Origin of the sequence: Streptomyces sp. SP18CS02 (assembly GCF_036322365.1) — a bacterium.
Taxonomy (GTDB): domain Bacteria; phylum Actinomycetota; class Actinomycetes; order Streptomycetales; family Streptomycetaceae; genus Streptomyces.
The window spans coordinates 455943-506932 of record NZ_JAQYXC010000289.1 but is presented as its reverse complement, the minus strand read 5'-3'; the positions used below and the strand labels follow the sequence as shown (position 1 = coordinate 506932).

Annotated in this window: 41 protein-coding genes (1 of these 41 only partly in view); 13 read left to right on the top strand and 28 right to left on the bottom strand. The window is 72.8% G+C overall.

All coding sequences use genetic code 11. The features are described from left to right. From PUR26_RS22585 to PUR26_RS22575, 3 genes are all read left to right on the top strand, one after another. On the top strand, nt 1-237 hold a 237-nt coding region (locus PUR26_RS22585; protein ID WP_329874270.1), incomplete at its 5' end, for an alpha amylase C-terminal domain-containing protein. 274 nt (nt 238-511) lie between these two features. Then, nucleotides 512-5848, top strand: coding sequence for a pullulanase-type alpha-1,6-glucosidase (gene pulA, locus PUR26_RS22580; protein WP_329874269.1), 5337 nt, complete (start codon nt 512-514; stop codon nt 5846-5848). A 216-nt stretch (nt 5849-6064) separates the two neighbouring features. Continuing rightward, entirely contained in the window at nt 6065-6409 is a 345-nt protein-coding gene (locus PUR26_RS22575) for a 5-carboxymethyl-2-hydroxymuconate Delta-isomerase (protein WP_329874268.1), read from the top strand. Here PUR26_RS22575 and PUR26_RS22570 read toward each other — a convergent pair. Next, nucleotides 6394-7104: a TetR/AcrR family transcriptional regulator gene (locus PUR26_RS22570; RefSeq protein WP_329874267.1), complete on the bottom strand. Its 711-nt coding sequence runs from the start codon at nt 7102-7104 to the stop codon at nt 6394-6396. The genes PUR26_RS22575 and PUR26_RS22570 overlap by 16 nt on opposite strands. 62 nt (nt 7105-7166) lie before the next feature. On the opposite strand from PUR26_RS22570, the gene PUR26_RS22565 reads away from it, so the two are divergent. Next, nucleotides 7167-7556, top strand: a complete 390-nt coding sequence (locus tag PUR26_RS22565) for a hypothetical protein (protein ID WP_329874266.1) — start codon at nt 7167-7169, stop codon at nt 7554-7556. Nucleotides 7557-7580: 24 nt separating this feature from the next. Here PUR26_RS22565 and PUR26_RS22560 read toward each other — a convergent pair whose 3' ends face one another. The 4 genes from PUR26_RS22560 to PUR26_RS22545 form a co-directional block, all read right to left on the bottom strand. Next, nucleotides 7581-8660, bottom strand: a complete 1080-nt coding sequence (locus tag PUR26_RS22560) for a PDR/VanB family oxidoreductase (RefSeq protein ID WP_329874265.1) — start codon at nt 8658-8660, stop codon at nt 7581-7583. A gap of 3 nt (nt 8661-8663) precedes the next feature. Continuing rightward, nucleotides 8664-9548: a metal-dependent hydrolase gene (locus tag PUR26_RS22555; protein ID WP_329874264.1), complete on the bottom strand. Its 885-nt coding sequence runs from the start codon at nt 9546-9548 to the stop codon at nt 8664-8666. A 112-nt stretch (nt 9549-9660) separates the two neighbouring features. Further along, nucleotides 9661-11595, bottom strand: coding sequence for a hypothetical protein (locus PUR26_RS22550; protein WP_329874263.1), 1935 nt, complete (start codon nt 11593-11595; stop codon nt 9661-9663). A gap of 30 nt (nt 11596-11625) precedes the next feature. After that, the gene (locus PUR26_RS22545) at nt 11626-14727 is read right to left on the bottom strand and encodes an alpha-N-acetylglucosaminidase (RefSeq protein WP_329874262.1); all 3102 of its coding nucleotides are present in this window, start codon (nt 14725-14727) and stop codon (nt 11626-11628) included. 100 nt (nt 14728-14827) lie between these two features. Between PUR26_RS22545 and PUR26_RS22540 the strand changes: the two genes are divergently transcribed. After that, nucleotides 14828-15280, top strand: coding sequence for a hypothetical protein (locus PUR26_RS22540; RefSeq protein ID WP_329874261.1), 453 nt, complete (start codon nt 14828-14830; stop codon nt 15278-15280). A 150-nt stretch (nt 15281-15430) separates the two neighbouring features. On the opposite strand, the gene PUR26_RS22535 is transcribed toward PUR26_RS22540, so the two are convergent. From PUR26_RS22535 to PUR26_RS22520, 4 genes are all read right to left on the bottom strand, one after another. Continuing rightward, complete coding sequence (locus tag PUR26_RS22535; RefSeq protein WP_329874260.1) at nt 15431-16951, bottom strand: DUF1996 domain-containing protein; 1521 nt, start codon at nt 16949-16951, stop codon at nt 15431-15433. A 126-nt stretch (nt 16952-17077) separates the two neighbouring features. Beyond that, nucleotides 17078-17731 (bottom strand): response regulator transcription factor, encoded by a 654-nt coding sequence (locus tag PUR26_RS22530; RefSeq protein ID WP_329874259.1) that lies wholly within the window; start codon nt 17729-17731, stop codon nt 17078-17080. Next, a complete protein-coding gene (locus PUR26_RS22525; protein WP_329874258.1) occupies nt 17716-18978 on the bottom strand; it encodes a sensor histidine kinase in 1263 nt (420 codons plus the stop codon). The genes PUR26_RS22530 and PUR26_RS22525 overlap by 16 nt, the downstream gene beginning before the upstream one ends. Before the next feature lie 181 nt (nt 18979-19159). Further along, nucleotides 19160-20149: an NAD-dependent epimerase/dehydratase family protein gene (locus PUR26_RS22520; RefSeq protein ID WP_329874257.1), complete on the bottom strand. Its 990-nt coding sequence runs from the start codon at nt 20147-20149 to the stop codon at nt 19160-19162. A 105-nt stretch (nt 20150-20254) separates the two neighbouring features. On the opposite strand from PUR26_RS22520, the gene PUR26_RS22515 reads away from it, so the two are divergent. Continuing rightward, nucleotides 20255-20995, top strand: coding sequence for a hypothetical protein (locus PUR26_RS22515; protein WP_329874256.1), 741 nt, complete (start codon nt 20255-20257; stop codon nt 20993-20995). 47 nt (nt 20996-21042) lie between these two features. Then, the gene (locus tag PUR26_RS22510) at nt 21043-22494 is read left to right on the top strand and encodes a PepSY-associated TM helix domain-containing protein (RefSeq protein WP_329874255.1); all 1452 of its coding nucleotides are present in this window, start codon (nt 21043-21045) and stop codon (nt 22492-22494) included. 91 nt (nt 22495-22585) lie between these two features. Here PUR26_RS22510 and PUR26_RS22505 read toward each other — a convergent pair whose 3' ends face one another. From PUR26_RS22505 to glnII, 3 genes are all read right to left on the bottom strand, one after another. Beyond that, nucleotides 22586-23155, bottom strand: a complete 570-nt coding sequence (locus PUR26_RS22505) for a winged helix-turn-helix domain-containing protein (protein ID WP_329874254.1) — start codon at nt 23153-23155, stop codon at nt 22586-22588. A gap of 356 nt (nt 23156-23511) precedes the next feature. Further along, entirely contained in the window at nt 23512-24708 is a 1197-nt protein-coding gene (locus PUR26_RS22500; protein WP_329874253.1) for an acyltransferase family protein, read from the bottom strand. Nucleotides 24709-24822: 114 nt separating this feature from the next. Continuing rightward, the gene (gene glnII, locus PUR26_RS22495) at nt 24823-25854 is read right to left on the bottom strand and encodes a glutamine synthetase (protein ID WP_329874252.1); all 1032 of its coding nucleotides are present in this window, start codon (nt 25852-25854) and stop codon (nt 24823-24825) included. 366 nt (nt 25855-26220) lie between these two features. Between glnII and PUR26_RS22490 the strand changes: the two genes are divergently transcribed. Continuing rightward, the gene (locus PUR26_RS22490) at nt 26221-27117 is read left to right on the top strand and encodes a Gfo/Idh/MocA family protein (RefSeq protein WP_329874251.1); all 897 of its coding nucleotides are present in this window, start codon (nt 26221-26223) and stop codon (nt 27115-27117) included. A 21-nt stretch (nt 27118-27138) separates the two neighbouring features. Here the strand turns inward: PUR26_RS22490 and PUR26_RS22485 are convergent, their stop codons facing one another. Beyond that, the gene (locus PUR26_RS22485) at nt 27139-27813 is read right to left on the bottom strand and encodes a hypothetical protein (RefSeq protein WP_329874250.1); all 675 of its coding nucleotides are present in this window, start codon (nt 27811-27813) and stop codon (nt 27139-27141) included. Between the two features lie 219 nt (nt 27814-28032). After that, nucleotides 28033-28395, bottom strand: coding sequence for an arsenate reductase family protein (locus PUR26_RS22480; RefSeq protein ID WP_329874249.1), 363 nt, complete (start codon nt 28393-28395; stop codon nt 28033-28035). Between the two features lie 123 nt (nt 28396-28518). Here PUR26_RS22480 and PUR26_RS22475 point away from each other — a divergent pair, with 123 nt between their 5' ends. Continuing rightward, the gene (locus PUR26_RS22475; protein WP_329874248.1) at nt 28519-28794 is read left to right on the top strand and encodes a hypothetical protein; all 276 of its coding nucleotides are present in this window, start codon (nt 28519-28521) and stop codon (nt 28792-28794) included. Nucleotides 28795-28904: 110 nt separating this feature from the next. Here PUR26_RS22475 and PUR26_RS22470 read toward each other — a convergent pair whose 3' ends face one another. Together PUR26_RS22470 and glnA are read right to left on the bottom strand one after the other, a co-directional pair. Continuing rightward, nucleotides 28905-30584, bottom strand: coding sequence for an alpha/beta fold hydrolase (locus PUR26_RS22470; RefSeq protein WP_329874247.1), 1680 nt, complete (start codon nt 30582-30584; stop codon nt 28905-28907). A gap of 372 nt (nt 30585-30956) precedes the next feature. Beyond that, nucleotides 30957-32366 carry a type I glutamate--ammonia ligase gene (gene glnA / locus PUR26_RS22465; RefSeq protein WP_329874246.1) on the bottom strand — a complete coding sequence of 470 codons (1410 nt, stop codon included), beginning with the start codon at nt 32364-32366 and terminating at the stop codon, nt 30957-30959. 221 nt (nt 32367-32587) lie between these two features. Between glnA and PUR26_RS22460 the strand changes: the two genes are divergently transcribed. Further along, nucleotides 32588-33055 (top strand): RDD family protein, encoded by a 468-nt coding sequence (locus tag PUR26_RS22460; RefSeq protein WP_329874245.1) that lies wholly within the window; start codon nt 32588-32590, stop codon nt 33053-33055. Nucleotides 33056-33262: 207 nt separating this feature from the next. On the opposite strand, the gene PUR26_RS22455 is transcribed toward PUR26_RS22460, so the two are convergent. From PUR26_RS22455 to lipB, 4 genes are all read right to left on the bottom strand, one after another. Further along, a complete protein-coding gene (locus PUR26_RS22455) occupies nt 33263-33970 on the bottom strand; it encodes a DUF4191 domain-containing protein (RefSeq protein WP_329874244.1) in 708 nt (235 codons plus the stop codon). Between the two features lie 10 nt (nt 33971-33980). Next, nucleotides 33981-34196, bottom strand: coding sequence for an SCO2195 family GlnR-regulated protein (locus tag PUR26_RS22450; RefSeq protein ID WP_329874243.1), 216 nt, complete (start codon nt 34194-34196; stop codon nt 33981-33983). Between the two features lie 302 nt (nt 34197-34498). After that, entirely contained in the window at nt 34499-35452 is a 954-nt protein-coding gene (gene lipA, locus PUR26_RS22445) for a lipoyl synthase (RefSeq protein WP_329874242.1), read from the bottom strand. 110 nt (nt 35453-35562) lie between these two features. Then, on the bottom strand, nt 35563-36360 hold the full coding sequence (lipB, locus tag PUR26_RS22440) for a lipoyl(octanoyl) transferase LipB (protein WP_329874241.1): 798 nt from the start codon (nt 36358-36360) through the stop codon (nt 35563-35565). A 240-nt stretch (nt 36361-36600) separates the two neighbouring features. Between lipB and PUR26_RS22435 the strand changes: the two genes are divergently transcribed. Further along, nucleotides 36601-38043, top strand: coding sequence for a regulator (locus tag PUR26_RS22435; protein ID WP_329874240.1), 1443 nt, complete (start codon nt 36601-36603; stop codon nt 38041-38043). Between the two features lie 120 nt (nt 38044-38163). Here the strand turns inward: PUR26_RS22435 and PUR26_RS22430 are convergent, their stop codons facing one another. After that, entirely contained in the window at nt 38164-39486 is a 1323-nt protein-coding gene (locus PUR26_RS22430; RefSeq protein WP_329874239.1) for an NAD(P)/FAD-dependent oxidoreductase, read from the bottom strand. 332 nt (nt 39487-39818) lie between these two features. Beyond that, nucleotides 39819-40727 (bottom strand): TIGR01777 family oxidoreductase, encoded by a 909-nt coding sequence (locus PUR26_RS22425; protein WP_329874238.1) that lies wholly within the window; start codon nt 40725-40727, stop codon nt 39819-39821. A gap of 34 nt (nt 40728-40761) precedes the next feature. Here PUR26_RS22425 and PUR26_RS22420 point away from each other — a divergent pair, with 34 nt between their 5' ends. Beyond that, nucleotides 40762-41343 (top strand): GNAT family N-acetyltransferase, encoded by a 582-nt coding sequence (locus PUR26_RS22420; RefSeq protein ID WP_329874237.1) that lies wholly within the window; start codon nt 40762-40764, stop codon nt 41341-41343. A 24-nt stretch (nt 41344-41367) separates the two neighbouring features. Here PUR26_RS22420 and PUR26_RS22415 read toward each other — a convergent pair whose 3' ends face one another. Then, the gene (locus PUR26_RS22415; RefSeq protein ID WP_329874312.1) at nt 41368-41889 is read right to left on the bottom strand and encodes a DUF4240 domain-containing protein; all 522 of its coding nucleotides are present in this window, start codon (nt 41887-41889) and stop codon (nt 41368-41370) included. A 98-nt stretch (nt 41890-41987) separates the two neighbouring features. On the opposite strand from PUR26_RS22415, the gene PUR26_RS22410 reads away from it, so the two are divergent. Beyond that, nucleotides 41988-42917, top strand: coding sequence for an SDR family oxidoreductase (locus tag PUR26_RS22410; RefSeq protein WP_329874236.1), 930 nt, complete (start codon nt 41988-41990; stop codon nt 42915-42917). A gap of 9 nt (nt 42918-42926) precedes the next feature. On the opposite strand, the gene PUR26_RS22405 is transcribed toward PUR26_RS22410, so the two are convergent. From PUR26_RS22405 to lpdA, 5 genes are all read right to left on the bottom strand, one after another. After that, nucleotides 42927-43916, bottom strand: a complete 990-nt coding sequence (locus tag PUR26_RS22405; protein WP_329874235.1) for a helix-turn-helix transcriptional regulator — start codon at nt 43914-43916, stop codon at nt 42927-42929. Nucleotides 43917-43986: 70 nt separating this feature from the next. Then, entirely contained in the window at nt 43987-46686 is a 2700-nt protein-coding gene (gene aceE, locus PUR26_RS22400) for a pyruvate dehydrogenase (acetyl-transferring), homodimeric type (RefSeq protein WP_329874234.1), read from the bottom strand. Between the two features lie 339 nt (nt 46687-47025). Further along, complete coding sequence (locus tag PUR26_RS22395; protein WP_329874233.1) at nt 47026-47649, bottom strand: GntR family transcriptional regulator; 624 nt, start codon at nt 47647-47649, stop codon at nt 47026-47028. A gap of 108 nt (nt 47650-47757) precedes the next feature. Beyond that, on the bottom strand, nt 47758-49626 hold the full coding sequence (sucB, locus tag PUR26_RS22390) for a 2-oxoglutarate dehydrogenase, E2 component, dihydrolipoamide succinyltransferase (protein WP_329874232.1): 1869 nt from the start codon (nt 49624-49626) through the stop codon (nt 47758-47760). Nucleotides 49627-49715: 89 nt separating this feature from the next. Continuing rightward, on the bottom strand, nt 49716-50990 hold the 3' portion of the coding sequence (lpdA, locus tag PUR26_RS22385) for a dihydrolipoyl dehydrogenase (RefSeq protein WP_329874231.1). Its footprint extends 114 nt past the window's final position; only the last 1275 of its 1389 coding nucleotides appear in the window; its start codon lies beyond the right edge, outside the window — the gene reads right to left on this strand; the stop codon is at nt 49716-49718.

The following is a 50990-nucleotide window of genomic DNA, read 5'->3' as shown; positions in this document are numbered from 1 at the left end:
TGGTGGGACAACGGGAACAACGCCGTCGCCTTCGGCCGCGGCGACAAGGCCTACGTCGCCCTCAACCACGAGACGTCCGCCCTCACCCGGACCTTCCAGACCGCCCTGCCCGCCGGCACCTACTGCGACGTGCAGAACAACAGGCCCGTCACGGTCAACGGCACCGGCCAGTTCACCGCCACACTGCCCGCCGACACCGCCATCGCACTCCACACCGGCGCCAGGAACTGTTCCTAGACGAATCAGCCCGGCACCCGTCGCGTACGCGACGGCCGCCCCGTGTCCCGCTCCGGGGCGCGGGGCGGCGGACCTTCCACACGGCCGGCCCCGCGCCGCCACCCGTGCGGCGCCACTCGCGTCACCTGTTCCATGCGCGCCACCCGTGCGGCCGCCACTCGCGGCCCGCCCGCTACGCCCCGTCCGTGCGCCCCCGCGTGCCCCAGCGGCACGCCTCGCCGCCGCCTCACCGGCGGCCGGCCCTCTCCCTCACCCTCCTCAAGGAGCATCCGCCTTGATACGCCCACACGTGCGCACAGCCGCCGCCCTCGCGGCCGCGACGGTCACCGCGCTCGTCCCCGCCGTTCCGGCGGCCGCCGCGCCCCGGCCGCCCGCGCCGCCGTCCGACTCCCGGCTGGCCTCCGAACCCGCCCGCCACGACCTCACCCGCGAGCAGTTCTACTTCGTCCTGCCCGACAGGTTCGCCAACGGCGACACGAAGAACGACCGCGGCGGGCTCACCGGCTCCCGCCTGGCCACCGGCTACGACCCCACCGACCGGGGCTTCTACCAGGGCGGCGACCTCAAGGGCCTGAACGACCGGCTCGACTACATCAAGGGCCTCGGCACCACCGCCATCTGGCTGGCGCCGATCTTCAAGAACCAGTCGGTCCAGGGCAGCGGCGACAGCGCCAGCGCCGGCTACCACGGCTACTGGATCACCGACTTCACCCAGGTCGACCCGCACTTCGGCACCAACGAAGACCTCGAGAAGCTCATCGACAACGCCCACGGCAAGGGCATGAAGGTCTTCTTCGACGTCATCACCAACCACACGGCCGACGTCGTCGGCCACCAGGGCACGTCGTACGACTACCTCTCGAAGGGCGCCTTCCCGTACCTCACCAAGGACGGCGCCCCCTTCGACGACACCGCCCACGCCGACGGGACCACGCGCTTCCCGAAGACGGACGCCGACTCCTTCCCCCGTACGCCGGTCGTCGCACCCGACAAGAAGAACCTCAAGGTGCCGTCCTGGCTCAACGACCCCACGATGTACCACAACCGGGGCGACTCGACCTTCGCCGGTGAATCCTCCACGCACGGCGACTTCGTCGGCCTGGACGACCTGTGGACCGAGCGCCCCGAGGTCGTCGAGGGCATGAAGAAGATCTACCAGCGCTGGGTGCGCGACTTCGACATCGACGGCTTCCGCGTCGACACGGTCAAGCACGTCAACACCGGGTTCTGGACCCAGTGGGCGACCGCCCTCGACGAGTACGCCGCCGAGCGCGGACGCGACGACTTCTTCATGTTCGGCGAGGTCTACTCCGCCGACCCGGCCATCACCTCGCAGTACGTGACCCGCGGCCGGCTCGACTCCACCCTGGACTTCCCGCTCCAGGCCGCCATCCGCGGCTACGCCTCCCAGGACGGCTCCGCCGCCGGGCTCTCCGGGGTGTTCGCCCAGGACTACCGCTACACCACGGACAAGGCCAACGCCTACGAGTCGGTGTCCTTCCTGGGCAACCACGACATGGGCCGCTTCGGCACGTTCCTCAAGCAGGACAACGCCAAGGCCGGCGACGCCGAGCTGGTGGCCCGGTACCGGCTCGCCAACGAGCTGATGTTCCTCAGCCGCGGCAACCCGGTCGTCTACTCCGGTGACGAGCAGGGCTTCACCGGCGCGGGCGGCGACAAGGACTCCCGCCAGACGATGTTCGCCTCCCGCGTCGCCGACTACCTCGACGACGACCTGCTCGGCACGGAGCGCACGCACGCCCGGGACGCGTACGACACCGGGCACCCGCTCTACCGCTCGATCGCCGCCCTGTCCAAGCTGGCCAAGGCCCACCCCGCGCTGCGGGACGGGATCCAGACCGAGCGGTACGCCGACGACGGGCGGGGGGTGTACGCCTTCTCCCGTACGGACGCCAGGACGAGGACCGAGTACGTCGTGGCCGTCAACAACGCTGCCGCGCCGAGGACCGTGAGCATCCCCACCGACTCGGCGGGCACCGGCTTCCGCGTGCTCCACGGCGGCTCGGGCACCGTCGAGGGCGGCTCCCGGCTGACCGTGACCGTCCCCGCGCTCTCGTCCCTCGTCCTCAAGGCCGACGAGCCCCTCCCCGCCCCCGCCGCCCGGCCGGGGATCGTGCTCGACGCGCCCGCCGCGGGAGCCACCGGGACCGTGGAGATCTCCGCCGACGTCGACGGCGGGTCGCTCAACAGGGTCGTCTTCGCCGCCCAGACCGGCAACGGGCCCTGGCAGGTCCTCGGCTCGGCCGACCACGCCCCGTACAAGGTCACCCAGCACCTCCCCGCCACCGTGAAGGCGGGGACGGCCCTCCGCTACAAGGCCGTCGTCGTCGACAGCGCGGGCCGCACCGCCGGAGACATCGCCACCACCAGCGCCGGCCGGCCCGTCGTGCCCGGCGTGCCGAGCGCCGTCGACCGGGACCACGCCGTCGTCCACTACCGGCGCGCCGACAAGGACTACGACGGCTGGCAGCTCAGGAGCGGCGCCACCACGGCCGCGTTCACCGGCCGCGACGCGTACGGCGCCTTCGCCTGGGTGAAGGTGGAGGACGGCACCACCGCCGTCCCGTACACCGTCGAGAAGGACGGCACCACCGACGGGCCCCGGCGCACCATCGACCTGACCGCGACCGGTGAGGTCTGGATCGAGCAGGGCTCCGACGGCCAGCGGACCAAGGCACCCGACGGCGCCTACCCGCCCCAGGACGCCACCAAGGCGGTCATCCACTTCCGCCGGCCCGGGGGAGACCACGACGGCTGGGGCCTGCACACCTGGACCGGCGCCGCGACGCCCACCGAATGGTCCAAGCCGCTCCAGCCGGTACGCCGGGACGCCTTCGGCCTCACGTTCGAGGTGCCGCTCGCCGAAGGAGCCACCTCGCTGAGCTACATCGTCCACAAGGGCGACGAGAAGGACGTCCCCGGCGACCGCTCGCTCGACTTCGCCACGTACGGCAAGGAGGTCTGGCTGGTCGCCGGGGACAGCGGATACCTTCTGCCCTCGACGGCCGGTGCCGTCGACCTCGACCTCGGCAAGGCCGAGGCCCAGTGGATCGACGCCGACACGGTCGTCTGGAAGGTGAAGGCCACCGCCGCCACCAGCCAGCAGCTCGTGTACGCCGAGGACGGGGGCATCACCGTCGACGGCGGGGCACTGTCCTCCGAGGGCCGGTGGCTGCGGCTCGCGCCCTCCGCCCTCAGCGACGCGCAGAAGGCGAAGTACCCCCATCTGAAGGACCACCCCGCCTTCACCGTCGACCCGCGCGACCGGGACCGGGTCCGCGCCGCCCTGCGCGGCCAGCTCATCGCCACGCAGCGGGGGGCCGACGGAGCCCTGCTCGCCGCCACCGGCGTCCAGATCCCGGGCGTCCTGGACGCGCTGTACGGGACGAAGGCGGCCGGCGCCTCCCTCGGCCCGGTGTTCCGCGGCGGCCGGCCCACCCTGTCCGTCTGGGCGCCCACCGCCCAGGACGTCGCCCTGGAACTCGACGGCAGGCGGGTGGCCATGAGGCGCGACGAGCGGACCGGCGTCTGGTCGGTCACGGGCGGCGCGAGCTGGACCGGCAAGCCGTACCGCTACCTGGTGAAGGTGTGGGCGCCCAGCGTCCAGAGGGTGGTGACGAACAAGGTCACCGACCCGTACTCCACCGCCCTGACCGCCGACTCGGCCCGCAGCCTGGTCGTCGACCTCACCGACCCCCGGCTCGCCCCCAAGGGCTGGGCCGGCCTGAAGAAGCCGGCCGCCACCCCGCTGAAGGACGCACAGATCCAGGAGCTGCACGTCCGCGACTTCTCGATCGCGGACCGCACCTCGAAGCACCCCGGCGGCTACCTCGCCTTCACCGACACCGCGTCCGACGGCATGAAGCACCTGAGGACGCTGGCGGACAGCGGCACCTCCTACGTCCACCTGCTGCCCGTCTTCGACATCGGCACCGTTCCCGAGAAGAAGTCCGGCCAGACCACACCCGGCTGCGACCTGAAGGCGTACGCCCCCGACTCCGACGAGCAGCAGGCGTGCGTGTCCGGGGCTGCCGCCAAGGACGCGTTCAACTGGGGCTACGACCCGCTGCACTACACCGTCCCCGAGGGCTCCTACGCCTCCGACCCGGACGGCACCCGGCGCACGGTGGAGTTCCGGCAGATGGTCCAGTCCCTCAACGGCGCCGGGCTGCGCACCGTCATGGACGTGGTCTACAACCACACCGTGGCGAGCGGCCAGGCCGACAGGTCGGTCCTCGACAGGATCGTCCCCGGCTACTACCAGCGGCTGATGGCGGACGGCACCGTGGCCACCTCCACCTGCTGTGCCAACACCGCGCCCGAGAACACGATGATGGGCAAGCTCGTCGTCGACTCGGTCGTCACCTGGGCCAAGGAGTACAAGGTCGACGGCTTCCGCTTCGACCTCATGGGTCACCACCCCAAGGCCAACATCCTCGCGGTCCGCGAGGCCCTCGACTCCCTGACCCTCGCGAAGGACGGCGTCGACGGGAAGAAGATCATCCTGTACGGGGAGGGCTGGAACTTCGGCGAGATCGCCGACGACGCCCGCTTCGTCCAGGCCACCCAGAAGAACATGGCCGGCACCGGCATCGCGACCTTCTCCGACCGGGCGCGCGACGCCGTACGCGGCGGCGGCCCCTTCGACGAGGACCCGGGAGTCCAGGGCTTCGCCTCCGGCCTGTTCACCGACCCCAACTCCTCCAGGGCCAACGGCACCCCGGCCGAGCAGAAGGCCCGCCTCCTGCACTACCAGGACCTGATCAAGGTGGGCCTGACGGGCAACCTGGCCGGCTACTCCTTCACCGACACGTCGGGCCGGACCGTCAAGGGGTCGGAGGTCGACTACAACGGCGCCCCCGCCGGCTACGCGGCCGCCCCCGGCGACGCCCTGGCCTACGCGGACGCCCACGACAACGAGACCCTGTACGACGCGCTGGCCTTCAAGCTGCCGGCCGGCACCTCGCCCGCCGACCGGGCCAGGATGCAGGTCCTCGCCATGGCGACCGCCGCGCTCTCCCAGGGGCCCGCCCTGTCCCAGGCCGGCACGGACCTGCTGCGGTCCAAGTCGCTCGACCGCAACTCCTTCGACAGCGGCGACTGGTTCAACGTCCTCAACTGGGACTGCCGGGCCGGCAACGGCTTCGGCCGGGGCCTGCCGCCCGCCGCCGACAACAAGGACAAGTGGGCCTTCGGGAAGCCGCTGCTGACGGCCCCCGCTCTCACCGTCGGCTGCCCGGAGATCACCGGCACCTCCGCGGCCTACCAGGACCTGCTGAGGATCCGTACCACGGAGAAGGACTTCGGCCTGTCCACCGCCGGGCAGGTGCAGTCCGCGCTCTCCTTCCCGCTCTCGGGCGAGCAGGAGACACCAGGCGTGATCACCATGCGTCTCGGCGAGCTGGTCGTGGTCTTCAACGCCACGCCCGCCGAGCAGACCCAGACCGTCCCCGCCCTCGCCGGCCGGGGCTACGCCCTGCACCCGGTCCAGGCGAAGGGTGCCGACGCCGTCGTCAAGGCGTCGTCCTACGCGGCCGGCCCGGGCACCTTCACGGTCCCGGCCCGGACGGTGGCCGTCTTCACCCGATGACGCACCGCTGAGCCGCTGAGCTGCTGAGCCGCTGACGCCCTGGTCCGGACATCCGTCCCGGACCAGGGCGTCCGTCATACGGGCGCCGGTTGTGCGGCCGTGCCGGTCACCGCGAGGCTGAGCCCCACCGGCACCGGCACCGGCACCGGCACCGGCACCGGCAACGGCGCGAGTGCGGGGCCGGGCCCGACCGCCGTACGCAGACCAGGAGCGAGCATGCCGCAGATCACCGTCGACCACTCCGCCTCACTCGACGACGCCTTCGACGGGCCGGGCTTCGCCCGCGCCCTCCACCCGCTGGTCGCCGCCACCGTCGACACCCGGATCGAAGGCTGCAAGACGCGGCTGCGCCGGGTCGAGGGGACCGTCGTCGGGGACGGCACGGGCGACGACGCGCTGATCCACGTCGGCATAGCCCTGCTTCCCGGGCGCGGCGACGAGCTCAAGGCACGGCTCACCGAGTCGGTCGTCGCGCTGGTGGGGGACTTCGTCGAGCCCGGCGTGACGGTGCACGTCTCCGCCGAGGTGCGCGATCTGGAGGCGTCCTACCGCAAGCGCTGACCGGGCACCCGCAGCAGCGCGCCGAGCCGGTCGACCAGGTCGCCGAAGGGCCCGTCGGCCGGCTCGTCCGCGAGCACGCGCAGCAGCAGCCCCGCCATCTCCTCGTCGTACGCGGCGCTCACCGCCGACAGCGCCGCGAAGTCGTGCACCAGCTGCAACTCCAGCTCCGCACGCGGGATGCGGCGCCCGTCCAGCCAGATCAGCGCGGTCGACTCGGCCAGCGAGACCCACGACCGCACGACCAGCTCCAGCCTGGCCGACGGCTCGCCCACCCCCAGATGGGACACGATCTGCCCGTACGCCGCCTGCCGCACCTCGTCGATCATCGCGTCGGTGGTGGTCGACCCGACGGCCGGACCGCCGCGCATCAGCGCCGCGAACCCCGGCCCGTGCCCTTCGACGAAGTCGAAGAACCGCCCCATCACCCGCAGCAGCCGTGCCCCGAGCGGCCCGTCGTGCGGCTCCTGGAACCGGCTGGCCAGCTCGTCCGCCGCCCGTCGCAGCGCCGCCTCGTACAGGCTCTGCTTGCCGGGGAAGTAGTGGTAGACCAGGGGCCGGGAGATCCCGGCCGCGGCGGCGATCTCATCGATCGAGACGTCGTCGGGGGAGCGGTGGCTGAACAGCTCCAGCGCCACCCCGATCAGCTGCTGCCTGCGCTGTTCGACGCCCATCCTGCGGCGTACCCCGGTCGTCATGCGAACAGCGTAACCGTCGGCCTTCGAACAGTGCCCGATACAGCTTCCGTTACGCTCCGAACATGAGCACCCCCGACCAGGACACCTCCGGCCAGGACACCTCCGAGGAGGAGCCGCCCGCCCGGGCCACCTCCGAGGAGGAGTCGCTCGCCCAGGACCCGCCCGCCCCGGTCGCCGCCGCCGAAGGGGCGCGCGCCGGGCTCTCGCCGCGGCAGGCCCGGCGCCTGCGGGTCGCCGTCGCGTCCGTGCTGCTGGTCGGGCTGGCGGCGGTGCTGGTGCTGCGGCTGGCCAGCCGTACCTCCGTCCTGGTGGTCGGCGTGTACGGGCTGGCCATGATCCTGTGCGGCGTGGTGATCGAGCTCAGCCGCCACGGCCGTACCCGGCTGGGGACCTGGCTCCTCGGCGCCGGACTGCTCGCCGCGCTGGCCGCCGACTGGCTGCTGCTGCCGTAGGGCCGGTCCCCGGCGGGGCCCGTACTACAGGTCCAGCACGAGGCGTTCGCCGTGGCAGCGGGAGACGCAGATCAGCATCGAGTCGTGCCGTTCGGAGTCCGTCAGCAGCTCGTCCCGGTGGTCGATCTCGCCCTCCAGGACGCGCTGTTGGCAGGTCCCGCAGAAGCCCTGCTCGCAGGAGTACGACACATGGGGCAGCTCCTCCCGGACCGCGGCGAGCACCGACTGCCCGGCCACCACCGGCACCGTGCGTCCCGAGCGCCGGAGTTCGACCTCGAAGGCGCCGCCCGGGGCGGACGAGCCCGCCGCGAACCGCTCCAGGTGCAGCTCACGCCCCTCGGGCAGCGCGGCGGCCACCGCGTCCATCAGCCCGTCGGGGCCGCAGCAGTAGACGGCCGTCTCGGCCGGTACGCCCGCGAGGAAGGCCAGCTCGGGCAGCCCCGCCTCGTCCTCGGCCACCACGGTCACCCGGTCGCCGTCCGGTCCGAGCTTCTCCACCTCGTCCAGGAACGGCATCGTGGCCCGGCTGCGCCCGCAGTACAGCAGCCGCCAGTCGGCGCCCGCCGCCCGGACCGCGCGCAGCATCGGCAGGACGGGAGTGATCCCGATACCGCCGACGACGAACACGTACGCCGGGGCGTCGACCAGCGGGAAGCGGTTGCGCGGCCCCCGGATCTCGACCTCCTCGCCCTCGTGCAGCTGCTCGTGCACCTCGCGCGAGCCGCCCCGCCCGTCGGCGAGGACCCGGGTGGCGATGGTGTAGGTGTCCGTGTCGGCGGGGTCGCCGCACAGCGAGTACTGCCGCACCAGCCCGGAGGGCAGGACCAGGTCGAGGTGCGCGCCGGGCTCCCAGGCGGGCAGCCCGGTGCCTTCCAGCCGCAGCTGGACCACGCCCTCGGCGGGCTCGGTGCGCTCGGTGACCAGCACGTGCACGCGGCCGCGGGACGACACGGCCGACCGCTCGCCGCGGCCCGACACGGGTTCCTCCAGCGTGGGCAGCGGCCACAGCGGAGCCGCCCGGACGCGCCGGCGCACGGCGCGCCGGACGAGCAGGGCCGCACCGGCGGCGAGGGCGACGGTACGCGGACGGGGCAGGGGTGGCATGGTTCAGGAACCTCCGTTGGCCGCGGGGGACGAGGCGAGATAGGCGACGGCCTGCGCCGTACTGCCCTCCTGGGAGGGGTGGTAGGCGCGGCTCAGATAGCGGGGTACGGAACGCAGCAGGTCCGGGGTCGAGGGCAGCACGCCCTGCCGTCCCCTGCGGACGAACTGCCCGACCGAGGCCCGGCCGTCGAGCAGGGTCGGGTCGTTCTCCATGAAGAACCGGACGCCGCGCTGCCAGAGGAAGACCAGGGCCGAGAACGCGGTGGCCCACGTCCTGGCGCGGCGCCGGTAGCCGCCGTCGACATGCGTGAAGAGCTCGAAGGCGACCGAGCGGTGCTCGACCTCCTCGGCTCCGTGCCAGCGCAGCAGGTCCAGCATCACCGGATCGGCGCCGCGCCGGTCCAGCTCCTCGGCGTTCAGCACCCAGTCACCGAGGAACGCGGTGTAGTGCTCGATCGCGGCGATCAGCGCGACCCGCTCCATCAGCCACCAGGTCCGGGCCCGGCCCGGCGGCAGGGTCCTGTCGCCCAGGAGCTTCTCGAAGAGCCAGTCGACCTGCGCGGTGTACGGCGTCGGGTCCAGGCCCAGCTTCCTCAGGTGGGGCAGCACGTCGTCATGGGCCTGGGAGTGCGTCGCCTCCTGGCCGATGAAGCCGATGACGTCCTCGCGCAGCCGGTCGTCGTGGATGTACGGCAGCACCTGCTGGTACACGTGGACGAACCAGCGTTCGCCCGCCGGGAGCAGCAGGTGCAGCACATTGATGGTGTGGGTGGTGAAGGGGTCACCGGGCACCCAGTGGAGCGGGGTCTCCTCCCAGTCGAAGGAGACCTTGCGGGCCTTGAGCCCGATCCGCTCGGACGCGACCGGTGGGGGCTGCGTATTAGACATGTTGTCAATGTACTGACGGGTACATGATTGGCAACAGAGTCGTGCGGCCGCTTTTGTTCGCCGGCCGAGGCCCGGAGCCCCCGGGACGCGGGGCTCAGCGGCTCCGGGAGGGTCAGCGCAGCGCGTCCACCTTCGAGCCGTCCTCCAGCCGCCCGGACAGATCCACCTGGGCGCCCTTCTCCGTCTTCTTCGCCAGCAGCCGCCCTTCCGCCTCGCCCTTCACCCCGCCCGACACGGTCAGGGACGCGAACCCCGGGCTGCCCGCCGCCAGTACGTACCACTGCCCGCCCGGCGACTGCCACAGCACACCGGCCAGCACCCGGGGCTCGCGTCCTCCGCAGGCCGCCGAGTCCTCGGACTTCGCCGCGACCGCGCCCGGCGCGTCCGGCCGGGTGGCCGGGGCCTGGAACTGCGCGAGCGCCGTACTGCCCGTGCCGCGCCACGTCTCCGCGCGGGTGCACAGCCAGGCCGCCGTGGAGTCCGTGCCCGGCAGCTCCTGCTCGGCGAACCGCCAGGAGTTCACCGCGCGCACCCCCTTGGCCCGCAGCGAGGGCAGCAGACACGCCGTCCGCGCCCATTCCTCCCGCGCCTCGGCGCCCTTCACCTCGACCGGCGCCGAGGGCGGGCCCGAGGTCAGCCGGGCCGGGGCGAGCTCACCGAGGTCCGTCAGCAGCCGGTCCGTCCCGTTGTCCCGGATCTCCAGGGTGTCCCAGGACGTGCACGAGCTCGCCGCCGCGGGGCTCTGCAGGGGCGCCGTCACTCCATGGGCGTCCCGCTCCAGGGGACGCGCCCCGGCCGACCGGTCGAGCAGGTCGCGCACCGACACGCTCTCCACCCAGGGAGCGGTGAGATAACGGACGTTGGCGTGGGTGCGCCCCACCACGAGGGCGCCCGCCGAGGCGGTGTCCGCCCCGTCGGTACGCGCGAAGTCGAGCGCCGCGCCCTCCGTGCCGTCCTTGGGCTCGGCGTACCGCACCACCCGCAGCCCGTCGTGGAACAGCACCACCCGGGCCTGGTCCACCTGCCCGGCGAACAGCAGCTGCGGGGGCCCCATCGGAGGTCCGGGCGGGGTGCCTGGCGTCGCCGAGGCCTGCACCGAGGCGCCCGGCCGCGCCCACACGGCCAGCGCCCTGCGCAGCAGCGCCCGGTCGCCGGTGAGCTCCCCGCGGGCCGGCCACACCGAGAAGTCCGCCCGGGAGGAGCGTTCCCACGCCGCGGGCGCGACAAGCTTGAGATGGGCCGGATCCAGAGCCGCCTCGGCCGCCGGGTTGCGCGCGTACGCCGGCGCGGCGGCGCCGTCGGGGCCCCAGCCCTCGCCCGGCAGCCCGAGCAGCGCCCCGCACACCGTGACGGCGGCCGCCGCCGCCAGCGCCGCCTTCGCGTGCTGGCGGCGCCGCATCAGATCCGTCGGGCGGGCCTGGAGCGAGCACGGATCGAACTCGGCCGACTCCAGCAGGGCGGCCGAACCGATCTCGCCGGGCGCCTCGACACCGTCCGCCTCCGCCAGCGCCGACGCCGGATCCTGGACCCCGGCGGCTGCCAGCACCCGCCGCACCTCCGCGTCGCCCTGGCGCTCCAGCCCCCGCAGCACGTAGGCGGCCCTGCCGGCCCCGGAGAGCGCCGACAGCCGCTGGTCGAGCGCCAGTTCGTCGGCGCCGCCCGAACGCGGGAACAGGCGCAGCCCCCACACGTGCGGCAGCACCGGCGGAAGCTGCGCGCGCCTGGGCCACGCGAGCCGCCGCAACGGCAGCCCCGCCTCCAGCGCCTGCCGCAGCACCCGGCCGCGCACATACGCGTACCCCGGGTCGACGGCGTCCTCGGGCCGCCGCTGCCCGGGCATCGCGTCGGCGTCGGCACCGCGCCGCCGGGGCAGCGAGCGCTGCACGAGGGCGTGCGCCGTCAGTACCCGGCGGTTGCGCCCCAGACCGGGCGGCAGCACCAGATAGGCGATGCGGACGAGCCGGGGGTAGTGCTCGACGAGCGCGGCCTCGGCCTGCTCGACGTCGACGGGCGAGGGGGCCGGCTTCTGGGCTTCCTGGGTGCTCACATTCAGCAGAACGAGCGAATCCTGCTCTGGTCACCTGGCCGCCGTGGCCCAGCCTGACACCTCGCTGAACACAGCCGTCCCTCGTGCCCCGCTCGCACCACTGGCAGCGGTCATGAAGAGCCCCGCGTCCCGTGCCGCCGCCGCGCCCGCCACCCGCGCCGTGGCGACGGTACGCCAGTTCGCGCCGCCGTCCGTGGAACAGGAGCCGGTGAACGTGTCCCCCGTCCGGGCCAGTCGCAGCAGCGCCGGAGCCCCGACGCCGGTGAGCCGCCCGTAGGCGTCGAGGGTGCCGTCGCCGTTCGTGTCGTACGACAGGGCCACCCCGCTGGACGGGGTCACCGCCAGGTTCAGGAAGCCCGGGCCGCCCGGCACGGCCAGGCGGTCGCGGACGACGATCCCGGCCCGCGCCCAGGCGCCGGTCGCGTCCTGCGCGTCCACCCGCACGGTCAGCACCCCGCCGTCCGCCAGGGCGCCCTCCCGGTAGAGCGTGCCGAACTCGGCGACCGCCCGCCACAGGTCCCGTCCGCCGCCGTTGATCGCGTAGCGTCCGCCGAGCTGCCCGAAGACCGCCCCGTTGCCGGTGTGCGTACGCCAGGACCCGTCCAGCGGCCCGGCGACGTACAGCCGGCCCTCCTGGACGGTGACGACCGGCTCCTCGCCCTGGGGTCCGTAGCCGGCCCGCAGCTCGTAGGGGAGCGGCTCGACCGGTGTCGTGAGCGGCCCGGCGGGGGCGGTGATCCGCCAGACGGCCGTGCCCGAACCGGCCGCCGGTACGGGCGGCAGCACACGCTCCGGCAGGTCGCCGAGGGCGCCGGGGCAGTCGAGCGCGAGCCGGACGGGACCGGTGGCCCGCAGGCCGTTGACGTTCCGGAAGACGGCGGTGATCCGGGCGGTGGCGCCGGGGGAGGGGGCCGGGGGCTCGCTGGAGACGGTCACCGTGCCCTGGTAGGGCGCGCGGGCCAGGGTGTCGCGCACCCGCAGGGCCGTCCGGTACGGGTCGGCGACCGGCCGCAGCGGATACTCCCGCGTCTCGCGGGTCCAGGCCTCCTCGACCGCGTACCAGTCGAATGTCCTCGGTTCGCGGCCCTGGACGAGCGCGTCCTCCAGCTCGTCCAGGTACGTCCGCCACTGGGGGAGATGCACATCCGCGATCAGCCCGGACCAGTCGCGGTTGGCGTAGTTGGCCAGGTGTCCGCCGTCCGCCGTGGGCCGGTCGGCCCAGGTGGTGACGAGGACGCGGGCGGTGCGCTCCAGGCCCTCGCGGCGGGCCTCCGCCAGCCACGGCCCGAGGAGGAAGGCGCGGTGCGCACCGGCCATGTCGTCGCTCAGCCGCATCAGCCCCAGCCACAGCCGCGACAGCGCCCGGAAGGTCCCCAGGTCCCTGCGGCGGTACGCGCTCCGCAGTTGCCCGATGAGCTGCCAGGAGCGGTTGGCGAGCGCCTGCCGGCCCAGGTCGGTGAGGTCGTGGCGGTAGGCGTCCGAGTGGCGCAGCGGCGCACGGACGTCGAGCAGGGCCGCGAACGCCCTGTCGAAGTCGCCGGGGTCGAAGGCGGGCGTGCGGGTCGCGTAGTACGCCCCGGAACTGGCGGTCAGGTCCGGCCGGGCGGCGAACACCGAGTCGTGCGGGCGTCCGTCCGGGCTGGTGATGCGGTAGGCCGTCTCGCGCAGTACCGCGAACGCCTCCCGGGCGGCGTCGTCGTGCCCGCCGTACCGCAGTCGCGCGTACTCCTGGAACCAGCGGGTGCGGTCGACGGCCCGGGAGCGCCAGGCCAGCTCGGTGAAGAGCTCCAGCGCGGCCGGATCGCGTTCGGCGGCCTCGGGCATGTAGGCCGTTCCGGCGAGCGAGGAGCCCGGTTTGTCGCGCCAGGCGGTGAAGCGCTCGGTCCACAGGTGGGTCCTGGCGCCGATGGTGGTGCGGCCGCCGAAGTTGGGGATGGTGCCGAAGGCATAGGGCACGCCGCCCCAGTCCTTCTCCCGGTCGGTGACCGCCTCCAGGTCGGACAGCCCGTCGACGACGAGGAGCCGGGCCGGGTCCAGGGCGTCGAGCAGCTCCCGGCGCGGGTTCGCCTGCCAGCCGAGGATCACCCACGTGGCGTCGGGGCGGGCGGTGCGCAGCGCGGTCTCGACGGCGCGGGCGGCCTCGGGGACGGGGACGTCGCCCGCCGAGCCGCCCTCGTGCAGCAGGTCCATCTTGAAGTGCCGCACCTCGCCGAAGAGGTGCTCCTGGTGCCGGTAGAAGGACGCGGCCACGCGGGCGAACGCGTCGGTGCGCGGGTCCAGCCAGTCGGGCCGACGCAGCCCCGCCCAGGTGCCCTGCGGGATGGTCCGGGCGCCGGGGTTGCGGGTGGCGAAGCCGTCCGGGACGGTGCCGAAGTAGCCGGGCAGCACGGGCGAGACGCCGAGCTCGCGCATCCGTCCGACGATACGGCGGCCCAGCTCGGTGCGGCGGGCGATGAGCCCGGGGTCGAGCGGGCCGCCGTAGGAGCTCATGTTCTGGAGCAGCCACCAGGGCTGGTGCGAGGGGGCGGGCAGCCAGCCGCGGGCCTCGGCGTCGGAGTAGCCGAAGTCCTGCAGGAGGCGGTGGTAGACGGCCTCCTGCCCGGCGGTGACCAGGACCTCGTTGCAGCCGTGCAGGGCGAGCACGTCGATCATCCGTTCCCAGCGGGGCCAGTCGGCGTAGGGAGCGGTGTAGCCGTCATGGGTGTCGTTGAGGACGAACCGGTGCGGGACGGTGGCCTCGCGGGCCAGCGGCTCACGGGGGGCGGGCAGCCTGCGGGGCAGGTCGAGCCGGCTGCCGGACCAGGAGATGTGCGCCCCGCACACGTACTTCAGGTACCAGTGGACACCGGTGAGCAAGGTGGCGGGCCCGGTTGCGGCGACCTCGACGCGGCCGGTGGAGCCGGTGACACGGAACCGTTCGCGGCCGTCGGGCAGGAGGGAGAGGCGGAACTGGTCCGCGTGGCCGGGCAGCAGCCGTTCGAGTGCTGCGCGGGCGGGACCGGTGTCCCCGCCGCCGGCCCCCGGCCCGCTTCCGGGCCCGCTGCCCGGGGCGGGGGCGCGGCCGGTGAGCGCGGCACCCAGTCCGAGAGCTCCGGCGTTGCCCAGCAGCGTACGTCTCGACACGTCGCTCACGCGCTCCTCCATGATGCTGACGAACCATCAGGTACGGGTGGGACGAACGTTACTCGGGGTTCGCTGTCGCAACAGGGGTACGAACCGGCACGATGGCCGGATGCGTACGGATCGAATGCGTGTGGCGTTGGCGGCGGTCGCTCTGGCGGCCCTGGGTGTACCCGCGTTGGCGGGCTGCGGTGGGGACGGGAGCGGGTCCGACGTGCCGAGGACGGCCACGGGCACGCTCGAACAGCTGGCGCGTCAGGCGGAGTGCGAGCCGAACATATCGACGGACGCCGAGGAACTCCGCCAGGCGAACTGCGCGACGGAGGACGGCACGTACGTGCTGGCCACCTTCGCCACCGACCGGGGCCTGCGGGAGTGGATCAACGAGGCCAACGACTACGGCGGCTCCTACCTGGTGGGCCGCAAGTGGGTGGCGGTCGGTGACGAGAAGGTGGTGACGGCGCTGCGCGGCCGGCTCGGTGGCGCGGTGGAGACCACCTCGCCGCACCACGCGGGGAGCGGTGGTGGTGGGGGGAGCGAGGAGGGCCACTCGGGGCACCACTGACGGGTGTCCGCGGGGCCCCGTCGACCGGGCGGGGCCCCGCGGACACGCCTGCGAGACGGCCGCGCAGGTATGCGGAGGTGCGGATCACCGGCGGCGCCCCGCCCGGTGATCCGCACCATGGTGGTCAGGTGCTGGTTCGCACCGCGGTGGTCAGGTGCACCTGCGTCCGCCGTTGATGCAGCCCACCACCTTCTTCATCAGGCCGTTGTCGAAGACGTTGATGAAGTCGCCGTGGTCCGTGATCGGCTTGTGGAGCTGCTCCGGGAAGGAGTCCACGGCGAAGGTCGTGCCGGCCGGGACGTCATAGACGATCCGCTGCACGAGCTGCGGGATGGCCCGGAAGCCCTGCGGGCACTGACCGTTCCCGTTCGCGAAGGCGACATGGGTCCGGTGGTTGGCGCTGTCGGTGTTCTGACCGTCCCAGCAGCTCTGGAACTTGAACGACCGGACGACATCGCTGCCCTCGGGGCAGATGGGGTACTTGTCCTTCAGCTGCCGGTTCTCGAATCCCGTGCAGCTCCACGACGCGTTGGCGTTGGCGTCACCGTTGGTGAACGCCTTGGCGTCACCGGTGATGATCCGCAGGAAACGGGGCATGGCCGTCACCTTGGACACCGGGCTGCCGACGAAGTCCAGGGTCACCTGGGAAGGCGTCTGGATCTCTCCGACGTTCTGGTCCTTGCCGCCGCCGTCGGCGTTGGCGTCGTTGTCGTCCTGTCCGTTCTGCAGGCGCAGCACGGGCCAGTAGTAGGTCGACCTGTCACCCTGGTTGCGGCAGGTGGTCTGCCCGTTGGCGAGGTCGTCGTCACTGGCGAACGCGTCGTTGGCCTGGTTGCCGACGTAGTCGTGCATGTGGTGGGCGCCGTTGCTGACACCCGGCGCGACGATGACGTTGTCCGGATTGAACTTGCCGTTCTCGTTCCGTCCGCAGTTGGTGCTGAAGGTGCCCTTGGAGGCGCCCCGGCGCGGACGGACGTTCTGGACGTTGGGCTGTACGGACTGGATGTCGACGAAGTCGGAGGCCTCGGGGCCGTTGCCGGCCTGCCCCTGCCCCTGCCCCTGCCCCTGTCCCTGGTCTCCGCCCTGGTCCTGGCCCTGGTTCTGCCCCTGGTCCTGCCCGTCGTTCTGGCCGTCGCCGTTCTGGTTGTTCCCGCCCTGACCGTCTCCGTTCTGGTCGTTGCCGTTCTGGTCCTTCACCTGGTTGTCGTCCGCACGCAGGGTGCAGGGGGCCATGTCCTTGAGCCCCTGCGGCTGCTGGGCCGAACGGCCGATCGCGATGGTGATGCGGTCGATGCTCGCCAGGCGCTTGTCCTTCAGCGGGTTGAGAATGGCATTCCCGGCGAAGCCCGGGTCCCGCTGGATCTGTTCCTTCTGATCCGCGAACCGCTGGTAGGCCTCGGTGATCTGGCTGTCCATCTTCGCCAGTTCCCGGTCCACCTCGACGCGCGCCTGGTCGGGCACTTCGGAAAGGCCGTTGGCGACCTCGGGGCAGTCGATGGTCGAGATCTGCTGAGCGGCGTTCTGGCTCTTGGTCCGGGGGGAGCCGGACCAGCCTTCTCCCGCGGATGCGTAGAAGTTGGCAGCTACGAGCCCACCCCCGCCCAGGAGCAGGGCAGCCGAGGCGGCGATCGCCCGGTTAGCCAGTGTCGAGCGTTTTCGTGTGCGTCCCATGGAACTCCAATCCCGGGGGTGGGAGAAGCGCGCCGTTCCATACGGGGGTGGCGCGCGGCCCGTTCACCCGGGACGGGAAATCAGAGAAAACTACACTCGCAAACCGGGCGAATTGCCAGGATAAGGTCACCCCTGACCGCGATCGAGGTAGGCGAGCACCGCGAGCACCCGGCGGTTGTCGTCGTCCGACACTTCGAGCCCCAGTTTCGCGAAGATGTTCGAGGTGTGTTTGGCCACCGCACGCTCGGTCACCGTCAACTGCGAGGCGATCGCGGCGTTCGACCTGCCCTGCGCCATCAGTCCCATGACCTCCCGCTCACGCGGGGTCAGACCGCCCATCGGCTCGTCCCGGGCGCGCCGGCTCAGCAGCTGCGAGATCACCTGCGGGTCCATCGCCGTGCCGCCCGCCGCCACCCGGCGTACCGCGTCGACGAACTGGTCCGCGTCGAACACCCGGTCCTTGAGCAGATAGCCGACCCCGCCGGCGCCGTCCGCCAGCAGCTCGCGCGCGTACAACTGCTCCACGTGCTGCGACAGCACCAGGACCGGCAGCCCGGGGCGGGCGCGCCGCGCCGCCAGCGCGCACTGGAGCCCCTCGTCGGTGTGCGACGGCGGGAGCCGGACGTCGACCACCGCGACGTCCGGGTCCAGCTCGGCGAGCGCCTGGGCCAGTTCGGGCCCGCTCTCCACGGCGGCCAGGATCTCGAAGCCGTACGCCTCGAGCATCCGGACCAGTCCGTCGCGCAGCAGGAACAGGTCTTCCGCTAGGACAACTCGCAAGGAATCTCCATGGTCACCATGGTGGGGCCGCCCGCGGGGCTGTTGACGGCCAGGACGCCGTCGAATGTACCGAGCCGGCGTTCGATTCCACTCAGCCCGGAGCCGCCGCCGATCCTCGCCCCGCCGCAGCCGTCGTCCGTGACCGAGACGCGCAGCATGCCGTCCCGGTGGCCGACGTCGACCCAGATCCGTTCGGCACCGCCGTGCTTGACCGCGTTGGTCAGGGTCTCGCTGACCGCGAAGTACACCGCCGACTCGACGGGCGCGTCGGCCCGCCCCGGCAGCTCCACGTCCACCTCTGCCGGTATCGGCAGCCGCAGGGCCAGCGCCCTGACCGCGTCGCCGAGCCCGCGCTCGGCGAGGACCGGCGGATGGATGCCCCGCACCAGGTCGCGCAGCTCCGCGAGGGCTTCGGCCGAGTTCCGCCGGGCCATGGCGATCAGCTCCTTCGCCCGGGCCGGGTCCTTCTCGACGAGCGCCTCGATGGTGCCGAGGTTCATGCCCATGGCGACCAGCCGCGCCTGCGCCCCGTCGTGCAGGTCCCGCTCGATGCGCCGCAGTTCGGCGGCGGAGGTGTCCACGGCGTCGTGCCGCGTCTCGGTCAGCCGGTCGATCCGCTCGTTCAGCTCCGCGCCCAGCGGCCGGTCCAGGAGCGCCTTGGCGAGCAGGAAGTGGGCCCGCAGGACGGCCGGGTTGCCGCGCAGGCCGACGGCGAGGACGCACAGCCCCAAGGCCGCGGCGGCGAGAGCACTCGGCTGGCTGTCGACGGGGACGAAGGCGTACCAGTACCGGTCGTCCTGGAACACCCGCCACAGCCCGGCCGCCAGCACCAGCCCCTCCAGCGGGTAGAGGAGCAGCAGCGCCGGCATCAGCGCGGTGAGGAAGCCGGCCGATATGTCGGTGAACAGCCACAGGACGTCCCGCCAGGTCACCGGGTCCTTCAGCAGCACCAGGCACCTCTCGGCCTGCCCGAGGAATCCGCCGCGCGGATCGGGGGCCGGAGGGCGGTACGACTCCGGGATGCGCACATCCGACCACCGGGCGGCCAGCGCCCTCCGCCGGCCGGCGTGCGCGCGCACCCGGGACAGCACGAACGGGGTGGTGACCAGGCCGATACCGATCGGCACCAGCGCGATCGAGACGAGGGTGAACGAGAAGAGGACGACCGACCCCACCAGGGCCTGCAACGACAACACGAACCCCCGTCCGGCCGCCAGGAGGGAGGCGCGCGTGCGCGTCGCGTTCATCGGTGTTCGTTCCTTCCCCCGGCGGACGGTCCGCCGAGCCCGGACACAGTCTCCCGGGCCGCCCCGCCCCAGGTCACTGTGTCAGGCACCCCGTCCCGGGGGTGTACCTGGCACCACCCCGCGCGCCCCGTGTACCTGGCACCACCCCGCGCGCCTCGCTTTCCCGTCCGCCTCGCGCGCCTCAGGAGGCGAGGATCCTCGCCTCCTGTTCCGGACTCATCCCCGTGGCGCCGCGCTCCGTCCTCGGCGGCGCCCCGTCGCCGTCGAGCCCGCGCAGCCACGCCCAGGTGCCGGCGACGGTCTCGGCCACCGGCCGGCACCGCAGGCCCGCCCCGAGTGCCCTGGTCACGTCGGCCCCGTGCATCGCGTCGTACAACTCACCCGGCGGGATCCAGATCGGCAGCCCCGACCAGGGCTCGACGCCCGCGCCCAGGATCGTCGCGGGGTCGGTCCAGCGCAGCCGCGCGTCCGAACCGGTGACCCGCACACAGCTGTCCAGCAGCTCGCCCATCGTCGCGTGGCCCCGCGGAGAGACCACGTTGTACGGACCGTGGAGACCCGCCCCGGCCGCGTCCAGCAGCCACTCGGCCATGTCACGCGCGTCGATGTACTGAAGGGGCAGGTCGCGCGGGCCCGGTGCGGGCACCGGGCCGCCCCGCGCGATCCGGTCGAGCCACCACGGCAGGCGCCCCACGTTCTCCCGGGGCCCGATGATCAGGCCCGCCCGGGCCAGCAGTGTCCGGCGCTCGCCGAACGCGTCGAGCGCCGCCAGCTCCCCGCCGCGCTTCGCCTCGGCGTACGGCACATCGGTCGCGTCGGGCGACGCCTCCACCAACGGGCCGTCCTCGTCCAGCCCCGCCCGGGGCGGCCAGGCGTAGACGGACCGGCTGGAGACGTACACGAAGTGCCCCACCCGGCCGGCCAGCAGACGGGCCGCGTCCCGCACGGCCGTCGGCGCCGACGCCCAGGTGTCGACGACCGCGTCCCAGCTCCCCCCGGCCAACGCCGCCAGGCCGCCCGGCGCGGTGCGGTCGCCCCGCAGGGACGTCACGCCCGCCGGCGGCTCATGGCGGCCGCGGTGGAACACCGTCACCTCCCAGCCGCGCGCGAGCGCCGCGTCCACGACGGCGCGTCCGACGAACTCCGTACCACCCAGAACCAGAAGTCTCATGCCGTGACTCTGCCCCTGACTCCCCCCGGCCGGCGAGAGGTTCCGCTGCGGGAAGAACCCCATGGACTGCCCACGGCGGTGGCGGGATGGCACGATGTCCGGACCATGACGGATCCCCGCTCGCCGATACGCACCCTGCGCGCCGCGCTCTTCGCGGCCGTATGCGTGACATTGGCCGCGGTGGGGCATTCAGTCATGTCCGCGCACGACATCCCCCCGGGTTCCCTGGTCGCCGCCTTCGCCGTGACGGGCCTCCTCGCCTGGCTCGGCGGGGCCCGCCGCCGAGGGGCGCCGGTCATCGGCATCGGCCTCCTCGCCGTACAGGGCGCCCTGCACCTGGCCTTCGGGAGCGGCGGCGCGCACCACGGGCACACGGGCATGACACCCGGACCGGCTGCCGCCCCCGGCACGACGACCGGCATGGCACCGGACGCGTCGGCCGCTTCGCCCGCGATGCTCCCGCACCCGGCGGACCCGGCCGCCATGGCCGATATGGCGGGCATGGCCGGACTGACGGCCGACCTGCCGGCGGCGCACCAGGGACTCGGCGCCAGCTCCACCGGCATGCTCGCCGCGCACCTCCTCGCCGCCGCCGTCTGCGCCCTGTGGCTGGCCCGCGGCGAAGCCGCCTTCTTCCGCCTCGCCGCCGCCGTCTGCGCCCTCGCCTTCAGCCCGCTGCGCCGGCTGCTCCTCGTCGTCCGGCTGCCCGACGCCCCGCGCCCGCCGCGCCCGTCGGCCCCCGCCGTCCGCCGTCACCACGGCGTCGTCCTCGCCCACACCCTGTCCCGGCGCGGCCCGCCCCTGTGCCCCGTACCCCGCGTCATGGCCCCCGGAGCCGTCATCTGACCTGGGGGCCGCTTCCCCCTGCAGAGAACACGACTCCTAGGACAGTCATGGCCATCGACGACCCCGTACGGGGCACGACCGACCCCGCCGAAACGACTCCCCGCCCCGCCGCCGCGCCGGGCGCCGGACCGAGATCCACGTGGAGCGCACTGCGCCCCCTGGTGCTGCGCATCCACTTCTACGCGGGCCTGCTGATAGCCCCGCTGCTGCTCGTGGCCGCCACCAGCGGCCTGCTCTACGCGCTCTCCTACCAGGCCGAGAAGATCATCTACAGCCATGAGCTGGAGGCCCCGGTCGGCGACCGGGTCCTGCCGATCTCCGCCCAGGTCGACGCCGCCCGCGCGGCGCACCCCGACGGCACGGTGACCTCCGTCTGGCCCTCCTCCGAGGACGGCGCGACCACCCGCGTCCTGATGGCCTCGCCCGAGGTCGAGGAGGGCAAGTCCCTCGCCGTCTTCGTCGACCCCTACACCGCCGAGGTACGCGGAGACCTGCCGAGCTACGGAAGCTCGGGCGCCCTGCCGCTGCGCGCCTGGCTCTCCGAGTTCCACGCCGACCTGCGGCTGGGTGAACTCGGCCGCCACTACAGCGAGATGGCCGCGAGCTGGATGTGGGTGGTGGCCCTCGGCGGGCTGCTGCTGTGGATCGGCCGCAAGCGGTCCGCCAAGCGCGCCCTGTTCCTGCCCGAGCGCGGACCCAGGTCCCGTCGCCGTACCCTCTCCTGGCACGGCGCGGTCGGCCTGTGGGCGGCCGTCGGTCTCGTCCTGCTCTCCGCCACCGGTCTGACCTGGTCCCGCTTCGCGGGCGAGAACATCGGCGCCGTCCAGGACCAGCTCGGCGGCGCCACTCCCAGCGTCTCCGCCGCGCTCGCCGGGACCGCCGGCGGCGGCGACGAGCACGCGGGCCACGGCCCGGGCCACCACCCGGCCCCCGCCCCCGAGGGGGCCGACGTCGGCATCGACAAGGCGGTCGAGTCCGCCCGGGCCACCGGGGTGTCCGGCCGGATCGCGGTGACCCTGCCGACCGAGGGCAAGGGATACGTGGTCAAGGAGACCGACACCCAGTTCCCGGTGCACCTCGACTCGGTCGCGATCGACCCGGCCGACGGCGCGGTGATGGACGAACTCCGCTTCGCCGACCACCCCGTACTGGCGAAGCTCACCCGCTTCGGCATCGACGCCCACATGGGCGTCTTCCTCGGCCTCCCCAACCAGCTGGCGCTGGCGCTGCTCATGGTCGCGCTCATCCTGCTGATCCTGTGGGGCTACCGGATGTGGTGGCTGCGCCGGCCGACCAAGGAACGGAAGCTGGGCGTCGGCCGGCCGATGCCGCGCGGCGCGTGGCGCAAGGTGCCGCCGACGATGCTGCTGCCGCTGGTGGCCGCGACGGCGGTCGTGGGCTGGTTCGTGCCGATGCTCGGCGTCAGCCTGCTGGCCTTCCTGGTGGTGGACGTGGCGCTCTCCCTGGTGGCGCGCCGCAGGACACGACGCGCCGCCTGAGATCACGGTCCGGGCCTGCCCGTCAGGCCCCGCCGGCCGCGGCCACCGGGTTCCCGGGAAGGCCCGGCGGGCGGGGCCTGACGGGCGCCGCTCAGGGCGCGTACTTGTAGCCGACCCGCCGCACGGTCTGGATCGAGTGGCGGTGCTCGGCGCCCAGCTTGCGCCGCAGCCGGGCCACGTGCACGTCCACGGTCCGGCCGTCGCCGACATGGCCGTACCCCCAGACGGTCGTCACCAACTGGTCGCGCGTGTGCACCCGGTGGGGGTGCGCGACGAGATGGGACAGCAGCTCGAACTCGAGGTACGTCAGATCCAGCGGCCGCCCGTCGACCAGGGCGGTGCGCTGGGTGCTGTCGATGGTGACCGGGCCCCGCTCGGCGGTCGCCACCTCCTCGGGCACGTCCGCGACACCCAGGAGGCCCGGCGTCTGCGGGTCCTGCTCGGCCGGTACGAGCACCAGGTACCCGATCATCGGCGGCTGGCCGGGCAGGGTGGGCAGGGTGTGGGCGGGGGCCGGGAGCCAGGTGGCGCCGGGCGGCAGGAAGCCGGCGACGTCGACCACCTCGTCCCGGCCGACGGCCCGCAGGCGGTGCCGTCCCGACGTCGCGGGCTTCGGGAGGGGAGGGGTGGTGACGGTGGAGACGGTACGGGTGTTCGCCATGATGGGCTCAGCTCTTTCGCGCGGAAGGAACGAACGGACGGAAGGACGTACGTACGTCGTGCGCGGCGGCCGAAGACCTGTCCGCAAGCCTGATCGGGCAGTGGGGAGGCTTTAGAGGGCCGGCGCGTTCATCGCGCGGCAACACACCCGGTCGAAGTCGTGGTGCTGACGGGACGGCCAGAACGGCTCGAGGTCGCTGCGACCTGTCGCGGTGTTCCAGAGAATGGCCATGGCCCTATTCAACCAGACGCGGGCGGGCGGCAGCAGAGCCTGTCACGGTCCGAACGGCCGCCAGGCACCTCGCGGGCGGCCGGCCCGCGCGGCTGCCCGGCCGGGCGCCGGTCCCTCACGGCCGGTCAGGGCAGGCGGCGCGCCCCGGTGCTCCGGCGCTCCGCCCGGCCTTCCCACCACGCGCGCAGCCGCCGCTCCAACGGCCGCTCCACCGCGTGGTGCAGGGCGGCGGCCGCGGCGAGCGAGACCAGCAGCAGCGGCACGTACCAGCGCAGGTTCGTCCAGGCGACCGGCTGGAGGCCGTAGACGTCGCGCAGCGCGTAGACGAATGTCGCGTGGACCAGGTAGAAGGCGAACGACCACTCGCCGAGCCGGACCAGTGGACGGGTGCGCAGCAGGGAACGGCGCCCCGTCACATCGCTCCAGGCGATCGCCGCGATCATCGCGGTGCACGCAACGATGATCCACTCGGCCGTGGTGACCCGGGTGAGATCCGCCACCCCGCGCAGGACCGGGCTGTCGAAGGAGTGCTCCCGGCTCCGGAGCAGCCAGGCGATCAGCGCGGCCGACCCCAGGTAGCACCAGAGCGGCCGCAGCCGCACCCGCCATCCGGCGAGCATGGCGCGGGCGATGCCGATGCCGATCACGAACTCGCTCAGACGCACCACCGGGTGCGGCACGTCCCCGAGCCAGGAGTCCGGCCACCGCCAGGCGGCGAGCCGGTACAGGAAGGCCGCGGCGAAGGTGAGGACCGTGAGGACCAGCGCCCCGCGCGCCTTCACCCGGCCGAACAGCCGGTGCAGCGCCGGATGGAGCGCGTAGAAGAAGAACTCGCACGTCAGGGTCCACGCCGCCGGGTTCCCGGAGAAGGTGATCGCGGGATCGAGCGACCAGCCCTGGAGCAGGACGACGGACAGCAGCAGGACCCCGGCGGCGACCGGCTTCACCCACCACTCGGCCGGGTCGGGGGTGAAGCTGTAGAAGACCGGCACGGCCAGCAGCAGCGCGACGACGTGCGAGGGGTAGATGCGCGCCACGCGCCGCCAGTAGAACGTGGGCGCGGTGACACCGGGCCGGGCGGACCAGGTCAGTACGAAACCGGACAGGACGAAGAAGAGGGTGACCCCGTACGTGCCGAACGCGAGGGTCTCGTGGATCGGCAACGGCGCCAGATTGCTCATATGGTGCGCGAAGACGGCAAAAGCTGCCCACCAGCGCAGACCGGTCAGTGAGTCCAGCCGGGGAGCCCGCTCGGCCACCGTCCGCGGCTGCTCCGGCACCGTGGTGGTGCCGATGGACGCCGACGTCAGCGGCTGGGTCATACGGAGCCTCTTCGTACCTGCGGGTCAACGACCCCGCAGAGTGTAGGCGGGTATGCGACAGGGGCGCCCGCCGGGTCGGGCGGGCGCCCCTGTCGTACGTACGGTGCCGAGGGATCAGACCTGGCCGGCCTTCTCCAGCGCGGAGCAGCAGGTGTCCACCAGCAGACGGGTCACCACGTACGGGTCCACGTTGGCGTTCGGGCGGCGGTCCTCGATGTAGCCCTTGCGGTCCTGCTCGACCTGCCACGGGATGCGGACCGAGGCGCCGCGGTCGGAGACGCCGTAGCTGTACTCGTTCCACGGGGCCGTCTCGTGCAGACCGGTCAGGCGGTCGTCGATGCCCGCGCCGTAGTTCTTGACGTGGTCGAGCGGCTTGGAGCCCTCGCCGAGCGACTCGCACGCGGTGATGATCGGGTCGTACCCCTCGCGCATCGCCTTGGTGGAGAAGTTGGTGTGCGCGCCCGCGCCGTTCCAGTCGCCCTTGACCGGCTTCGGGTCGAGGGTGGCGGAGACCTTGAAGTCCTCGGCGGTGCGGTAGAGCAGCCAGCGCGCCACCCACAGCTGGTCGGAGACCTCCAGCGGGGCCAGCGGACCGACCTGGAACTCCCACTGGCCGGGCATGACCTCGGCGTTGATGCCGGAGATGCCCAGACCCGCCTTGAGGCAGTTCTCCAGGTGGGCCTCGACGATGTCGCGGCCGAAGATCTCGTCGGCGCCGACACCGCAGTAGTAGCCGCCCTGCGGGGCGGGGAAGCCGCCGGCCGGGAAGCCCAGCGGGCGCTCACCGTCGAAGAAGGTGTACTCCTGCTCGATGCCGAAGATCGGCTCCTGGTCGGCGAACCTGCCCGCGACCTCGGCCAGCGCGGCACGCGTGTTGGACTCGTGCGGCGTCATGTCCGTGTTGAGCACCTCGCACAGGACGAGGATGTCGTCGCCGCCGCGGACCGGGTCCGGGCAGGAGAAGACCGGCTTGAGCACGCGGTCCGACGCGTGACCCTTGGCCTGGTTCGTGCTGGACCCGTCGAAGCCCCAGATGGGGAGCTCGTCGACACCGGTGGCCGATCCGGTCATGATCTTCGTCTTGGAACGAAGCTTGGCGGTCGGCTCGGTGCCGTCGATCCAGATGTACTCAGCCTTGAACGTCACGGGGCCTCATCCTTTGCGGGTGCAGCGGTATGTCGCGCAGCTTCGCAACAGGGGATTTCCCATCCGTTGCCCGTTTGTGAACCCCGTGTTACTCAGGTTTCCTGTGTTTTCGGGCCCCGCTGTGCGGCGGGGGGCGCGCCCCACCGGGTGAGGAAGGCCACAGGCTCGCCGGGGCGTCGTATACGGCGCCCGTGCCCGTGCCCACCGGCTCCCGGGCGCGCCCTTACGGCGGACGGCCCCCGCCCCCGTACGGCCCCGCGGCCCCCGCCGCCGCCCTTCCGGCCGCTCTCTCCCCACCCGCCGCGGCTCGTCCGCCCGCCCTCTCCCGCGTGCCGCGACGACGCGACGGCGGGCAGACTGGCGGGCATGACGAAGCCCCGCATAGGACTCCTCGGCACCGGCCCCTGGGCCGACCGCACCCACGCCCCCGCCCTCGCCGGCCACCCCGGTGTCGACTTCAGCGGTGTGTGGGGCCGACGGCCCGAGGCGGCGGCCGCGCTCGCCGCCGCCCACGGGACCAGGGCGTACGACGACGTGGACGCCCTGTTCGAGGCGAGCGACGCCGTCGCCTTCGCGCTCCCTCCCGATGTCCAGGCGCCGCTGGCCGCGCGCGCGGCCGCCGCCGGCTGCCACCTGCTGCTGGACAAACCGGTCGCGACGCGGGTGACCCTCGCCCGTGAGACGGCCCTCGCGGCCGAGAAGGCCGGCGTCGCCTCTGTCGTCTTCTGCACGCTGCGGTTCGCCGAGCGCACCGCCCCGTGGATCGAGGAGCAGACGGCCCTCGGCGGCTGGTACCTGGCCCAGGCCCACTGGCTGGGCGCGCTGTTCTCGCCCGGATCCACCAGCGCCTACGCGGCCTCGCCCTGGCGCAGGGAGAAGGGCGGCCTGTGGGACGTGGGCCCGCACGTGCTCTCGGTCCTGCTGCCCGTCCTGGGGGAGGTGACCGGGACGACCGCCGTGGCGGGCCCCGCGGACTCCCGGCACCTCCTGCTGCGGCACGCGTCGGGCGCGGGCAGCTCGACGACGCTGAGCCTCGGCGCGCCGGCGCGGGCGGCGGACGCGGGCATCACGCTCTTCGGGGACCACGGGCGGGCGGTCATGCCGTCGTGGGCCGACGCCGTCGGTTCGTTCGGCGCGGCCGTGGACGCCCTCCTGGAGTCGGCGCGCAGCGGGGTCGCGCACCCCTGCGACGCACGGTTCGGGCTGCGGGTGACGGAGATCCTGGCGGACGCGGAGGCGCGGCTGGTGGGGGGACCGGTGTGACCGCGCCTCGGCGTCCCGCCGTCAGCCGACGCGCTCGATCCGCGCCTTGCGGATCAGGAACTTCCCGGGCTCGCGGACCTGCTCGAACGCCGCGTCGTTGAGCAGCGCGCAGCTGCCGGAGACCGAGGTGACCTCGACGGTCGTGGACTTGGCGTTGTCCAGGTTGGTCACCTTCAGCTTGGTGCCGACCGGGAACTGGTTGCTGGAGGCGGCCGGGGCACCGCCCTCGCCGGACAGCGTCACGGTGGACCCGGCGCAGACGACCTCGCCGGCGGGCGGCTGTGCCTGGGCCGGGGGCTGCGCCTGGGCCGGGGGCTGCGCCTGGGCGGGCGGCTGTCCTTGCGCGGGCGGCTTGGCGGCCGCGCCGCCCGCGCCCGCCCCGGCGCCCTGGTCCTGGCCGCCCGCTCCGGCACCGGCTCCCGCGCCCACCTCGCAGCCCGCGGCCTGCTGCTGACGCCTGATCTGCTCGATCACCGCGAGCCGGTTGGCGATCCGGGCCTCCGACTGGGCGTCCGGATTGGCCCGCTGCCCGGCGATGAACTGCTCGTTGTTGCTCACCGCGGTGGCCAGCCCGTCACAGGCCACCGACGCCTGGCTGGTGCCGGTCATCACGACCGCCGTACCGCCCGCCAGCGCCACGGCGCCGACGAGCAGGGCGAGCTTCTTCTTGCCGCTGAGGGTTTTCTTGCGAGACACGTGGGGGGGCTCCTGTCCCCGGCCGCCCCGCGGTCGGCGGGGGCCGGATCGGTTCCGTGTGCCCCTACGTACGAGTAACGAGCCCGTTCTGCTCAACCGGGCTCTCGGCAAAGGCGATTCGGGCCGCCTCCCGGACGGGGACCGCCGCACGGCACCGCTCGGGCAGCGGCCGGGGGCGGCCCGGTCAGGAACGGCCGGGGAAGACCGGGGACGGCCCGGTCAGGAACGGCCGAGCGCGTCGCGGACCGCCTCGTCCGTCCGGGCCACCACCGCCGAACCGTCGTCGGCCGTGATGATCGGACGCTGGATCAGCTTCGGGTGCTCCGCCAGCGCCGCGATCCAGCGCTCGCGTGCCTCCGCGTCGCGCGGCCAGTCCTTCAGCCCGAGCTCCTTCGCGTCGGCCTCCTGGGTACGGGTGATCTCCCACGGCTCAAGACCGAGCCGGCCCAGCACCTCGCGGATCTCGGCCACGGAGGGCACGTCCTCCAGATAGCGGCGGACGGTGTAGTCCGCCCCCTCCTCGTCGAGCAGGTGCAGCGCGCCACGGCACTTGGAACAGGCGGGGTTGATCCAGATCTCCATGCCCTCACGGTACCCGGCAAACCCGTGCTGGCCAGGGCCGATTGTCAGTGGTGGGCAGTAAAATCGAGGTAGTTCGTGAGGGCCCGGGGGAGGGCCCCACCACCGCGTACCAGGAGGTCGCAGATGGCTGTTGCCGCAATCACGACGCCGCCCCTCGAAGCCTGGAAGCCCGTGCAGAAGAAGCCACTGCCGGCGGGTCTGCCCCGCGAGTGGTACGTGTCGCACAACCGCCGCCTGAAGGCCATGCGGCTGACCATCGCCCTGCTCGACTCGGGCGTCTACCACCCGTCGGAGGCCGGCGACGAGAGGATACGGGCGACGGCACAGCACGTCGGCATCCATCCGCCGTCCGCCACCACCTGCCGGATGGTGCGCGCCCTGATCCGCAAGGGCCGCTGAGGCCCGCGCCCGTCCCGGTCCGCCCGGCAGCCCGTTCAGCCGTTCCGCCCGCCCGCCCGGTCGTTCCGTGTGCGGGCGGGCGCCACTGCCGGAGGGGCCCCGGCGGCCGCTCAGGGCGTGCCCGCACCCGGTGCCCCCAACACCGCCTCGATGTACGCCTCCAGCCGGGCGGCCAGCAGTTCGGGGGTCAGATCCGTGCGGCCCAGCTCCCGCCAGGGGCCCGCGACCTTCTCCGCGTCCGGAGCGAAGGCCAGCGCGTCCAGCAGCCGCCAGTACAGCCGCGCCCCCGGATCGGCCGACAGCACGCCGCCGTGCGCGACATAGCGCTCGCCGAACCGCAGCCCGCACTCCACCCCGTACAGCAGCGCCAGCGCGGTCGAGCAGTGCGCCACATCGAGGTCGGCGGGCCCCCAAGAGGTCTCGACCCAGTCGACGACCCCGCTGATCCGCAGCCCCCCACCGCTGCCCGCCCGTGTGCCCGCGCCCGTGCCGGTATCCGCCGCGTCCGAGCCCGACGCCTGGAACAGCACATTGCCCGGGTGGAAGTCCCGGTGCAGGAAGCACCCTTCGTACGAGGGGGCCGGCCGGCCGATCACCCGCACCGCCCGCGCCCACAGCTCCGGCCGCCCGGTGTCCCGTGGCACCCGCACCCGCTCCGGCGACGTCCACGCCTGGTACGGCCGCGGACGGGCCCCCTCCGCCACCGTCACGGCGTGGATGCCGACCAGCTGCCGGGCCAGCAGCTCGACGCGCGTGTCCACGTCCTCCGTGTCCACCCGCACGCTCCCGGGCAGCAGGGACATCAACAGCGACGGATCGTCGCAGTGCTCACCGGCGGCGTCGACGCCCAGGCACGTGGCGGCCGGAACGTCCGTACCGGCCAGCAGGTCCAGGACCGCCGCCTCGCGGGCGAGCAGGCCCGGCGCGTGCCGGCGGTAGAAGGGCTTGACGAACGACCGCAGCACCACCTCACGCTCCCCGCCCTTCTCTTCGACCCGCAGCCGCCGCATCTGGGACGTCCAGCCGCCACGCAGACGCCCCGCCTCCCGGGCCTGTCCGCCCGACGCGAGCTGCTTCGCCACCCAGCCGGGCGTCCGCGACGGCGCCAGCACCGTGTCGACGAACCGCCGCCGGTCCTCCGCCTCGTCCCGGAACCACAGGCCCAGCCGGTGGCCGGCCCGCTCCAGCGGCAACCGCCGGTAGTGCGAGCGGACGGAGAGCGCGTCCTCGACGGCCTCGGTGACGGCGGGCGGGATCACCTCGTCCGTCCCGGGCACCACGAGCACCGCCACGCCCTCGAACTCCCGCAAGGCGTCGAGCGCTCCGGACCGCCGCCAGCTGCCGGGCTCACGGATGATCCCGGTGAAGCCGTCCCCGAACCGGACGGGCCAGGCCTCCCGCGCGTACACGGCCGGAGCGCACAGCGCGAGGGCGACGACCCGCCCGCCGTAGTGCCGGGCCAGATCGGCGACCGTCTGGCCGCTCATGCTGAACCCGACCAGAGTCAACGGGTCCTGGGCAGGCACCAGCCGGTCGATCACCTCACGGGCCTGCGCGAACCGCCGCTCCAGGCTCGACTCCCGCAGCTCACCGGTGCTTGTGCCGTGCCCGGAGAAGTCCATCGCCAACACCCGGCACCCACGGGCGGCGAACTCGTCGACCAGCGGAAGAAGCCGCTCCATGCTGCCGTTCCCGGCCCCGTGCAGCACCACGACCGTGGCCGGGGCGTCCTCGCCGGGGTCCCGGAGCACATGACCGAGCCACTCACCGTCGCAGGCGATCAGATCCATGGTCGCCTTTCTACCCGACCGGAGACGCTGGGACCGCTGCGCACTCCACACCCCGATGCGCCACCGCACGGTGCCTCGGCGCGGAGGGGACCGGCGACGGCCGGCTGTCGCTCAAGCCGCGGGCCGCGCGTGACTGTTCGTCCGATGCCCTGCCTCGCGGACGAGGGGCGGCCCGAGGCGCTGATGCCGCGCGGCCAGGAGAACGAGGGTGCGAAGCCGACAAGGGCCGCCACCCCGGTCATGGGGTAGCGGCCCTCGTGGCGCGGACGCCGTCACCTAGGAGAAGCGACCGGGCGGCGCGCACATGACGCGCACGGAGGGGGAAGGCAAGCGGTGTGCAGGACTTCCGCCCGGGGCGCCCGGCCCCGATTCCTAGATGTCGAAGTAGAGCTCGAACTCGTGCGGGTGCGGACGCAGCTGGATCGGCGCGATCTCGTTCGTGCGCTTGTAGTCGATCCACGTCTCGATCAGGTCCGGGGTGAAGACACCGCCGGCCTGGAGGTACTCGTTGTCCGCCTCCAGCGCGTCGAGGACGGCCGGGAGGGAGGTCGGGACCTGCTGGACGTTCGCGTGCTCCTCGGGAGCCAGCTCGTAGAGGTCCTTGTCGATCGGCTCGGCCGGCTCGATCTTGTTCTTGATGCCGTCCAGGCCCGCGAGCAGCAGCGCGGAGAACGCCAGGTACGGGTTGGAGGACGGGTCCGGGGCGCGGAACTCGACGCGCTTGGCCTTCGGGTTCGAGCCCGTGATCGGGATACGCATGGCCGCCGAGCGGTTGCGCTGCGAGTAGACCATGTTGACCGGGGCCTCGAAGCCGGGGACCAGGCGGTGGTAGGAGTTCACCGTCGGGTTCGTGAAGGCCAGCAGCGACGGGGCGTGCTTCAGGATGCCGCCGATGTAGAAGCGGGCGGTGTCCGACAGGCCGGCGTAACCCTGCTCGTCGTAGAAGAGCGGGTCGCCGCCCGACCACAGGGACTGGTGGACGTGCATGCCCGAGCCGTTGTCGCCGAAGATCGGCTTCGGCATGAAGGTCGCGGTCTTGCCGTTGCGCCAGGCGACGTTCTTCACGATGTACTTGAAGAGCATCAGGTCGTCGGCCGCGGCGAGCAGCGTGTTGAACTTGTAGTTGATCTCGGCCTGGCCGGCGGTGCCGACCTCGTGGTGCTGGCGCTCGACCTGCAGGCCGGCGGCCTCCAGCTCCAGGGAGATCTCGGCGCGCAGGTCGGCGAAGTGGTCGACCGGCGGGGCCGGGAAGTATCCGCCCTTGTAGCGGACCTTGTAACCGCGGTTGTCCTCGACCGCACCGGTGTTCCAGGCGCCGGCCTCGGAGTCGATGTGGTAGAAGCCCTCGTTCGCGGCGGTGTTGAAGCGCACGGAGTCGAAGACGTAGAACTCGGCCTCGGGGCCGAAGTACGCGGTGTCCGCGATGCCGGTGGAGGCGAGGTAGGCCTCCGCCTTCTTGGCGATGTTGCGCGGGTCGCGGCTGTACTGCTCGCCCGTGATCGGGTCGTGGATGAAGAAGTTGATGTTCAGCGTCTTGTCGCGGCGGAACGGGTCCAGCCGGGCGGTCGACAGGTCGGCGCGCAGTGCCATGTCCGACTCGTGGATGGCCTGGAACCCGCGGATCGACGAACCGTCGAAGGCGAGCTCCTCGGACGGGTCGAACGCCGTCGCCGGGATGGTGAAGTGCTGCATCACTCCCGGAAGGTCACAGAACCGGACGTCGACCATCTTGACGTCGTTGTCCTTGATGAACTTCTTGGCCTCGTCGGCGTTCTGGAACATCCAACTCCTCCTACTCCCACCCGGGGGAGGGGCGGGCTTGCAGCTCGGTCGTGCGGCCAGTGCGGTGGCACACGCTGGACCTGACGATAGGCACGCGTGATTTCTCAAGCATGACCCATTTGTTTCACCCAAGTTAACCGGCCCGGCCGTGAGCGTGCTGTCACGGAGAGCACATGGACCCGGGCCGAAGTGATCGAAAGCGGGCACAGTACCGTGGTCGGGTGGACAACAGGGAAGCAATCGGATCGTGGCTCTCCGGGCCCCGCGCGGCCGCCGAGGAGATGGGGGCCGACTTCGGCTACCGGGGTGAACGGCTCGGTCTGCCCCAGGAGGGGCCGGGTTCCATCGCCCCGCTGGGACGGCGCTTCGGGGCCCTGTTCCTCGACTGGTTCCTGTGCCTGCTGATCGCATACGGCCTGATCGCAGGGGGTGACCAGGCAGCGGCGGGCAACTGGGCGCCCGCCGTCCTGTTCGTCCTGAGCGTGCTCACCGTCGGTACGGTCGGCAGTACGCCCGGCAAGCGGCTGCTCGGTCTGCGGGTGATCGCCCTCGACGGCGGCCGGCTGGGCCTGGGACGGGTCCTGGTCCGCAGCGCGCTGCTGTGCCTGGCCGTCCCCGCGTTGATCTGGGACCGCGACGGCCGCGGACTGCACGACCGCCTCTCGGGCGCCGTGCAGGTGCGGATCTAGGTTCTTCCCGCCGGATCCGGCAGCGGCCCCCGCGCCCCGGCCGTGGGCCTGCGGACACATACGAAGGCCGCCTGTGGGCCTGCGGACGCGCAGGAAGGCCGCCCGTGGGCACCTGCGGACACACATGAAGGAGGGGCGCCCCGGTCCGACCGGGGCGCCCCTCCTTCATCTGTCTCCCTCAAGGCGCCGTACGCGCCGGTGAAGGCGTCAGCGCATCTTTCCGCCTCGCGGCATCCGCATGCCCTTGGGCATCGGGCCCTTCGGCAGGGGCATGTTGCTCATGAGGTCGCCCATCGCCCGCAGCCGGTCGTTGGCCGCGGTCACCTGCGGGCCGGAGAGCACCCGAGGCATCTTGAGCATGGTGGTGCGGACCTTCTTCAGCGGCACCTGGCCCTCGCCGTTGCCGACGATGATGTCGTGGACCGGGACGTCCACGACGATCCGGGCCATCTTCCTCTTCTCGGCCGCCAGCAGGGTCTTGAGCCGGTTCGGGTTGCCCTCGGCCACCAGTACGATGCCGGCCTTGCCGACCGCCCGGTGGATCACGTCCTGGTTGCGGTTCATCGCCACCGCGGGGGTGGTCGACCAGCCGCGTCCCACGTTCTGCAGGACGGCGGCCGCCGCGCCCGGCTGGCCCTCCATCTGCCCGAAGGCGGCCCGCTCGGCGCGGCGTCCGAAGACGATCGCCATCGCGAGGAACGCCAGGACAAAGCCCAGGATGCCCAGATAGACGGGGTACCCGATCAGGAAGCCGATCGCGAGGAGGGCGCCGAAGACGACGATGCCCACGCCCGCGACGACGAGACCGACCTTCGGATCGGCCTTTCGGGTCATCTTGTACGTCAGAGCGATCTGCTTCAGTCGCCCGGGGTTCGCAGCAGCGTCAGCGCTGTCTGAGTTTGCCTTCCTCGCCATGCTGTGAAGTTTACGTGGCCTGGGAAGTGCGGCCAGCCACGGCCTCCAGAACATGCTGCGCCTCGACCCTGTCCTTGGCCCGGCGCCGGTCCTCCAGGACGGAGGTCCAGGCGTTCCGGCGGGCCGTGCGCTGGCCGCCGCCCAGGAGCAGCGCCTCCACGGCGCGCAGGGCGTCGGTGACGGACGGGATGGCGGTGGCGCGTACCTGCTGAGTCGCGGCCTGCATGGCGGAGCTCTCCCCTCGGGGCGGGTTCGGCGGGCGTGAGCCGGGACGGGCGGACGTGTGCGTCTCACGCGCGGAGGAATGTGCGGTGCGTAAAGCCAGGGTCACTGATCGGTGTTACCAGTGCATGACCGACCGGTCAAACCCGGATGAAGGCTTCACCGGGGGCCCGGAAACGCCGACGCGGCCCGCGAACCCTCCCCACCTGCGGGGAAGGCGCGGACCGCGTCCATTCCGGCGATACTCACCGGTAGTCTCTTGTGCGCAGATTCACACAGAGCCCGGATCCCCGAGGGGTCCGGGGTTCACGCCACAGCCTGGCCGCGCCGTTCCATGGCCTGCTGGAACAGCCGGCCGGCCCGGTACGACGAGCGGACCAGCGGCCCCGACATCACACCGGAGAAGCCGATCTCGTCGGCCTCCTCCTTGAGCTCCACGAACTCCTGCGGCTTCACCCAGCGCTCCACCGGGTGGTGGCGCACCGACGGGCGCAGGTACTGCGTGATCGTGATGAGCTCGCAACCCGCGTCGTGCAGGTGCTGGAGCGCCTCGCTGACCTCCTCGCGGGTCTCGCCCATGCCGAGGATCAGGTTCGACTTGGTCACCAGGCCGGCCTCGCGGGCCTTGGTGATGACCTCCAGCGAGCGCTCGTAACGGAACCCGGGACGGATGCGCTTGAAGATCCGCGGCACCGTCTCGACGTTGTGCGCCAGTACCTCGGGACGGGACGAGAAGACCTCGGCCAGCTGCTCCGGCACCGCGTTGAAGTCCGGGATCAGCAGCTCGACCTTGGTGTGGCCGGTCTCGCGCTCCGCGGTCATCGCGTGGATCTGCCGCACGGTCTCGGCGTACAGCCACGCGCCGCCGTCCTCCAGGTCGTCGCGCGCGACGCCGGTGATGGTGGCGTAGTTCAGGTCCATCGTGACGACGGACTCACCCACGCGCCGCGGCTCGTCCCGGTCCAGCGCCTGCGGCTTGCCCGTGTCGATCTGGCAGAAGTCGCACCGTCGGGTGCACTGGTCACCGCCGATGAGGAAGGTCGCCTCGCGGTCCTCCCAGCACTCGAAGATGTTGGGGCAGCCCGCCTCCTGGCAGACCGTGTGCAGGCCCTCGCTCTTCACGAGCTTCTGCAGCTGGTTGTACTCCGGACCCATCTTCGCCCGGGTCTTGATCCACTCGGGCTTGCGCTCGATGGGGGTCTGGCTGTTCCGGACCTCCAGGCGCAGCATCTTGCGTCCGTCGGGTGCGACTGCGGACACGTCTGGCTCCTACAGCTTCGATTCTTCGGCGAACACCAGGGTACGCCCGATAAAAGTGATGGCCTTACGTTTGGCCAACCTCTGGCCAGAGGGGCCCATTCCCCGGACGCCTAGGCGGTGGCCCTCTCGACCTCGCGGGGCCGGGGCTCCGCGTTCTCCAGCACGTCCCGCAGATGCCTCTCGACCACCGGGACGACCTCCGCGATGGTCACGTCGCGGCCCAGCTCGTTGGCGAGCGACGTCACGCCCGCGTCCCGGATCCCGCACGGCACGATCCGGTCGAACCAGGTGTTGTCGGGGTTCACGTTCAGCGAGAAGCCGTGCATCGTGACGCCCTTGGCGACCCGGATGCCGATCGCCGCGAGCTTGCGGTCCTCGCCGCGCTGGCCCGCGTTGGACGGGGCGTACTCGGGGCCGCTCAGCCGCGGGTCGAACTCCTCGTCGTGCAGCCGCGGGTCGAAGTCCAGCGACAGGCCGCCCAGCGCGGGGCGCCGCTCCAGCGGGTCGCCCAGCACCCACACGCCGCTGCGGCCCTCGACGCGGGTCGTCTCCAGGCCGAACTCCGCGGCCGTGCGGATCAGCGCGTCCTCCAGGCGGCGGACGTGTGCCACGACATCCACGGGGCGCGGCAGCTGGAGGATCGGGTAGCCCACGAGCTGACCCGGGCCGTGCCAGGTGATCTTGCCGCCGCGGTCCACGTCCACGACCGGCGTCCCGTCCAGGGGGCGCTCGTTCGGCTCGGTGCGCCGCCCCGCCGTGTAGACCGGCGGGTGCTCCAGCAGCAGGCAGGTGTCGGGGACCTCGTCCGCGAAGCGGGCGGCGTGGACCTCGCGCTGCTTGTCCCACGCCTCCTGGTACTCGACCGCTTCCTCGCCGAACCCCAGATGGACGAATCGCAGCTCGCTCACGGCAACGCCTCCTAGAACCTTCACCCTGCACTCATCACGCCCCACGCCACTGTACGGCGGCGGCGGGGACCCCCGGCGGGCAGGTGCGGCCCGTCAGCGCTGCCCGTAATCCTCACACGATCGGATGAATGTGGGGCGAAGCTGGCGGTACGGGCGTCACGGGAGGCTAAATTCGCGCCGATAATCGCGCCGATCCGAGGGGCTGCAACCCGGCCCGGAAGGCAGGAGACCGCACCGCTGATGACGGATCGACCCCCGCAGCGCAACCCCAACCGCCAGCTCGCAGCGCTGATCGCCGAGGCCGGATTCTCCAACGCAGGACTCGCCAGACGGGTGGACCAGCTGGGGCTCGAACACGGACTGGACCTTCGGTACGACAAGACCTCGGTGACCCGCTGGCTGCGCGGCCAGCAGCCGCGCGGAACCACTCCCGCGCTGATCGCCGAAGTCTTCACCCGGCGTCTGGGCCGACGGCTGTCCGCCCAGGACCTGGGGCTCGACGCCTGCGCCCCCGTGTACGCGGGCCTGGAGTTCGCGGCCTCGCCCGAGGAGGCGGTCGACATCGTCGGCGGGCTCTGGCGCAAGGACTCCGGCAGCCACGCCGAACTCCGCAAGATCGCCTTCACCCCGGCCGGCCTGGTCGTGCCCAGCCGCGACTGGCTGATCGGCCGGGCCGACGAACGGGTGGCGCGCGGCGAGCCGCCGCAGAGCGGCCCACGCGTCCCGCTCCAGGGCCGTGCCTCCGTACCCCGCCAGCGCACCACCGACCGCGGGCCAGGGCAGCGGGTGTCCAGCGGCGACATCGCGGCGCTCCGCTCGGTCGGAGAGCTGTTCCGCACCCTCGACCACGCCTACGGCGGAGGCCACGCCCGCCAGGCCCTCGTCCGCTACCTGGAGCACGAGGCCGAGCCGATGCTGCGCGGCACCTACGGCGAGAGCGTCGGCCGGAGGCTGTTCGCCGCGGCCGCCGATCTGACCCGGCTGGCCGGATGGACGTCGTACGACATCGCCGCGCACGGTCTCGCCCAGCGGTACTTCGTCCAGGCGCTGCGGCTCGCCCAGGCGGCCGGCGACCGGGCCTACGGCTCGTACGTCCTGATCACCATGAGTCGCCAGGCCGTCTACCTCGGCCACGGACGGGAGGCGGTGCAGCTCGCGCGGGTGGCCCAGCAGGGCGTCGGCTCCGCGGCGCCACCCGTCGTCCAGGCCCTGCTGCACGCCGTCGAGGCCCGGGGGCACGGCGTCCTCCAGGAGGTCCGGGCGTGCACCGCCTCGCTCGTACGGGCCGAGCGCGCCCTGGACGCGGCCCGGCCCGCCGACGACGTGCCGCACTGGGCGCGCCACTTCGACGAGGCCCAGCTGGCCGCCGACTTCGGCCACTGCCACCGGGACCTCCAGCAGTACCGGGCCGCCGCGCAGCACGCCGAGCGCTCGCTCCAGCTGCGCGCGCCCGCCTATGCGCGCAGCCGGCTCTTCTGCCGGGTCGTGCTCGCCTGCGCCCGACTCGGCCTGGGCGAGCTGGACCAGGCGTGCGCGCTGGGCGCCGAGGCGGCCCAGCAGGCGGCGGAGATGCGCTCGGCGCGAGCCGTCGAGTACGTGCGGGACTTCGAGCGGCGCCTGGAGCCCTACCGGGACGCGACGGCGGTACGGAACTACCGCGACCGGGTGGGCGCGATCGGTTAGGGCCTCCCGTCCGGATCCTGCCGGCCCGTGTGCCGGATCACGCACACCGGTCCCGGCCGATCCGGACGGAGGGCCCGGGCGGCCTCCCGGGCCCCGCGCCCGTCCGACGGGAAGGATGGCTCAGGCGGCCGCCGGAAGCGGGCGGACCGCCCCGTAGCCGGGCTGGACGCCGAAGTCCCGCAGCACCGCGTGCCCGGCCCGGCGGCCGGAGTAGAGCGCACCCTGGACGGTGCTGGTGTCGCGGTGGTCCCCGCACACGTACAGTCCCGCCAGCAGCCGCACCGGCCGCCGCAGATCGTGCGGAGGGGCCATCGCGGGCACCGCCTCGGGGTCGTGGTGGACGGCGAGCAGCTCCCAGTCGTCGGTGCCCGTGCCGTACAGCGCGGCCAGCTGCCTCCTGGCCCGCCGGTCCAGGTCGTCCGGCGGTGTGCCGAGCACCGTCGAACTGATCAGTACGCGGCCGTGCGGAGCGCGCGAGCGGTCCACCTCGCTCATCACCGCGGTGTGCGACACCGGACCCGACCGGTCGGCGTCCAGCAGCAGCGCCGGGCCCGCCGGCGGGGGCTCGGGAGCGGTGTGGTGCAGGACCGTCACCGGGTGGAACCCGGGTACGCGCAGTCCGGGCAGGAGCCCGGCGGCGGCCCGGGCGCCGGTCGCCACGATCACGGAGCGGCAGCCCACCTCCCCGTGCTCGGCGGTCACCACCCGGGTGACGGACACGTCCGTCACCCGTACACCGGTCCTCACCGTGCCGGGCGGCAGGGCGGCCGCCAGCCGCTCGGGCAGGGTGGCGGCGCCACCCGCGGGTACGCACATCCGGCCCCGCGCGTAGCCCCGCAGCGCGAGGTCGGCGCACCGGCTGGACGTGGTGAGGTCGGGGTCGCAGAGCAGCGCCGACAGCAGCGGGCGCAGGAACCGGGTGACGGTCCTGGCCGGCAGCCCGCGCACCGGGAGGGCCTCCATCGCCGGGCGCTCCGGGCGGGCCAGCAGCCGCGAGGTGGGGGTGCCCGCCAGCCGGGCCAGCGTGGCCCCGAGCCGTGCCTGGTCGAGCGGATGAGGGGCGCTCGCCAGGGCGCGCGCCCGGGTGAATGCTCCCCCCACGCCCCGGGGGCCGTGCGGGGCCCCCCTGCGCACCCCGGCCTCGCCGCCGCGGTGCAGCCGCCCGTCGCTGTGCACGAGGACTCCCGGCCGGAACAACCGCAGACCGGTGCCGTCGAGGCCGGGGGTGCGGCGGAGCTCCGGATACGAGGTGTTGAGCAACTGGCCGATGCGGTCGAGCCGGAAGCCGTCGATGTGTTCGGTGGCCATCCGGCCGCCGACGTGCGGGGCGGCTTCCAGGACGCTGACCGTCACTCCTGCGCTGATCAGCTGGTGAGCCGCGGACAGTCCCGCTATCCCGGCTCCGACGATGACGACGTCCGCGTGATGTGCGGTGCTGAGCACGTGTCCCTCCCCGAGGTGGCGGTGTCGGTGCGTGGGGCTCATGCCCTCAACTGGCCGTGGGAATACCCGAGTTCGGGCCGACCTTAGGGCGCTGGCCCGGACGGCGGGAGTCGCGCGCGCAGGGGGTCACCGATGCACGGGGTCGCACGGCCGTGAGCTCTGCCCACGCCTGCCCCTGCCCCGGTCCGCGCAACGCAGTCCCCGGTCCGCCGGGACCGGTGGCCCGGGCCCGGGCGCCCCGGTGCGCGCCGTCCGGGCGGTGGAACGCACCGGCCTCCCCGGTCCCGCCGGGGAGCGGGGCCGGGGGGCCGGTCACGGAAGGGCCGGGGGCGTCAGGCCGAAGACGCCGCCGACGCGGCGATGGCCGCGTCGATGGTGGGGAAGGCGAACCGGAAGCCCGAGTCCAGGAGGCGCCTGGGCAGGACCCGCTGGCTGCCCAGGACGTCCTCGGCGAAGTCCCCGAGGGCGATCCGCAGCGCCGGGGCCGGCACGGGAAAGGGCGTCGGGCGGCGCAGCACGCGCCCCATGGCGGCCGTCACCTCACGGTTGGTCACCGGGTGCGGGGCCGTCAGGTTCACCGGCCCGGACAGCGTTTCGGTGTCCAGGATGTGCCGCAGCGCCGCCACCTCGTCGTGCAGGGAGATGAAGCTCCAGTACTGCTCGCCCGAGCCGAGCCGGCCGCCCAGCCCCGCCCGGAAGATCGGGAAGAGCCGGCCCCACGCCCCGCCCTCGCGGGCGACGACCAGGCCGGTGCGGGCGTACGCGACGCGGATGCCCGCCTCCTCCGCGGCGGCCGCGGCGGCCTCCCACTCCACGCATACGGACGGCAGGAACCCCTTGCCCGACGGCGCCGCCTCGTCCACGGCCCGGGCGCCCGTGTCGCCGTAGTAGCCGAGCGCCGTCCCGCAGAGCAGGACCTCCGGCGGCGTGTCCAGGGAGGCCAGGGCCTGCGCGACGGCGGTCGTGCCGAGCACCCGGCTGTCCCGGATCTCCCGCTTGTACGCCTCGGTCCAGCGGCGTTCGCCGACGCCCGCGCCCGCCAGGTGGACGACGGCGTCGCAGCCGACCAGGCCGGCCGCGTCGACGTACTGCCGGGCGGGGTCCCATTCGACCTCGTCGCCGGTCCGGGCGGGTCGCCGTACCAGCCGTACGACGTCGTGGCCGTCGGCCCGCAGGGAGCGGACGAGCGCCGTGCCGATGAGACCGGTGGAGCCGGTGATGGCGATACGAGAACGTTGCATGGGCCCATCCTGCCTCCATGGCACAGTGACGTTCATGACCTCGCCCCACATACGCCTCGCCCGTCCCACCGACGATGCGGCACTCGCACGGATCGACCGTGAGACGTGGTCGCCGCTGCACGCCGTCGTACCGCGGCCCCAGCCGCCGTACGACCCGTTCTTCGACTGCAACCACCGCCCCGCCGACTTCCTGGTGGCCGAGATCGCCCCCACCGGGGCCGGTGAAGCCGGCGGGACCGCTGGGACCGGTCATGGCGCCCCGGCCGCGCTCCGTACGGCCGGATACCTGCGGCTCGTGCCGCCCACCCCGCTGGCCTGCAACGCCCACGTCCGCCAGATCCAGGGACTCGCCGTGGCCGAGTGGGCGCGCGGCCGGGGGGTCGCGAGGGCCCTGCTGCGGGCGTCCTTCGACGAGGCGCGGCGGCAGGGCGCCACGCGCATGACCCTGCGGGTGCTCGGCCACAACGAGCCCGCGCGCACGCTGTACACCTCCGAGGGCTTCGTCGTGGAGGGCGTCCTGCCCGGCGAGTTCCACCTGGACGGCCGGTACGTCGACGACATCCTCATGGGCCGCGATCTGACCGGCGGCCCCGGCTCCGGCGGACAGGAGGCGTAAGGACCCGGGCCGCTTCCAGCGCCGTCACCGCACGGCGAACCGGTCCCACAGCCGGGGGAACCGGTCGGCCAGCGCGTCGTCGTCGTCGAAGTCGAACGGCGTCCCCGTCGGCTCGGGCGGCTGCGGCGGGATGCCCAGGTCGGGCGTGACGGCGCCGGTCAGCTGCTCGTACGCCTCGTCGGCCGCGTACCCCAGCTCCTCCCCGTCCCCGTCGAGCTCCTCGTCGAACTCGTCCAGGAGCTCCGCGAGGGCGTCCACCTCGTGCATCGCGCCCTCGAACACCTCCCGCCCCTGACCGATCAGCCAGCACCGGAAGTAGTCGAACGCGTCATCGCCGGCGCCGCCCATCAGGATCGCGGCGGCGCCCCACAGGTCCCAGGAGTAGGCACGGTTGTAGCGGGCCTCGAAATGCCGTGCGAAGTCCAGCACGGAGTCCGGGTCGAGCTGGAGCAGCCGTTCGACGAGCAGCTCGGCGTGGTCCTCCGGGTCATCTCCGGCGGCCTCACGGGTGGTGTCGATGATCTCCCAGAACTCCGTCTCGTCCATCACGGGACAAGCATCGTGGTTGCCGGGGAACGGCGCACGCGGAGCGGCCGAAATGAAACCGGACAGCAGGTGTCGGGTTTCGCTGCGACCGTCGACATATGACGAACCAGAACCAGGAAAAGCCGCTCGCCGGAAGGGTCGCGCTCGTCGCGGGCGCCACCCGGGGCGCGGGCCGCGCCATCGCCGTACAGCTCGGTACGGCCGGAGCCACCGTCTACGCGACCGGCCGCACCACCCGCACCGGCGTCAGTGAGGTCGGCCGGGCCACCGAGACCATCGAGGAGACCGCGGAACTGGTCACCGCCGCCGGCGGCCAGGGCATCGCCGTACCGACCGACCACCTCCAGGTGGAACAGGTCCGCGAGCTGATCGCCCGCATCGACCAGGAACACGGACGGCTCGACATCCTCGTCAACAGCCTCTGGGGCGGCGACCACCTCATCCCCTGGGGCAGGAAGATGTGGGAGACGGACCTCGACCAGGGCATGCGCATGCTGGAGCTCGGCGTCCGCAGCCACATCATCACCAGCAGCTGCGCACTGCCGCTGCTCATCAGGAACCCCGGTGGCCTGGTCGTGGAGATGACGGACGGCACCACCGAGTACAACGAGAGGTTCCGTGAGAACTTCTACTTCGACCTCGCCAAGAACGCCCCCCTGCGCATGGCCTTCGCCCTCGGAGAGGACCTCAAGGAGGTGGGCGGTACGGCGGTGGCCATGAGCCCCGGCTATCTGCGCTCCGAGATCATGCTCGACATCTACGGGGTGCGCGAGGAGAACTGGCGCGACGCCGTGGAGAAGGAGCCGCACTTCGCCATCGCCGAATCGCCCGTGTACGTGGGCCGGGCGGTCGCCGCGCTGGCCGCCGACCCCGGGCGCGCGCGGTGGAACGGCCGGTCCCTCTCCAGCGGGCAGATGGCCAAGGCGTACGGCTTCACCGACGCCGACGGGTCGCAGCCGGACGGCTGGGCCTATTTCATCGATGTCGTCCACGGCGGCAAGGAAGCCACCGCCGACGACTACCGCTGAGTCACCGGGTCACCCGTAGAGCCTGCCCATCCGGCGGGCCGCCGCGGCGAACCGCTCGCGCAACGAGGCCGGTCGCAGCACCTCCAGCTCCGGGCCGAGCCCCAGGAGCTGGCTGTGCGCGACGTCCTCCGACTCCACCGGCAGGGTGACCGTCACGCGGTCCCGCTCGTCCGGCGGACCGGCCGCCGCCAGCGCCTCGCGTGCGGCGGCCCGGTCCGTCGCGTACGGCAGCCGCCGGACCCCCTCCGGGGTGAGCCGGACCACCACCCGGGTACGCAGGATCGACCGGGCGAACTCCGCCGACCGCTCCTCCCAGAACGCCGGCAGGTCGAAGTCCTCCGAGCGGACGAAGCGGTCGTCGCCGAGGGCCACGGCGGTGAACCGGTCGACGCGGTACACCCGGAACGTCTCCCGCCCCGGCTCACCGGCCCGGGCACACAGGTACCAGACGCCCGCCTTGAGCACGAGCCCGTAGGGGGCCAGCTCCCGCTCGACCTCCCGCCGGTCCTCCCCGTCCCCCCGCCGGTAGCGGGCCGAGAGCATCCGGTCCTCCCACACCGCCTCGGCGATCACCGGCAGCAGCCCGGGCGTCTGCGGCTCCTGGTACCAGCCGGGCGCGTCCAGGTGGAAGCGCTGCGCGGCCGACGCGGGGGCGTCGCGCAACGAGGGCAGCAGCGCGGCCGACACCTTGAGGCGGGCCGCCGAGGCGGCGTCGTCCAGCCCCATCTCGCGCAGCGCGCCCGGCACCCCGGAGAGGAACAGCGCCTCCGCCTCGCCGCGGGCGAGACCGGTCAGCCGGGTGCGGTAGCCGCCGATCAGCCGGTAGCCGCCGGCCCGGCCCCGGTCCGCGTACACCGGCACCCCCGCCTCCGACAGCGCCAGCGCGTCCCGGGTGATCGTCCGCTCCGACACCTCCAGCTCACGGGCCAGCTCCGCGGCGGTCATGGACGGACGCGACTGGAGCAGGAGCACCATCTTGATCAGCCGGGCAGCGCGCATGCCCCCCATCATGCAGGAGGCCCCCGTCCGGCCTGGGCCGGCCGGGGGCCTCACCGCTCAGGGGCGGGTCCTACAGGCCGTAGCGCTCCCGGGCCTCCTTCACCGCGGAGGCCGGTACCTCACCGCGCCGGGCCAGCTGGGCCAGCGCCGCCACCACGATCGACTCGGCGTCCACACCGAAGTGGCGGCGGGCCGCCTCACGGGTGTCGGACAGACCGAAGCCGTCGGCGCCGAGCGAGCTGTAGTCCTGCTCGACCCACTGCGCGATCTGGTCCGGGACCTGGCGCATGTAGTCGCTCACCGCGAGCACCGGGCCCGGGGCGTCGGCCAGCGCCTGGCGGATGTACGGCACCCGCTCCTCGCCGCGCAGCAGCGCCTCGTCCGCCGCCAGCGCGTCGCGCCGCAGCTCGGTCCAGGAGGTCGCGGACCACACGTCGGCGTTCACGCCCCACTCGGCGGCCAGCAGCTCCTGGGCCTTCAGCGCCCAGTGGATCGCCGTACCGGAGGCCAGCAGCTGGGTGCGCGGCGCGTCGGCCGCCGCCCCCGCGCCCTCCTTGAACCGGTACAGGCCCTTGAGGATGCCCTCGTCGACGCCCGCGGGCTTCGCGGGCTGCGGCATCGGCTCGTTGTAGACCGTCAGGTAGTAGAAGACGTTCGGGTCCTCGCCCGGCGCGGCCTCGCCGTACATCCGGCGCAGACCGTCCTTGACGATCGCCGCGACCTCGTAGGCGAACGCCGGGTCGTACGTCAGCGCCGCCGGGTTCGTCGCCGCGATCACCGGCGAGTGGCCGTCGGCGTGCTGGAGGCCCTCACCCGTCAGGGTCGTACGGCCCGCGGTGGCGCCCACCAGGAAGCCGCGGCCCAGCTGGTCGCCGAGCTGCCACATCTGGTCGGCCGTGCGCTGCCAGCCGAACATCGAGTAGAAGATGTAGAACGGGATCATCGCTTCGCCGTGCGTGGAGTACGCGGTCGACGCGGCGATGAAGTCGGCCATCGAGCCGGCCTCGGTGATGCCCTCGTTGAGGATCTGGCCGTCCTTGGCCTCGCGGTAGTACATCAGCTGGTCGCGGTCGACCGGCTCGTACGTCTGGCCCTTCGGCGAGTAGATGCCGAGCGAGGGGAACAGCGACTCCATGCCGAAGGTGCGGGCCTCGTCCGGGACGATCGGGACCCAGCGCCTGCCGGTCTCCTTGTCACGGATGAGGTCCTTCATCAGACGGACGAAGGCCATGGTGGTCGCGACGGACTGGGTGCCGGAGCCCTTGTCGAAGGCGGCGAACGACTTGTCCGCCGGCGCGGGCAGCGGGGCCAGGGCGTGGGTGCGGCGGGCCGGGGCCGGGCCGCCCAGCGCGGCGCGGCGCTCGGTGAGGTAGCGGACCTCGGCGGAGTCGGCGCCCGGGTGGCCGTAGGGGACCTGGCCGTCGGCGAACGCCGAGTCCGGGATGGGCAGACCGAGCAGGTCGCGCATGCCCTTGAACTCGTCGACCGACAGCTTCTTCATCTGGTGGTTGGCGTTCTTCGACTCGAAGCCCTTGCCGAGGGTGAAGCCCTTCACCGTCTGCGCGAGGATCACGGTCGGCGCGCCCTTGTGGGCGAGGGCCGCCTTGTACGCCGCGTACACCTTCCGCGACTCGTGGCCGCCGCGCGAGAGGTGGAAGCACTCGAGGATCTTGTCGTCGGACAGGACCGACCCCAGCTGGACGAGCGCGGGCTCGGAGCCGAAGAAGTGCTCACGGATGTACGCGGCGTCGCGCGTCGCGTACGTCTGGAACTGAGCGTCCGGCACCTCACGCAGGCGCCGCACCAGCGCGCCCGTGGTGTCGAGCTGGAACAGCTCGTCCCAGGCGGTGCCCCAGAGCGACTTCACGACGTTCCAGCCGGCGCCGCGGAACTGGGCCTCCAGCTCCTGGACGATCTTGAAGTTGGCGCGGACCGGGCCGTCGAGGCGCTGGAGGTTGCAGTTGATGACGAAGGTCAGGTTGTCGAGACCCTCGCGGGCGGCGAGCGCGAGTGCCGCCGTCGACTCGGGCTCGTCCATCTCGCCGTCACCGAGGAACGCCCAGACGTGGCTGTTGGAGACGTCCTTGATGTTGCGGTTGGTCAGGTAGCGGTTGAACCGCGCCTGGTAGATCGCCGACAGCGGGCCGAGGCCCATCGACACCGTCGGGAACTCCCACAGCCACGGCAGACGGCGCGGGTGCGGGTAGGACGGCAGGCCGTCGCCGCCCGACTCCTGGCGGAACTTGTCGAGGTGCGCCTCGGTGAGGCGGCCGTCGAGGAAGGCGCGGGCGTAGATGCCGGGGGAGGCGTGGCCCTGGATGTAGAGCTGGTCGCCGGAGCCGGGCGCTTCCGGGGATTCCTTGCCGCGGAAGAAGTGGTTGAAGCCCGTCTCGTAGAGCCAGGCGGCGGAGGCGAAGGTGGCGATGTGGCCGCCGACGCCGTACTTGGAACCGCGGCTGACCATCGCGGCCGCGTTCCAGCGGTTCCACGCGGTGATCTTCGCTTCCATCTCCTCGTCACCGTCGAAGCCGTAGCCCGGCTCGGCGGCGGTCGGGATGGTGTTGACGTAGTCGGTTTCGAGCAGCTTGGGCAGCGCGAGACCGGCGCCCTCGGCACGCTCCAGGGTGCGCCGCATCAGGTAGGCGGCGCGGTGCGGCCCGGCCGCCTCGGTGACGGCGTCGAGCGACGCCTGCCACTCGGCGGTCTCCTCGGGATCGCGGTCCGGCAGCTGGTCGAGCTCGCTCGGCTGGATGCGGGTGGGGTCGGTCATAGTCGCCGCCTTCCGGAGTCGAAGGGGTGGGAGCCCTTGGTCTTGGCAGGACAGGGCGAGGGGGACCTCTGTTGAAGTCCGCGGACGACTGTACGACTGTGATCGATGATCGATCAAAGGGTTGAGGCGAAATTCTTATGTTGAGGGGCAAAGTAGGCATTGGGTGCCACGGAAACGGGCACCCGGTGCCTTGTTTTTCCAGGTGAGGGGCGCCTTTTGAGCGCTGCCCGCGCAGAATGAGCGGCTACGGGGAGCTACCGGTCGGGTGCGCGGACGGTCGCGTCCCTCCGCGTCGGGGGGAGCCGCACCCGGGAGGGCACCCGCGGGAGGGCGGGGCCGTCACGCCCGGGGCGCGCAGCCCAGGACGTGTTCCTTCACGAGCACGCCGATCCGGGGGTCCCGGCGGCGGAACGCGTCGACGAGCTCCTCGTGCTCCTCCGCGTACGACTTCTGCACGGTTCCCAGCCAGCGGATCGACAGCGCGGTGAACACCTCGATGCCGAGCCCCTCCCAGGTGTGCAGCAGCACGCCGTTCCCCGCGGCCCGCACCAGCTCCCGGTGGAAGCCCACGGTGTGCCGCACCTGCGCCGTACCGTCCGCGTCGGCGTCCGCCACGTACAGGGCGGCGACGTGCGGCTCCAGCGCGGAGCAGTCGTCGGCCAGCCGCTCGGCGGCCAGTTCGGCGGCGATCTGCTCCAGGCCGGCCCGCACCGGGTAGCTCTCCTCCAGGTCGGCCGCCGTCAGGTTGCGCACTCGCACGCCCTTGTTGGGCGCCGACTCGATCAGCCGCAGGCTCTCCAGCTCGCGCAGCGCCTCCCGTACGGGGGTCTGGCTGACCTCCAGCTCGGTCGCGATCCGCCGCTCCACGATCCGCTCACCGGGCTTCCAACGGCCGCTGACGATCCCCTCCACGATGTGCTCGCGGATCTGCTCGCGCAGCGAGTGGACGACGGGCGGGGTCATGAAGTGCTCCTTAGGCAGGGCGTCGACTCCTAGACAATACGGCGGTGCCCCCGCCCGGAAGTGTTCCGGACGGGGGCACCGCTCGTGAGGCTGATTACAGGGGCGGGACTACAGGCCGAGGTCGACCTCGAACTCGCCCGCCTCCAGGATCGCCTTGACGGCCGTCAGGTAACGGGCCGCGTCGGCACCGTCCACCAGGCGGTGGTCGTAGGAGAGCGACAGGTACGTCATGTCGCGCACCGCGATGGTCTCGCCCAGGTCCGGGTGGTTGATGACCACCGGGCGCTTGACGGTGGCACCGATGCCCAGGATGGCTGCCTGGTTCGGCGGCACGATGACCGTGTCGAACAGCGCACCGCGCGAGCCGGTGTTGCTGATGGTGAAGGTGGCGCCGGACATGTCGTCCGGGGTGAGGCCACCGCCACGGGCCTTGCCCGCCAGCTCCGCGGTCTTCTTGGAGATGCCGGCGATGTTCAGGTCGCCCGCACCCTTGATGACCGGGGTCATCAGACCCTTCTCGGCGTCCACGGCGATGCCGATGTTCTCCGAGTCGAAGTACGTGATCGTGCCCTCGTCCTCGTTGATCCGGGCGTTGATGACCGGGTGGGCCTTCAGCGCCTGGGCCGCCGCCTTCACGAAGAACGGCATCGGGGACAGCTTGACGCCCTCGCGGGCCGCGAACGCGTCCTTGGCACGGGCGCGCAGCTTCATCAGCTTGGTGATGTCGACCTCGACGACCGAGGTCAGCTGGGCCTGCGAGTGCAGGGCCTTCATCATGTTGTCGCCGATGACCTTGCGCATGCGGGTCATCTTGACCGTCTGGCCGCGCAGCGGGGACGGCTCGACGGAGACGGCCTTGGCCTGCGGGGCGGCGGCGGGAGCGGCGGCCTGGGCCGGAGCCGGGGCGGCCTTGGCGGCCTCGGCGGCCGCGACGACGTCCTGCTTGCGGATACGGCCACCGACGCCGGTGCCCTTGACGGACGCCAGGTCGACACCGTTCTCGGCGGCGAGCTTGCGGACCAGCGGGGTCACGTAGGCGCCGTCGTCCGCCGGCTGGGCGGCGGCGGGGGCCTGGGCCGGAGCCGGAGCAGCCTGGGCCGGAGCCGGGGCGGCCTGGGCCGGGGCGGCCTGGGCCGGAGCCGGGGCCGGAGCCGGAGCGGCGGGGGCCGGGGCGGGGGCCTGGGCCGGAGCCGGGGCGGCCGGAGCGGCAGCCTGGGCCGGAGCCGGAGCGGCCGGAGCGGCGGCGGGGGCCGGAGCAGCCTGGGCCGGGGCGGCCTGGGCCGGAGCCGGAGCGGCCGGAGCGGCACCCGGAGCACCGATGACGGCCAGCTTGGCGCCGACCTCGGCGGTCTCGTCCTCGGCGACGACGATCTCCAGCAGCACGCCGGAGGCCGGGGCGGGGATCTCGGTGTCGACCTTGTCCGTGGAGACCTCGAGCAGCGGCTCGTCCTCCGTGACCTCCTCGCCGACCTCCTTCAGCCAGCGGGTGACGGTGCCTTCGGTGACCGACTCGCCCAGCGCGGGCAGAACGACGTCGGTGCCGGAGGCGCCACCGGCCGGGGCCTGGGCGGCGGGAGCCTCGGCGGCGGGGGCTTCAGCGGCCGGGGCCTGGGCGGCCGGGGCCTGGGCGGCGGGAGCCTCGGCGGCGGGGGCTTCAGCGGCCGGGGCCTGGGCGGCCGGGGCCTCGGCGGCAGGTGCCTCCTCGGCGGCGGGGGCCGGGGCAGCGGCCGGCGCGCCGGTGCCGTCGTCGATGACGGCCAGCTCGGCGCCGACCTCGACGGTCTCGTCCTCGGCGACCTTGATGGACGCCAGGACGCCCGAGGCGGGGGCCGGGATCTCGGTGTCGACCTTGTCCGTCGACACCTCCAGCAGCGGCTCGTCGGCCTCGACGCGCTCGCCCTCGGCCTTCAGCCAGCGGGTGACAGTGCCCTCGGTGACGCTCTCGCCGAGCGCCGGCAGGGTTACGGAAACCGACATGGTTTCAGTTGCTCCTATCGAAATTGCGGAAAGTGGTCGTCGCGCCCGACTGTGTCTTCCTGGGGGGCGCCCCCAGACCCCCAGAGGGCTCAGTCGTGGGAGTGGAGGGGCTTGCCGGCCAGGGCCAGGTGGGCCTCGCCGAGCGCCTCGTTCTGCGTCGGGTGGGCGTGGATGAGCTGCGCGACCTCGGCCGGCAGCGCCTCCCAGTTGTAGATCAGCTGAGCTTCGCCGACCTGCTCGCCCATGCGGTCACCGACCATGTGGACGCCGACCACGGCACCATCCTTGACCTGGACGAGCTTGATCTCGCCCGCGGTCTTCAGGATCTTGCTCTTGCCGTTGCCCGCAAGGTTGTACTTCAGAGCGACGACCTTGTCCGCGCCGTAGATCTCCTTGGCCTTGGCCTCGGTGATGCCCACGGAGGCGACCTCGGGGTGGCAGTACGTCACCCGGGGCACGCCGTCGTAGTCGATCGGGACGGTCTTCAGACCGGCCAGACGCTCCGCCACCAGCATGCCCTCGGCGAAGCCGACATGCGCGAGCTGGAGGGTCGGGACGAGGTCGCCCACGGCCGAGACGGTCGGCACGTTCGTCCGCATGTACTCGTCGACGAGGACGTAGCCGCGGTCCATCGCGACGCCCTGCTCCTCGTAGCCGAGACCGGCGGAGACGGGGCCGCGGCCGATGGCGACCAGCAGGACCTCGGCCTCGAAGGTCTTGCCGTCGGCCAGGGTGACCTTGACACCGGAGTCGGTGTACTCGGCGCTCTGGAAGAAGGTGCCGAGGTTGAACTTGATGCCGCGCTTGCGGAAGGCACGCTCAAGGAGCTTCGAGCTGTTCTCGTCCTCGACGGGGACGAGGTGCTTCAGGCCCTCGATGACGGTGACGTCGGTGCCGAAGGACTTCCACGCCGAGGCGAACTCGACGCCGATGACGCCGCCGCCCAGGATGATCGCCGACTCCGGGACGCGGTCCAGCGTCAGCGCGTGGTCCGAGGAGATGATGCGGTTGCCGTCGATCTCCAGGCCCGGCAGCGACTTCGGTACGGAACCGGTCGCGAGGAGGACGTGGCGGCCCTCGACCCGCTGGCCGTTCACGTCGACGGAGGTGGGGGAGGACAGCCGGCCCTCGCCCTCGATGTAGGTCACCTTGCGGGAGGCGACCAGACCCTGCAGGCCCTTGTAGAGGCCCGAGATCACGTCGTCCTTGTACTTGTGGACGGCCTTGATGTCGATGCCCTCGAAGGTGGTGAGCACGCCGAACTGGTCCGCCTCACGGGCCTGGTCCGCGATCTCACCGGCGTGGAGCAGGGCCTTGGTGGGGATGCAGCCGTTGTGCAGGCAGGTGCCGCCGAGCTTGTTCTT

Coding starts and splice junctions, on each gene's coding strand:
- PUR26_RS22575 (WP_329874268.1), top strand. CDS start 6,065: ATGCCGCAGATCACCGTCGACCACTCCGCCTCACTCGACGACGCCTTC.
- PUR26_RS22570 (WP_329874267.1), bottom strand. CDS start 7,104: ATGACGACCGGGGTACGCCGCAGGATGGGCGTCGAACAGCGCAGGCAG.
- PUR26_RS22565 (WP_329874266.1), top strand. CDS start 7,167: ATGAGCACCCCCGACCAGGACACCTCCGGCCAGGACACCTCCGAGGAG.
- PUR26_RS22560 (WP_329874265.1), bottom strand. CDS start 8,660: ATGCCACCCCTGCCCCGTCCGCGTACCGTCGCCCTCGCCGCCGGTGCG.
- PUR26_RS22555 (WP_329874264.1), bottom strand. CDS start 9,548: ATGTCTAATACGCAGCCCCCACCGGTCGCGTCCGAGCGGATCGGGCTC.
- PUR26_RS22540 (WP_329874261.1), top strand. CDS start 14,828: ATGCGTACGGATCGAATGCGTGTGGCGTTGGCGGCGGTCGCTCTGGCG.
- PUR26_RS22535 (WP_329874260.1), bottom strand. CDS start 16,951: ATGGGACGCACACGAAAACGCTCGACACTGGCTAACCGGGCGATCGCC.
- PUR26_RS22525 (WP_329874258.1), bottom strand. CDS start 18,978: ATGAACGCGACGCGCACGCGCGCCTCCCTCCTGGCGGCCGGACGGGGG.
- PUR26_RS22520 (WP_329874257.1), bottom strand. CDS start 20,149: ATGAGACTTCTGGTTCTGGGTGGTACGGAGTTCGTCGGACGCGCCGTC.
- PUR26_RS22515 (WP_329874256.1), top strand. CDS start 20,255: ATGACGGATCCCCGCTCGCCGATACGCACCCTGCGCGCCGCGCTCTTC.
- PUR26_RS22510 (WP_329874255.1), top strand. CDS start 21,043: ATGGCCATCGACGACCCCGTACGGGGCACGACCGACCCCGCCGAAACG.
- PUR26_RS22505 (WP_329874254.1), bottom strand. CDS start 23,155: ATGGCGAACACCCGTACCGTCTCCACCGTCACCACCCCTCCCCTCCCG.
- PUR26_RS22500 (WP_329874253.1), bottom strand. CDS start 24,708: ATGACCCAGCCGCTGACGTCGGCGTCCATCGGCACCACCACGGTGCCG.
- PUR26_RS22490 (WP_329874251.1), top strand. CDS start 26,221: ATGACGAAGCCCCGCATAGGACTCCTCGGCACCGGCCCCTGGGCCGAC.
- PUR26_RS22480 (WP_329874249.1), bottom strand. CDS start 28,395: ATGGAGATCTGGATCAACCCCGCCTGTTCCAAGTGCCGTGGCGCGCTG.
- PUR26_RS22475 (WP_329874248.1), top strand. CDS start 28,519: ATGGCTGTTGCCGCAATCACGACGCCGCCCCTCGAAGCCTGGAAGCCC.
- PUR26_RS22470 (WP_329874247.1), bottom strand. CDS start 30,584: ATGGATCTGATCGCCTGCGACGGTGAGTGGCTCGGTCATGTGCTCCGG.
- glnA (WP_329874246.1), bottom strand. CDS start 32,366: ATGTTCCAGAACGCCGACGAGGCCAAGAAGTTCATCAAGGACAACGAC.
- PUR26_RS22455 (WP_329874244.1), bottom strand. CDS start 33,970: ATGGCGAGGAAGGCAAACTCAGACAGCGCTGACGCTGCTGCGAACCCC.
- PUR26_RS22450 (WP_329874243.1), bottom strand. CDS start 34,196: ATGCAGGCCGCGACTCAGCAGGTACGCGCCACCGCCATCCCGTCCGTC.
- PUR26_RS22435 (WP_329874240.1), top strand. CDS start 36,601: ATGACGGATCGACCCCCGCAGCGCAACCCCAACCGCCAGCTCGCAGCG.
- PUR26_RS22425 (WP_329874238.1), bottom strand. CDS start 40,727: ATGCAACGTTCTCGTATCGCCATCACCGGCTCCACCGGTCTCATCGGC.
- PUR26_RS22420 (WP_329874237.1), top strand. CDS start 40,762: ATGACCTCGCCCCACATACGCCTCGCCCGTCCCACCGACGATGCGGCA.
- PUR26_RS22415 (WP_329874312.1), bottom strand. CDS start 41,889: ATGGACGAGACGGAGTTCTGGGAGATCATCGACACCACCCGTGAGGCC.
- PUR26_RS22410 (WP_329874236.1), top strand. CDS start 41,988: ATGACGAACCAGAACCAGGAAAAGCCGCTCGCCGGAAGGGTCGCGCTC.
- PUR26_RS22405 (WP_329874235.1), bottom strand. CDS start 43,916: ATGCGCGCTGCCCGGCTGATCAAGATGGTGCTCCTGCTCCAGTCGCGT.
- aceE (WP_329874234.1), bottom strand. CDS start 46,686: ATGACCGACCCCACCCGCATCCAGCCGAGCGAGCTCGACCAGCTGCCG.
- PUR26_RS22395 (WP_329874233.1), bottom strand. CDS start 47,649: ATGACCCCGCCCGTCGTCCACTCGCTGCGCGAGCAGATCCGCGAGCAC.
- sucB (WP_329874232.1), bottom strand. CDS start 49,626: ATGTCGGTTTCCGTAACCCTGCCGGCGCTCGGCGAGAGCGTCACCGAG.